This window comes from Sphingobacterium chungjuense (assembly GCF_011316935.1).
Taxonomy (GTDB): Bacteria; Bacteroidota; Bacteroidia; order Sphingobacteriales; family Sphingobacteriaceae; genus Sphingobacterium; species Sphingobacterium chungjuense.
The window spans coordinates 57,672-115,342 of record NZ_WLYS01000008.1 but is presented as its reverse complement, the minus strand read 5'-3'; the positions used below and the strand labels follow the sequence as shown (position 1 = coordinate 115,342).

The 57,671-nt window shown below is 42.1% G+C and carries 36 protein-coding genes (2 of these 36 cut by a window edge); 14 read left to right on the top strand and 22 right to left on the bottom strand.

Going from position 1 to position 57,671, the window contains the following annotated elements; all coding sequences use genetic code 11:
- The 3 genes from GKO22_RS15680 to GKO22_RS15670 all read right to left on the bottom strand — a co-directional run.
- Positions 1-810: the 5' end (the start) of a RagB/SusD family nutrient uptake outer membrane protein gene (locus GKO22_RS15680; protein WP_166336695.1), read on the bottom strand. 1,176 nt of this gene lie to the left of the window's left edge; only the first 810 of its 1,986 coding nucleotides appear in the window; the start codon lies at positions 808-810; its stop codon lies beyond the left edge, outside the window.
- Between the two features lie 44 nt (positions 811-854).
- Complete coding sequence (locus GKO22_RS15675) at positions 855-4,058, bottom strand: SusC/RagA family TonB-linked outer membrane protein (protein ID WP_166336693.1); 3,204 nt, start codon at positions 4,056-4,058, stop codon at positions 855-857.
- A 234-nt stretch (positions 4,059-4,292) separates the two neighbouring features.
- Positions 4,293-6,143, bottom strand: coding sequence for a family 16 glycosylhydrolase (locus GKO22_RS15670; protein ID WP_240920342.1), 1,851 nt, complete (start codon positions 6,141-6,143; stop codon positions 4,293-4,295).
- Between the two features lie 285 nt (positions 6,144-6,428).
- Here GKO22_RS15670 and GKO22_RS15665 point away from each other — a divergent pair, with 285 nt between their 5' ends.
- Entirely contained in the window at positions 6,429-10,556 is a 4,128-nt protein-coding gene (locus GKO22_RS15665) for a hybrid sensor histidine kinase/response regulator transcription factor (RefSeq protein ID WP_166336689.1), read from the top strand.
- 52 nt (positions 10,557-10,608) lie between these two features.
- Here GKO22_RS15665 and GKO22_RS15660 read toward each other — a convergent pair whose 3' ends face one another.
- The gene (locus tag GKO22_RS15660) at positions 10,609-11,793 is read right to left on the bottom strand and encodes a TlpA family protein disulfide reductase (RefSeq protein ID WP_166336687.1); all 1,185 of its coding nucleotides are present in this window, start codon (positions 11,791-11,793) and stop codon (positions 10,609-10,611) included.
- Between the two features lie 281 nt (positions 11,794-12,074).
- Between GKO22_RS15660 and GKO22_RS15655 the strand changes: the two genes are divergently transcribed.
- Complete coding sequence (locus GKO22_RS15655) at positions 12,075-13,403, top strand: metal-dependent hydrolase family protein (RefSeq protein ID WP_166336685.1); 1,329 nt, start codon at positions 12,075-12,077, stop codon at positions 13,401-13,403.
- A gap of 140 nt (positions 13,404-13,543) precedes the next feature.
- Here the strand turns inward: GKO22_RS15655 and GKO22_RS15650 are convergent, their stop codons facing one another.
- Both GKO22_RS15650 and GKO22_RS15645 read right to left on the bottom strand, forming a co-directional pair.
- Positions 13,544-15,520 carry a beta-N-acetylhexosaminidase family protein gene (locus tag GKO22_RS15650; protein ID WP_166336683.1) on the bottom strand — a complete coding sequence of 659 codons (1,977 nt, stop codon included), beginning with the start codon at positions 15,518-15,520 and terminating at the stop codon, positions 13,544-13,546.
- Between the two features lie 107 nt (positions 15,521-15,627).
- Positions 15,628-18,156 carry a tetratricopeptide repeat protein gene (locus tag GKO22_RS15645; RefSeq protein WP_166336681.1) on the bottom strand — a complete coding sequence of 843 codons (2,529 nt, stop codon included), beginning with the start codon at positions 18,154-18,156 and terminating at the stop codon, positions 15,628-15,630.
- 431 nt (positions 18,157-18,587) lie between these two features.
- Here GKO22_RS15645 and GKO22_RS15640 point away from each other — a divergent pair, with 431 nt between their 5' ends.
- The 10 genes from GKO22_RS15640 to GKO22_RS15595 all read left to right on the top strand — a co-directional run bounded on the left by GKO22_RS15640 (position 18,588) and on the right by GKO22_RS15595 (position 31,463).
- Positions 18,588-19,184, top strand: coding sequence for an RNA polymerase sigma factor (locus tag GKO22_RS15640; RefSeq protein ID WP_166336679.1), 597 nt, complete (start codon positions 18,588-18,590; stop codon positions 19,182-19,184).
- 101 nt (positions 19,185-19,285) lie between these two features.
- The gene (locus tag GKO22_RS15635; RefSeq protein ID WP_166336677.1) at positions 19,286-20,461 is read left to right on the top strand and encodes a FecR family protein; all 1,176 of its coding nucleotides are present in this window, start codon (positions 19,286-19,288) and stop codon (positions 20,459-20,461) included.
- A gap of 179 nt (positions 20,462-20,640) precedes the next feature.
- Positions 20,641-24,021: a SusC/RagA family TonB-linked outer membrane protein gene (locus tag GKO22_RS15630; RefSeq protein WP_166336675.1), complete on the top strand. Its 3,381-nt coding sequence runs from the start codon at positions 20,641-20,643 to the stop codon at positions 24,019-24,021.
- Between the two features lie 11 nt (positions 24,022-24,032).
- Complete coding sequence (locus tag GKO22_RS15625) at positions 24,033-25,634, top strand: SusD/RagB family nutrient-binding outer membrane lipoprotein (RefSeq protein ID WP_166336673.1); 1,602 nt, start codon at positions 24,033-24,035, stop codon at positions 25,632-25,634.
- A gap of 70 nt (positions 25,635-25,704) precedes the next feature.
- Positions 25,705-26,946 carry an aminotransferase class V-fold PLP-dependent enzyme gene (locus tag GKO22_RS15620; protein ID WP_166336671.1) on the top strand — a complete coding sequence of 414 codons (1,242 nt, stop codon included), beginning with the start codon at positions 25,705-25,707 and terminating at the stop codon, positions 26,944-26,946.
- 23 nt (positions 26,947-26,969) lie between these two features.
- Positions 26,970-28,271 (top strand): amidohydrolase/deacetylase family metallohydrolase, encoded by a 1,302-nt coding sequence (locus GKO22_RS15615; RefSeq protein ID WP_166336669.1) that lies wholly within the window; start codon positions 26,970-26,972, stop codon positions 28,269-28,271.
- Between the two features lie 19 nt (positions 28,272-28,290).
- Positions 28,291-28,740, top strand: coding sequence for a nuclear transport factor 2 family protein (locus GKO22_RS15610; RefSeq protein ID WP_166336667.1), 450 nt, complete (start codon positions 28,291-28,293; stop codon positions 28,738-28,740).
- Positions 28,741-28,751: 11 nt separating this feature from the next.
- On the top strand, positions 28,752-30,020 hold the full coding sequence (locus GKO22_RS15605) for an MFS transporter (protein WP_166336665.1): 1,269 nt from the start codon (positions 28,752-28,754) through the stop codon (positions 30,018-30,020).
- A 29-nt stretch (positions 30,021-30,049) separates the two neighbouring features.
- Positions 30,050-30,523: a RidA family protein gene (locus GKO22_RS15600; protein ID WP_166336664.1), complete on the top strand. Its 474-nt coding sequence runs from the start codon at positions 30,050-30,052 to the stop codon at positions 30,521-30,523.
- The gene (locus GKO22_RS15595) at positions 30,516-31,463 is read left to right on the top strand and encodes an RraA family protein (protein ID WP_166336662.1); all 948 of its coding nucleotides are present in this window, start codon (positions 30,516-30,518) and stop codon (positions 31,461-31,463) included. Before GKO22_RS15600 ends, GKO22_RS15595 begins: the two co-directional genes overlap by 8 nt.
- 548 nt (positions 31,464-32,011) lie before the next feature.
- Here the strand turns inward: GKO22_RS15595 and GKO22_RS15590 are convergent.
- From GKO22_RS15590 to GKO22_RS15555, 8 genes are all read right to left on the bottom strand, one after another.
- Positions 32,012-32,518 carry a cupin domain-containing protein gene (locus GKO22_RS15590; protein ID WP_240920341.1) on the bottom strand — a complete coding sequence of 169 codons (507 nt, stop codon included), beginning with the start codon at positions 32,516-32,518 and terminating at the stop codon, positions 32,012-32,014.
- A gap of 16 nt (positions 32,519-32,534) precedes the next feature.
- The gene (locus tag GKO22_RS15585; RefSeq protein WP_166336660.1) at positions 32,535-33,254 is read right to left on the bottom strand and encodes a carboxymuconolactone decarboxylase family protein; all 720 of its coding nucleotides are present in this window, start codon (positions 33,252-33,254) and stop codon (positions 32,535-32,537) included.
- A 74-nt stretch (positions 33,255-33,328) separates the two neighbouring features.
- Positions 33,329-33,772: a nuclear transport factor 2 family protein gene (locus GKO22_RS15580; protein WP_166336658.1), complete on the bottom strand. Its 444-nt coding sequence runs from the start codon at positions 33,770-33,772 to the stop codon at positions 33,329-33,331.
- A 25-nt stretch (positions 33,773-33,797) separates the two neighbouring features.
- On the bottom strand, positions 33,798-34,844 hold the full coding sequence (locus GKO22_RS15575) for an alpha/beta hydrolase (RefSeq protein WP_166336656.1): 1,047 nt from the start codon (positions 34,842-34,844) through the stop codon (positions 33,798-33,800).
- A 24-nt stretch (positions 34,845-34,868) separates the two neighbouring features.
- Positions 34,869-35,516 (bottom strand): flavodoxin family protein, encoded by a 648-nt coding sequence (locus GKO22_RS15570; RefSeq protein WP_166336654.1) that lies wholly within the window; start codon positions 35,514-35,516, stop codon positions 34,869-34,871.
- Between the two features lie 79 nt (positions 35,517-35,595).
- On the bottom strand, positions 35,596-36,621 hold the full coding sequence (locus GKO22_RS15565; protein ID WP_240920340.1) for an alpha/beta hydrolase: 1,026 nt from the start codon (positions 36,619-36,621) through the stop codon (positions 35,596-35,598).
- Between the two features lie 67 nt (positions 36,622-36,688).
- Entirely contained in the window at positions 36,689-37,672 is a 984-nt protein-coding gene (locus GKO22_RS15560) for an aldo/keto reductase (protein WP_166336650.1), read from the bottom strand.
- Between the two features lie 103 nt (positions 37,673-37,775).
- Positions 37,776-37,955, bottom strand: a complete 180-nt coding sequence (locus GKO22_RS15555; RefSeq protein ID WP_206367926.1) for an aldo/keto reductase — start codon at positions 37,953-37,955, stop codon at positions 37,776-37,778.
- Positions 37,956-38,125: 170 nt separating this feature from the next.
- Here GKO22_RS15555 and GKO22_RS15550 point away from each other — a divergent pair, with 170 nt between their 5' ends.
- The gene (locus GKO22_RS15550; protein WP_166336648.1) at positions 38,126-39,028 is read left to right on the top strand and encodes a helix-turn-helix domain-containing protein; all 903 of its coding nucleotides are present in this window, start codon (positions 38,126-38,128) and stop codon (positions 39,026-39,028) included.
- Between the two features lie 524 nt (positions 39,029-39,552).
- Here the strand turns inward: GKO22_RS15550 and GKO22_RS15545 are convergent.
- Together GKO22_RS15545 and GKO22_RS15540 are read right to left on the bottom strand one after the other, a co-directional pair.
- A complete protein-coding gene (locus tag GKO22_RS15545; RefSeq protein ID WP_166336646.1) occupies positions 39,553-40,512 on the bottom strand; it encodes a beta-1,6-N-acetylglucosaminyltransferase in 960 nt (319 codons plus the stop codon).
- 1,704 nt (positions 40,513-42,216) lie between these two features.
- A complete protein-coding gene (locus tag GKO22_RS15540) occupies positions 42,217-42,603 on the bottom strand; it encodes a DoxX family protein (RefSeq protein WP_166336644.1) in 387 nt (128 codons plus the stop codon).
- Between the two features lie 100 nt (positions 42,604-42,703).
- Between GKO22_RS15540 and GKO22_RS15535 the strand changes: the two genes are divergently transcribed.
- Positions 42,704-43,081, top strand: coding sequence for a winged helix-turn-helix transcriptional regulator (locus tag GKO22_RS15535; RefSeq protein WP_317165720.1), 378 nt, complete (start codon positions 42,704-42,706; stop codon positions 43,079-43,081).
- A gap of 293 nt (positions 43,082-43,374) precedes the next feature.
- Here GKO22_RS15535 and GKO22_RS15530 read toward each other — a convergent pair whose 3' ends face one another.
- From GKO22_RS15530 to GKO22_RS15505, 6 genes are all read right to left on the bottom strand, one after another.
- A complete protein-coding gene (locus GKO22_RS15530; RefSeq protein WP_240920338.1) occupies positions 43,375-43,722 on the bottom strand; it encodes a response regulator in 348 nt (115 codons plus the stop codon).
- Between the two features lie 70 nt (positions 43,723-43,792).
- The gene (locus tag GKO22_RS15525; RefSeq protein WP_166336638.1) at positions 43,793-45,994 is read right to left on the bottom strand and encodes an ATP-binding protein; all 2,202 of its coding nucleotides are present in this window, start codon (positions 45,992-45,994) and stop codon (positions 43,793-43,795) included.
- 375 nt (positions 45,995-46,369) lie between these two features.
- Positions 46,370-50,410 (bottom strand): hybrid sensor histidine kinase/response regulator transcription factor, encoded by a 4,041-nt coding sequence (locus GKO22_RS15520; RefSeq protein ID WP_166336636.1) that lies wholly within the window; start codon positions 50,408-50,410, stop codon positions 46,370-46,372.
- A 490-nt stretch (positions 50,411-50,900) separates the two neighbouring features.
- Complete coding sequence (locus GKO22_RS15515; protein ID WP_166336634.1) at positions 50,901-52,838, bottom strand: RagB/SusD family nutrient uptake outer membrane protein; 1,938 nt, start codon at positions 52,836-52,838, stop codon at positions 50,901-50,903.
- A gap of 10 nt (positions 52,839-52,848) precedes the next feature.
- Positions 52,849-55,947, bottom strand: a complete 3,099-nt coding sequence (locus GKO22_RS15510; protein WP_166336632.1) for a SusC/RagA family TonB-linked outer membrane protein — start codon at positions 55,945-55,947, stop codon at positions 52,849-52,851.
- Between the two features lie 376 nt (positions 55,948-56,323).
- Positions 56,324-57,671, bottom strand: partial view of an alpha-glucuronidase gene (locus GKO22_RS15505; RefSeq protein WP_206367925.1) — the 3' portion only. 704 nt of this gene lie beyond the right edge of the window; 1,348 of the gene's 2,052 nt are visible here — the last part of the coding sequence; its start codon lies beyond the right edge, outside the window; it ends in the stop codon at positions 56,324-56,326.

Sequence of the window (57,671 nt, the reverse complement as noted above, 5' to 3'; positions counted from 1 at the left end):
CAAGAAAAAGTCGATTTCCTGATCAATGCCACCCGAAGGATATTGATAGTTACTGGTGAATTCCTTGGTTGCACCTGGCCATTGCGGACCATTAGGCACGAATGCCGTACCTTTAAAATACTTCAACCAAGTACCTTCATATAAAGCAACCCGTGATTTAAGCAGCAGCGCGACATGCTTAGAAATACGCTGTTTGCGACCGCCTGGTGCTTGCACCTTAAGCAACAGAATCGCAGAATCCAAATCCGACAAGATGAAACGTGCCACTTCGTTACGTGGAGAACGGCGACTCGCCTGCACCAAAATAGCGGGATCGCTATCATCCATATTTACTTTGATGATTGGAAAGTCTCCTAAAGTCTGCAGCTTTTGAAAATAAGCCACCGCCCGCAAAAAATACCCCTCACCCACATAATGAGCGATGTTTTCAGAGCTACCGAATATTTTCCCTGCTTGCCATTTCGGCACCACTGTATTCAGGTAATAATTGGTCTGAAATATTCTGGTGAAATCCCAGTCTCCACCACTTGCGCCAACGCGCTGTTGTCCCGGCACAAAACGATTATTTACCGACGGCGTCACCATATTATCCGTTCCGCCATCAATACCGAAAGTTCCGTAAGACCAGTTGCTATGAGAGGTCATCAGCTGAGAAACCCGATTGATTGTATCTTGGTAACGTGATATCGTATATGCTGCCAATTGACTCTCTTCTTCCAGATAGTTCTCTGGAATGATCTGAGAAGGTGGTTCGATATCTAAGAATTTCTGGCAAGAACTCAGACCTGCCACCACTCCGATTAGGAGCATATATTTTGTAAAAAATTGACTATTAAATTTCATCATTTTCCTAATTAAAACGTAAGACTAAGACCAGCTGACCATACTTTGTTCAATGGATATACTGTTCCGCTTGAACCTCCATCGATCGTTTCTGGGTCGAATACAGACGATACTTTAGAAGAAGTCCACACATTTTCACCTGATATATACACACGCATTCTAGAAATTCCCAAACGATCCATCGTACCAGCTGGTAACGTATAGCCCAACATGATATTTTTCAAACGGATGTATGAAGCGTCTTGTAAATAACGCGTTTGAACTTGCTGATTTCTGCTCGTGTTGAAGGCAGGTCTGGCATAGTAAGCATCTAAATTAGATCCTAGTGGATCGCCTTCCGGACGGAAAAAATCTTCGTGTGCTGTCAAACCAGTGGAAAACCACTGGTTTGACGTTGCTCCCCAGAAATAATATCCGCCCTGCCAAATGTCTCTTTTTCCAACACCTTGAAAGAATAAACTTAAATCAAAGTTTTTGTAATCTGCATTCAAGTTCAAACCAAAGCTGTAACGTGGCGTATTGTTACCAATCACTCTCTTATCACCAGGATTACCTTCGGTATCATCTCCCCAGTCAATCACACCGTCGCCATTTAAATCTTTGTACATGATATCACCAGCCCCCCATTGCTGACCTAAGCGGCTCTGTCCACCATTGGGCAATGTCGCTAAGTGCGCATCCATCTCTTCTTGTGTTTTGGCAATGCCAATGGTTTCATAACCCCAGATTTCACCCATTTTTTGTCCTGTACGATATCTAGTTAATTGACCAGCTTCGTTGTTGAAACGGGTTACGGTAGTTTGATAATCGGAAAGTAAGAACTTCGCGCCGTAGCCAAAACCACCAGCCGTACGATCATTATACCCGATTGTCGCTTCAAAACCAGTTGTTTTCAAGTCTGTATTGTTACTTTGCGGCACCCAAGTTCCTAATGTAGCTGGTAAGGTCGGCGCATCGGCCACCATATTTAAGGTTTTGCGGGTAAATACTTCGAAAGATCCCGTTAATCGGTTACTCATCAAAGCAAAGTCGACCCCGATATTGGCGGTATTGATCGATTCCCAAGTTAGAAAAGAGCTTACTAATCCTGGTGCTCCAGCCGTATTGGGTGACGTACCATTCAATAACCATTGACCATTCGTCACTCCGATTGGCATTACCACGTAGGTTGGATACCAATTTTCTGTCGTTTGGTTACCCAGTTCTCCGTAAGAAGCACGTAACTTCAACATATTCACGGTAGATGTCCAATTCTCGAAGAAAGATTCTTTGGAAATATTCCATCCGGCAGACACCGAAGGAAACCATCCCCAACGTGTTCCTTGACGGAAGCGAGAAGAAGCATCATAACGGAGGTTACCTTCGAAAAGGTACTTTTCTTGATAATCGTAATTCACCCGACCAAAGAAACCTGCTGTTGCCCAGTTTTGGTATGCTCCTGTGACAGCCGGAACGATTAACTCTCCATTAGGATCTGTACCAGTCGTCAAATCCAATACCGGTTGATTCGGAGCGATAATACCATTGCGCTGCGCGCTTAAGCTACGATTCCCTGTCCACTCTGCTTGAAAACCAACCATCCCTTTGATATGGTGATTTCCGAGATATTTGTCGTATTCTGAATAGGCATTGGCATTATAATAATTTTCCTTCCATCCGTACTCGTGCACGTTAGACGCTTGCTTGAACAGGTAAGGTTCATTATTCACATCATAATTATACAATTGTTGGGAATTCCAATGTCTAAATTGCGTAGATGTACGGTAGTTGATCTGTCCTACTGTTTTCCAACCTGCAATAGGCTCTAAAGTCAATTGCAATTGTTGAAACACAAAATCTTTGGTCGATTTGTCGTGACCACCATCACGCATGCCTAATGCTGGAGAAGGCGAACTAAATAAGTTCCCATTTGGATCATACAATGGCAAAGTTGGCCAACCTTGACGACCCAAATCGTCGTAAAATGCATTCGTTAGATTGGCTGGACGCTGATAGTCTTCGCGCACTAAACGTGCATTGTATCCTACCGTGAAATAGTCAGAAACTTGGGAATTGATCTTGGCAGATACCGCGTAGCGATCGTAGTGATCGGTATTGAAAGCCATCATACCACCTTGTTTCATCGCATTTCCAGAAAGGTAGAAGGTTGTTTTTTCCGAGCCGCCATTCAAACTTAGGTTGTGTTCCTGCGCAAATGCACGGTCTTTGTACATCACATCGAACCAATCTACATTGTCATTACCGTAGGCATAGCCTTCACCCCAACGGGATGAATTGTTGGGATCTACGATGGTAGAACCCGTAATCGTGCCATTTTGGTAGTCTAAAATACGTTGTAAGTGCGCTTCGCTAAAAACCAAGCCACTATTCCCATTAACCGCCGCACGGTTGAAGTATTGTGCAAAAGTATACGAGTCCATCATAGAAGGCATGCTGGTCGGCCTATTTGTACGGAAGTTGTTATTGTAGTTAACGACTGTTTTTCCGGCTTTACCCGATTTGGTAGTGACCAAAATTACCCCGAACGCCGCTCTCGATCCATAGATAGAAGATGCACCAGCATCTTTCAATACGGATATACTTTCGATATCCTGCGGATTCAAGGCAGTAAGTGATCCCTCCGATCCATCAATCAATACCAATGGCGAAGAAGATGAACTACCAATAGTACCCAATCCACGCACGTTGATCGACGCACCGGCTTCCATAGAACCACTATTTTGGGAGATATTAAGTCCTGGTGCTAAACCTTGCAAGGCTTGTACCGCATTTTGAACCGGTCTGTTCTCTAATTGCTTAGAATCAACAATAGCTACGGAACCCGTCAGGTTGGTTTTCTTTTGCGTTCCAAAACCTACGACGACTACTTCTTCTAGCGCATCGCCCCCGGAGGTCAACATCTCTACGTTGAGCGTAAATTCTCCGTTTGCGCCAGCATTTTGATCGGCTAAATTAATGGTTTGCCGCTGGTATCCCATCGCGGTAATGATCAATGCATCTGTCGGTTTTACCGCGATGCTAAATTCACCTTGTTCATTGGTAGCAGTCCCCTGCTGCGTACCCTGCACTTGCACAGATACGCCTGCAAGTGCTTGTCCTTCTGCGGTGACCTTTCCTCTAGCTTGCCGACTTTGGGCATAAGCGGAATGGAGTGCCACTGCGATCATTAAAAACATCAAAGCGACGCTCTTAATGAGGTAACGATTTTTTCTCATTCTTTTTGGTAATTAGGATTTATATTTTTCTTATCGATTGGTAGCCGATGTTGTTAGGTTCATTGTGGTACACACTGTCGTGCGCACTGGCTAGGATCGATTAGTTAAGGGACAAATTTCTATAAAAAAAATGCCCATAACGTGGGCATTTTCATCTTTGACAAGGGGTAAATTCGTTTTAAATATGTTTTTAAATGAATTAGAACGCCTTTTTTATGTTTAGGCATACTTTCCTTAGTATTTCCAACGATCTTGCCATTGGAAGAACAATAATCCGGCATCATCAAATTCAATAGGCAGCCAAATATATCGGCTATCTTTTAAGTTTTTAGGATTCCACCGGTCGGCCATAAAGATGAATGCATCCTTTTTGCCTTGCACTGGAAGGATGTGCGTGCTTTGCGATTCGAAGGTGCGATCTGCACCAGATCCTACGGCAGGATTGTCGTGGCGAGTCCACTCGCCCAGCATCTTGTCAGCCGTTAACAATCGAGCAGCATTAGGCGCCCAACCCGTACAACCAGAGGTTACCATGTAGTACTTTCCATCCTTTTTCAATAAAGCAGGAGCTTCGTTGTGACCACCCGGTTCTACGCGTACATATTTGCCTGTATATCCCAGATAATCTTTGGTCAATTCTGCAATGTGAATGGTGAGATTATCTTCCGCAGAATACACATGATAGGCGGTCTGATCATCATCTACAAACAACGTCATATCCCGAGCCATTTGTCCGCCTTCGAAATCACGACGAACAAAAAGGCCGTCCTTGATCGCTTCCATCCAGCTTGGTGTCCACCATTCGGGATGGTCTCTCTCGGAAACTCTAGATTGGCGCTGCGCTTTGGTCATGTTTAGCGGCCATTTTTTAGGATTCACACGACCTGCTTTATGGAATGTAAAAGGCCCAACAGCATGATCGCTCGTAGCTAAACCGACGTAAGCCGCCTCATATCCTCTGCCTTTGAGCTCTAAATGAAAGTACATGACGAACTTCTTTGTCTTCTCATTATAGATAACTTTTGGACGCTCAATGATACTTCCTTGTGTAATTGGACTGGTAGTATCCGTTGATGTCTTGAGCGCTAATCCCTCTGCTGTCCAACTATATAAATCTTTAGAGGAATACACGGTAACGCCTTGAGATTCTTTGCCACCGCGTTTTTCACCGTACCAATAGTAAGTACCATTATGAAATAACACACCGCCACCATGTGCATTGATATGCTCGCCATTCTGGTCTAACCACAGTTCACCGGGGTGAAATGCAGTTCGCGTATCGACTTGCTTAGGGCGCTGACCAGGCTTCTGATATACACGCACATAATCAATTTCATATCGTGCAGGCAATAGCGAATCATCAATTTCGCCGCCATTATCACCGCCTAAAGCCAGGTTCAACAACATATAATGTGGCTGTTTGAAAGGATAAAAACCAGAACCGTCTTTGTTGGCCAATTTACTTTGTGGCACCTTGTTCAATAGCATATCATCTACGTACAAAGCGATCTCATCTTCATCCCAATCCATCCGCCACACATGAAAATCCTGCGCCCATTTGGCTCCGCCTAATTCGGCGACGGCTTTTTTACCATTGTGCCACTCTGCTTGCCAACGGCGATTAGTACCGACCGCGATGTTCGCCAATAAGTTGCCTTGGTAATATTCCATGACATCTATTTCGCCATTAGAAGGCCATTCCCGATCGACTCCTAAAGTCCAAAATGCCGGCCAAATGCCCTGTCCGATAGGAATTTTGGCGCGCATTTCAAATCGGCCATACTTCCAAGATTGCTTACCGGAGGTATTTATGGAGGAGGAGGTGTACTCGATATTTTTGCGAGATTTTGCCCAATGATTGCTACCTACTTCATAAGTTGGATTTGTTTTGCTTTCTTTTCTAGCTTCAATCACCAAAACACCATTTTGTATCGTGGCATTATCTTCCTGATACCACTGATCTTCGTGATTGCGCTGAAAACCTTTTTCAAAATTCCAGTGTTTCTGATCGACTGCACCTGATTTATCAAATTCGTCGGACCACACCAATTGGTAATTTTGATCTTGTGCATAACAGAAGGCCATACACTGAAAAATAAAGTAAGCTATTATGGAGCTTTTTTTCATAGATATTATATGATGGTTAGTATGAAACAAATGTATGCGCTCCTAAATTCTGATAGAGGGGCATATTCACCAAAACAAGGGTGTATAATACGAATAATGGCATTTTGAGCGTCACAAATCCGTGATATTAGCCGTTACCGCCCCGCTTTTTATTCGGGTTAAATTTGCTTTAAGGCTTTATTAAATTTATATTTATTGGCAAGTAGCATTGTGTAACTACTTGCCAGAAAGACTAGCCACCTAATGAAAACGCTGATACTCCTATTATTATTTGCGACAGTTATATTGCCTGCAAAATCTGAAAGCAATCCTCATACCCGTTACGTTGGTATAGAGCAAGGGCTATCCAATAACAATGTTACGTCTATATTTGAGGATCAGGATGGTTTTATGTGGTTTGGTACCTTCGATGGCTTGAATCGCTATGATGGTTATCAGTTCATGGTGTTTAAAAATCAGCCTGAAGATGGTTGTTCATTGCCGGATAATCGGATTACTGATATTTCTCAAGATGATAAAGGCCGGATATGGGTAGCCAGTAAATCGGGATTTGCCAAGTTAGACGCAGATTACACTCATTTTCAACGCGTACACTGGAAAGATTATCTTCCATTTCGACAAGATCAAAACCCCATATCGGCCAGTGTCAACCAATTGGCATACAATACCACAAAGGGGCTATACGCCGCAACGACGCTCTATGGCCTGCTACACGTGAATACGGATACCGAACGACCAATGGCCTCTCGAATTCCGCTACAACGGCACGACGGGACAAAAATCTTTGATTACAATGCACAAGGAGTCGTGACCACCAGTAAAAATGAGATATGGGTTTTCATTCACAACTACGGACTCTGCCGACTTGATCCTCGCAGTAACACCTTGGAGGTAATCGATGATCGCACCAAAAATAGTGTCGCTATACGAGTGGATGAAAACGGACAATCTATCTGGGTAGCATCTAATGACAACAAGCAGGTATTGTATGAATTCGACTTGCATAAAAAATCATACACCATGTACCCGATAGATGCTAAACTGGCTCCATTTGAAATCACCACGCTCTATGCCAAATACGAAAAAGTATATATAGGCTCTGAAGGCAAGGGAATTGTTGAGTTCGACAAAAGGACGAACCGTTTTGAACAGTATCAGGCAAGTACTAGCTGGATGAAAAGTATGACGGTGTACAGTATGTACGTCGATCATATGCAGCGTAACTGGATAGGAACACTGCGAAGTGGTCTCCATGTGGTCGACAATCGATTATCTCGATTCCACGTGATACAACCTGGATCTGCTAACGACCGACAGAATCCGAAGAATTTTATCCTTTCTTTCGCTAACGGAAATAATAACGACCTGTGGATCGGAACAGATGGTGCCGGCATGATGCATTGGATTCGTAAGCAGCAATCTTTCACGCATTATGCTGCTGATGATAAGAGTAGTTCTGGAAAACTAAACAATAATTTCGTGACGAGCATCGTGCGCGACGAACAGGGTTTTGTATGGGCTTCTACGTATGGTGGTGGGATTAATAGATTAGATCCCAAGACAGGCGTATTCAAACAATATGCTTGCGTTTCTAAAGAAAACAACCGCTTGTTTTCGGCCACTTGGAAATTATTCGCAGATAGCAAAAAACGGATTTGGGCAAGTGCATTACACGGTGGTGGGATCTTTTGTTATAACCGAAATACGGATCAATTCGAAGAAAAATCAAAAGATATCATTGACGTACTGAGCATGTACGAAGAATCGCCAGACCTCATGTGGTTTGGTAGTTGGTCTACCTTGACGATGCGCAACTTTCAGACTGGCGAACAAAAAATCATCAACACCGATTTTCCGGTGCGCGATATTTACACAAACAAAGATGGCTATCTATGGCTTGCTACCGAAGGCGGCGGATTACTTCGTTACGAAAAATCGACTAACAAAGTAAAGCGCTATTCTGAAAAAGATGGCTTACCTAGCAATACCATTTTAAATATTTTGCCCGATAATGCAGGCACACTCTGGCTATCTACCTACAACGGATTGTCAAACTTTGATCCGAGCCCACAAACATTTAAGAATTACTACGATTCTGATGGTCTGCAAAGCAACCAATTCAATTACAATGCGGCCATCAAGTTGAAAGACGGTAGTTTGGCGTTTGGCGGGATTCATGGATTCAATCTATTTCAACCCGGCCAACTGAAATCCTTGCAGCGTGATTCAAAAATGGTGCTCACAGCGGTTAGCGTCAATAACAAGTCTACCAAGCTTTTCACTGGAGATCGCATTTACAGCTCGACTAACCACATCGACAAGCTCACCATACCTTTTGATGATGCTGTGCTCAACGTACACTTTTCGTCATTAGAATACTCCTTCCCTACCAAAGTGGAGTATGCTTACTTTCTGGAAGGTTGGGATAAAGATTGGAACTACGTAGATAATGTAAAAACGGCCAATTATACCAATCTAAAAGAAGGTAAATACACGCTACGCATCAAATCTACCAATGCAGATGGTGTGTGGTCGGGCGTGGAGAAAAAAATGCAAATTGAAATATTACCACCGTGGTGGCGTAGTGCATGGGCTTATTTCGCGTATCTAATCTTATTCGCAACAGTTATTTTTGCCTATATAAGATATGATCGCAAGCAAACTCGATTAAAATATGAGGTCGATCTAGCTAATATTAATGCCGAGAAGAAGAAGGAGCTGCACGACAAGCAGATTGCATTTTTCACCCATATCGCGCATGAATTTAGAAATCCGCTGACATTAATTGTAAATCCACTCAAAGAAATGAGCACGGAGCCAGCCCAGCAAATCGATCGGGAAGATATACATCAGGTATACCGTAATTCCAAACGCTTGCTGAACTTGGTTGACAAGCTGTTATTATTTCGCAAGACAGAGAGTGGCATGGATCAACTACGTTTGGTGCAAGCAGATATTGTGGGTTTGACGCGGGAAGTATTTACCTGTTTTCAACAGCAAGCGACTTTACAACACATTCATTACGCTTTTGAAAGTAATATTGAACAATATGCCTTGTTGGTAGATCGGGAAAAAATGGAAATCTGCCTATTCAACCTGATTAGCAATGCCTTTAAGTACACGCCTGATGGCGGCAGCATTCGCGTTGTCTTGCAATGGCGCATGGACGACTTTTCCATTCAGGTGATTGATACGGGATGTGGTATTGCCGTACAGAATAAAGATCAGGTATTCAATGTATTTGAACGGGATTACATCGGCAATAGTAATAACAAAGGTGGCTTTGGAATCGGTCTATACCTGGTAAAAAGCTTCATTTCAGCGCATAAAGGTTGTATTACTCATCAACCAAATCCTCCTGCCGGCACCCAGTTTGAGATTGTATTGCAAAATGGGAAAGCACATCTTTCCGAATTCACTATCTTCGAAGATGTGGTGGAGCACAGCGTGAGTATAGACGAATTTATCGAATCATCGCGCCACTCTAAAGACGCATCTCGTGTGCAGGAAGATGTTGTAATTGAGGCAAATCATACTATTGCGACTGTAGAAGAAACACCAGATTACCAAAACTTGGTGAGTGACAAGAAGACGATGGTAGTGGTCGATGATAATGTCGAAATCAGAAAATACTTACGCAAAATCTTTCAAAGTCAATTTGAGATTCAAGAAGCAGATTGTGCAGAAGCCGGTATCGCTATGATTGAGCAGACACCGCCAGATATCATCATCAGCGATGTGGTAATGGGTGGCTTATCAGGCATTGATTTATGTCAGCATATCAAAGGTATTCCTGCATTAAGTCATATACCCATTATCTTGCTTACAGCGAGTAACTCGCAAGATATCAAGCTCAAAGGACTGGAAGGTAAGGCCGACGATTATGTAACCAAACCGTTCGACCGTGAACTTTTGATCGCGCGTGTGAACAACCTGATTCACAGCCGCAGCCACATGCAGCGCCATTTCTATGAGGAGATCACGCTGCAGCCGAACAATCATAAAATCTCAAAAGAACACCGACTCTTCTTAGAAAGGTCAATTGCTATCGTGGAAGAGAATCTCGATCAAGAATCTTTTAATGTAAAAGAACTGGCTGACCTGATTGGCATGAGCCATTCCAATTTCTACAAACGCATTAAGGCTATTTCTGGTAAATCGGCTAATGAGTTTATTCGATTTGTGCGACTGCGTAAAGTTGCTCAAATTTTGATAGAGACCGATTCTAATGTGAGTGAAGCAGCCTTTGCGGCAGGCTTCAATGACATTAAATATTTCCGTACGCAGTTCTCCAAAGTTTTTGGAATGAAACCATCGGAGTTTAAAAAGAAATACGACGCGCTGCGAAAAAATCATCGTTTGACGATATGATCGTGACTAGCTACATCAACTCACAGCTATCATTAAAAATGATCTATAACGATCATTCTGTCGACGCATTATAGGGTATATCTTTCGCACGAAGAATTTTACGTATTCTATCTATATCGAGCGTACTCCCTACATGATAGTATACAATTCTTCGATTACGATCCAATATTACGACGGCGGGAATACTTTCTACACCTAATTTGGCACTGAGTAGTTGTCCTCGATCCAAAACGTGTGTCCAATTTATGTTATGCTCTAATCGCGCATTTGTAAATGCAAGGGAGTCTCTATCTAGCGAGATACTCAATATTTTCAATCTATCTTCCGAAAACTCCTCTCGTAAGGCTTTGACCTGTGGCAGTTGCTGCAAGCATGGTCCACACCAGCTGGCCCAAAAATCAATGAATAAAAAATCTTCTTTAATATTAGTAAACGCAATAGCATTTCCGTGAATATCACTCATATTAAGATTAGGGAAAGTTTTATTTTCCCCTAGCACATAGTCCGCAATTTTCTGTTCCAATATCGTTACAATCTTCTGACCTTCAAGTGTTTCCTTAAATTTTTTCGGAAAGACTGATTCGAAATACGTAAGAAGTTCATTGCAATACTGCGCATCATTTTCTATAAATAGCAATGAAGTCATTATCTGATCTGAAAAATAAAAAAAAGAAAAGAAATCATGTGCGTACGGTCGTAGAAAACTAGATGACTTGCGATTCCTCTGCTTTACTGCATGAAAGAATTCGTTTTTTAAGGAATCGTTATCTCTGCCTCCATGCATATACCTATTATATAGTTCCCCAAAAATTTGAGATTCCACCATTTGTTCGTTTTGTAATTTCCGGTAAATTTCATTAGAAGCGGTATCTAAGACTGAGGTAAGATTGACGATATCGCCATCGTGAAGAGTAGAATCGCTACGATTGCCGTAAAGGGTAAGACTGGATAGGCTATCATTAACAAAGTAGGTGGCAAAGAAATTAGATCCTTTATCACCTATGGTTAGCCTTGGGAATATCGTATTGTTGGTCTTACGCACGGTGATGATGGAATCTTTAGGTTGATCTTCAATATAATACAATGTAATACCATCGTTAACGTGGATTATTAATTTGTCTCTGTCTACATCAACTAACTTTATTTTTATTTCAACAGTATCCTGACCGTATAAAAAAGGCGACACTAACGAGAAAAATAATGCAATAAATAGGAATTTTTTTTTGTTTCTTAACATTTGGTTTCTTAGGTTAACATATACATTGTAAGGTTTATAAGGCAGCAGGATGATTTTAATATGCTTTATTTCAAAATTTGACTATAGGTTGCATAGACCAACATCCATCATTGAAAAAACACACAAAAATCTTAACGAATGTATGAAAATTGTCAATTTATTTAGACAAGAATCCAGATATATAACAATCTTTAACACAAAAAGACATAACTTGGTAATTAATGAAATTAACGGAATCATTCGTTTACGATCATCATGCTTTTTGGCTTAACCCCTTGTTTATGAAATATCTTATTGCGACGGCACTACTTTTGGCCAATCTTTATGCAGCTAAAGCTCAAACCAAACAGGTGCTATTACAGAATGTCCGATTGCTTGATCATCAAGCGGCAGACCTTACTGCTCCCATGCATGTATTGATCTCGGGCAGTACCATAGAGAAGATCAGCTCCTCTCCCATAGCTATTCAAGATGATGATGTGGTCAAAATCGATGGCAAAGGCAAAACCTTAATGCCGGGTCTGATTGACGTGCATGTGCATTTGGTATTTGGTGCATTAACGCTGCCGCAAATGGTCACCAGCGACATGTCAGAGGAATTTTTGGTTCAACAGGTGGGCAAATCTGCTGGTGACATGCTACTACGCGGTTTTACCAGTGTGCGCGATGCAGGCGGTCCTATTTTTCCGCTGAAGGCAGCAATTGATAAAGGCCAATTGGTGGGACCGCGGGTGTGGCCTTCTGGAGCAACAATCAGCCAAACGGCTGGACATGGCGATTTTAGAACTCCCGATGAGCGTTCGCGCAAATTCTTTGGCGTCGTATCAAGAGCGGAGCGTTATGGAGCTACCTTCATTGCTGACGGCCGGCCAGAAGTACTGACTGCAGTACGCGAAAACTTGCGCTTCGGCGCTAGCCAGATCAAGTTGATGGCCGGTGGTGGCACTTCTTCGGCCTATGATCCGATTGATGTGACGCAATATACGTTTGACGAGATGAAAGCCGCTGTAGAGGCAGCCGAAGATTGGGGAACGTATGTGATGGTGCATGCCTACACGCCAAGAGCAGTACAACGCGCAGTGGAAGCTGGTGTTAAATCGATCGAACATGGACAAATGCTCGACGAAGAAACCCTACAATTGCTGGCAGATAAAGGCATCTGGCTTAGCTTGCAAAACCTAATGGACAACAATGATAATATGGATGCCCAGCGCAAAGCGAAACGCAAACCCGTATTGGAAGGACAGGAAAAAGTATGGCCTTTGGCCAAAAAATTAGGCGTGAAGTTGGCTTGGGGAACGGATTTCTTATTCGAACCAGAACTGAACGACGATCAAAACAGTTATATCTTGCGTTTACAAAAATGGTTTACCAATGCCGAGATCCTAAAAATGATCACGAAAGACAATGCGGAGCTTTTGCAATTATCTGGTTTACGCAGTCCATATCCAGGTAAGTTGGGCGTGATCGAAGAGCAGGCATTAGCCGATCTGCTATTGGTAGATGGCAATCCACTGAAAGATCTGTCTTTGCTCGCTAATCCAGAAAAAAACTTCCTGCTGATTATAAAAGATGGTCAGATTTTTAAGAATACGATTGGGAGGAAGTAATTAAGTAGATATTAGAGAAAAGACAAAGGCATTAGTATGTATCGCAACATCGTATTCCTTGGCAATAAAGTACCCCAAAGAAAGAATAAATTTTAAAATATGCCCTTATCTTCACTTTGCGAAAGTAAGGGCATATTTCGTTAAAATCTGATTAAGTTCGGTGCCTTCGTGATAAAACGATCTAATACGCCATCGGCAACCTTTACTGGCCCCTCAACACGAGTGGCTCCAGGTGTAGATTGGATAGCCTCCGCTTCGGCAGCATACTTTTTAGCTTGATCAAAATGAACATTTGCAGACGAATCACCTTGGTTGGTCGCAGCTAATCCAGCAGCAGTAGACGAAAGTGCTTTCCCCCACAAAACCATCGCGTCTAGCCACGGCTGTGCTTCAGTAATAAAACCTTGGTCTACGTTCCCACTGCGAATGATTTCTGGTACTTGGGTGAAATAGGCCGCATGCTCTGCTAGCTGCGTGATCGCTTGTTGCCGACTTGGCGCATCGCCATTCGCCATACGATCTTCTACCTTATCGAGAATAGACTTGAGGTAAGGCGCCTGTGGCTGCCAAGGATGCGTGCCAAAAGTTGGCGCAAGGTGCTGTGTATCAAAGAAGGTTAGCAATGCTTCGCTCACCTCAGAATTCCAACCTGCTAGCTCACGTGCCGCAAACTTCCACGTCCGATCAGCATCGTAATCTTTATCATTCCAAGCAAAGGCCACGATCCCAGTAACAGCAACGCGGCTCGCTACTTCTTGATTCATCGGATTGGATACAATTCCTGTTAGTTCTTGAGACAATCCTGCTTCACGCTGTAGGTAAGGCGCTAGCAATAATCTTCCTGCCGATTCGCCGTAATCGTTTACGGGATAGTTATCCCACAAAAATGTCTTTCGGCCAAATGCTTTCGTTGCATTACGCGCATCCGAAATGGAGATAGATGGCGGTACGACATCCGTTCCTGTCCATTGCACGACAATTGTGGAGTCTAGATGCTTACGTAGCGCCTCTTTGTAAGGTGTTTCTTTGGCATCGTAGTATTCAGTCGGCACCATAATTAAAGGAGGCGCTGTTGGATCTACCTTTTTGATATCAGCCTGTACGGCGTTCAGCAAATGTGCCTGGGCACGCGCAGCAGCCTCAGCACCCGAAGGTCCGAAAGTGATCGAATCCAGCTCGCAGTTCCACTCCTTATACTCGATATCATCTAATGCTACATAGAAACTGCGAATGCCCAAACCGCGAAGGACTTCGAATTTGTTCAGCAATGCCTGTAGATCGTTTGGATCAGAAAAACAAACTGTTGGACCAGGGGAAATGGCATAGACAAAGTTAATATGATTATTTTTAGATATTGCCGCAAGTTTCTCAAGCTCTTTTAATGTTGCCGCAGGGTAAGGCTCGCGCCAGCGATCACGTGCATATGGATCGTCTTTTGGACTGTAGATAAACGTATTGGCTTTTACTGTAGCTAAAAAATTAATGTGCTTTTCTCGCTCCTCCATAGACCATGGTTTGCCATAAAATCCTTCAATTGTACCTCGAATTGGCAATGCCGGATGGTCATTGATCACTAATGCGGGAATAGAACCACGTTGCGCTAATTGTCGAAACGTTTGTGCCGCGTAGTACAGTCCATTCACATCTTTGCCCACCAAGGTAATAAGCGCTCCGGCATCCATTTGCTTACTTGCCAAAGTGTATCCACTGGCGGCGGTGTCAGTAGTTGAAGTGATTTGTTTTAATGCATCAAGCACCTGAGAATCCTGCTGAGTACCCAATACGATATACGTAGCATCTAGTTTTTTAGGGAGTTTCTTTGCTGCTTTTACAGATTGTACACCTGCACCTTTTAGAATCTGAGCGACTAAGGCGCTCGTTCCAGCATCGACGGTAGATGAAGAGACCAACACGACCGATTTCCCTAAAAGAATATTCCCTTTTCCCAGTTCCATGTATACAGGGGCAGGAAAAATTGCTGGCATGGTAGATACCTTTTGCGAAATCGAATTGTCTGTGAAGTGTTGTGCTTTAGATGATTGGGCAAACGTCGTACTCGCACCCAAAAAGGGTATCGTAACGGCAGCCAATAGTAGCCTTTTGAGGTTTTTATTCATAATAGCCAAATCTAATAAATATCACGGTTTTTATAATAAAAAAACCAGATATACATTACATGTATGCTTTCAATAAAGGATAAAAACTCCAGGCACCAGTCTCCCTTTTACTTTTTCAATTTTTGCAAACGCTCTTTCGCTGCGGGCACAATATCGTCCTCCTCGGTATAATTCTGAATGATACTTTCTAGCGTACTTCTTGCTTGAAGCGTATTGCCTTTGCGTGCATAAGTGTCTGCGAGTAGAATGAAGCTCTTGGCCACCCAATATTCCTGTTCATCCATATTCTCAATCACATCAAAAGCCGACTTAAGCGCTTTATCATACTCTTTATCTTCGTATTGCTTTAGTCCGACCAGATATCTTGCCTCCGCGCTGGCTGCCGATTGACTCTTTGACGCCGCTAAGTTGAGTTCTTTTAATGCCGTTTGCTTATCACCATTTTTTTGTTTTGCCTTTGCCGTATACAAGTGCACCATCGCCAATTCCGCGTCGGTTGCCTGACTATAGTTTCTGACCAACTTAGCATACTTCTCCATCTGCTCAAAATCACCAATCTCGAAATAACACATCATCAAATTGGTTACTGCATAACCGTATTTATCTTTATAATCTGGGTTTAGCTCCAGTTTTTTGAGATGTACGATTGCTTCATTGTACTGCTTCAAGTCCAGGTATAATGCCGCTACGGTCACCAACGTATTCTTGGTGTACGCACTGGTCCAAGTATTCAGGATAATGTTCAAGTCGTGCAATGCTTCTTTTGGTTTTCCTGTATGGTAAAAACTCACGCCGCGGATATAACGGGCATGTTTCTCTTGTCGAGGTTTGGGAAATTTATCAAAATAAGCATTGATGGCCTCCACAGCTGCGGCGTATTGTCCTCTCGAAAACAATGTGTTGCCTGCTTGGAAGGCTAGATTATCTAATTCGGAAGGACTAAGATCGGTAACATTTGTACCTGTAGCGTATCGAATATAACTGGTAGCATCTCCCTGATCCAGATAAATATTTTCGATAGAATGTAAAGCTTGGGCTGCTTCTCCTGTTGTAGAATATTCTTTGACTACTTTTTCGAAGGTGGCCAAAGCCGCTTCGGTGTCATTCTTATTGTACTGAACTAAGCCAATCGTCATTAGGGCACGAGGAACATAGCTGCTTCTCGGGTACTTTTTGATCATTCGCTGCAAACCATCAATAGCCGCGTCATAATCTCCGGAAGTGAAATACATATACGGGATCTCAAAAGCGACGTCATCTGCGTAATTCGAATTTGGAAATCTATCTACCACCGCACGCAATGTTTTCAATTTACCTTCCTTGTCGCCCTGCAAACCTTGAATAATACCTTGTTGGAATAAGGCATAATCCTGATTAGGGGCTTTCTCCTTAATAAGCTGATTGTAGTAATCTTTGGCTCGACCATAGTTGCGCATCGAAAGGTAAGCATCGCCCAGACGAGCCAATACATCATATTGTATGTTTTTATCTGACGTGCCTTCGCTAGAGGCTAAGAAACGCTCTAAATACTCTGCCGCCATACTGTATCTGTTGATTCGGAATGCGGCGTAGGCTAAGGCATAATTTGCATAATTATATACGGTAGTTTGCCGCGCAGCAGGCAATCTTAGGAACTGAGAGAAATTGTCTACCGCCTCGGCATATTTGCGCACTTCATACATAGCCTCTGCTTTCCAATAGGTTGCTAGCGCAGCCATTTCTTCATCAAAAGCAAACTTCTCCGATCGCATAAACATGGATATACTGTTTTCAAACGCGCGTTCGTTATAGAATTCCAAACCACGGAAATAGGTGATCTTCTGATACACGCGATCCGCTTGGCGGTCCCGATCTTGAAAAGATTCTAAAAGATATACCGCTGCCTGAAAATTGCTGGTACCGGATAACACATCGGCTAATCGCATTTCTGTGGTCTCCGCTTTTTCTGTATCATTCTTATAGTCCGCGTATTTCAATGCGATGAATTCATTGAGCGGTCGTATCGAATTTTGGACGGAGTCCAACTCTGTTAGTACTTTGCCATAATTGAACAGGGCATCTGCTCGTAGCTCTTCATCATAATTTAATCGCGATGCTTTGTAAAAAGCATCGCGTGCCCGGCTCTTGTTGCCTATCTGCACATCGGTATGCCCCAAAGCGATTAGTGAACTTTGATAAAAGGCATCTAACGGCTTTACCTGCTCCAAGATAGATCTGGATCGGTCGAACTCGCCAGCCCGATAAGCCAAAATACCAATTCGGTTATTGTCGATATTGCTCTGCAAAGCATTAGGATACCTTTGCGGCAGCGGCATATGGTAAGCTTCTCTATACCGATTTTTCTGGAAGTAAATGGCTGCAGCAGTTCGGCGCATCTCATTCTCAAGCGCTTTTCGGTCTATATTCATATCCGGGCTGCGGCGTATTTTCACCGCATCCGCCAACATGGGGCGATAATCACGCACCACCGTGATCGAATCCATCATGGATGTGGCAGCCTCTTTCCTCTCGGTTGGCTGACTTTGTTCTTGTTTCTTCGCTCCTTCTTGCGCGTACGCGGTGATTACTACGAATGAAAAAACTCCGGTCAATATATTTTTTAAGCGATTGTGATCAATCATCTGTGGCATTGTCATTTTAGTCTATTACTGAGATTTTATAAAAGCGGTATTCTGATATGATAATACTAATTGCAAAATTTATACCGTCGTTCTTGTATGATATCTAAAAATATAAATTTCTGTGCAAAAACAGGGTAATTGCGGTAATAATTCCGTGCTACGTGGACATTGTATTAAGCTAGTCATGCAACCTTTTACCATAGCGATTATCTTTTCTCGGATATGTAAAGCCTCAAATTTTGCACTATTATACCAGCGAAACGCTTATCACCGCCTACCGACTTACGGTTCTCGATGGAGAGTTCATTAATACAAAAATTGACACAAATACCTTCTTCTCATTAAAAAACTATTAATATTTAATGAATTATTTTGCTAAGTTTATGCTAACTACCAAAATAATTGAAGTTCAGGTCAGCATCCACATGACCTAAAATTTGCTTATTATGAATGAAAAGCAACTATTAACAGGCTTAATATCCAGTGATAATAGAGCATTTTCCATTTTTTTCAATACCTATTGGAAGGAATTTTTCCTATACACCAACAGAATATTGAACGATGAGGAAGAGAGCGTGGATATTCTTCAGGACACATTCGCCACTATTTGGGAAAACAGGAAAAAGCTGATGCATGTGCAGTCCTTGAAAGCATATATGTACACCATTATCCATCATAAAGCGGTAAAAAGCATCAAAAAGAATAGTAAGCAGCGTCAACTGATCCAAGATTTATATCACTATTTCCCCGATCAGACCGATAAGCCACTGGAAGAGATTAATGCAAAAGAATTGGCTGATTTTATTCAGAAAGAGATCCAACAATTATCACCGCGGATGCGTGAAATCTTTTTACTGAGCAGAGATGAGCAACTATCCTACAAAGAAATTGCACAACGACTGTCTATTTCAGAAAATACTGTAAAAAAGCAGGTAAGTCTTTCATTAAAACAACTGAGAAAAGGTATAGACAAAGTGTATTTTGCTAAGTCCGTAGGTGCAATCAGCGTCTATAAAGCATTGGTAACCGTTATTCAAATGTAAAATAATACACTGTAAATCAGCAATTTGAAAATTATTTTAATTTTCACATACTACCAAAGCATTGTTTTAGACACTTCATAGTATAACTAACCCAACAAACAATGCTTCGCGACGAGTTCGACAACTTGCTAAATAAATACCTGGATGGATCTTGCACAGACGAGGAACGTCAACTCATTAATCTTTGGCTGATCAAGCGTGGAGCAGACGAACACATAAAAGTTGCTATTACAGACGAGAAAGTACTGAAAGATCGCCTTCTAGCAGGCATAGATAAGCTTGATCGAGAGCAGTTGCTTCATAATGACATGAGTAAGGGAGCAATACCCAAGACATTTATTCCACTTCTCAAAAAATACTTACTACCTATTGCGGCACTATTCCTTTTAGCCATCTTTTCTATAATCTGGTATGCACAACAGAATCAGATGAAGCAACAAGATCTGGCAAACCTTAACGCTATTCCTGCGGTAGAAAATACATTGACTCCAACCTCATTCAAAATTAATGTGGCAGGAAAAGACTACTTGATCGACAGCTTACCAACAAACGAAGAATTGATCATCGGCAAGACCATTCTGATCAAGCATGCTAACAATACATTGCAGTACAAACTAGCTGATGAGACGGGTATCAATTCTAAGATCCTCCATACCATCAGCGTACCTGCTGGAAGAGATCTCCATCTCTTACTTTCGGACGGATCAAAAATATGGCTAAATACAGAAAGTGTGTTACGATTTCCTGCACAGTTTGCTGCCGATGAACGTCATCTTTATCTATTGGGCGAAGGATTTTTTGAGGTCGCCTCCAACACCGCTCATCCATTCATCGTTAATAGTCAAGATTTCCATGTCCGAGCGACGGGAACCGAGTTTCATATTCGTGCCTATCCTGATGATACTAAAAAAACGACCACTTTAGTAGAGGGTAAAGTGGACGTAAGCACCAATAAACAAAACCAAAAGCTTAAGCCTAATCAGCAATGGGCATGGCAAAAAGCAGGAAGCGCTACCGTAAAAGATGTCGATGTATCTGATATTTTAGCGAATAAAGATGGCTACTTTGTGTTTCAGCAAAAGGACATCATGGAAATTATGCATGAAGTATCCCGTTGGTATGGTATTGACGTTCAATTTGATGGCAAGATCAGTCAAACAAAATTCGGAGGTACATTCTCTAAAAAACGTACTATAGACGAACTCATAGATTACCTCTCCGTATTGGGAGGATTCCACATCAAAAGGCAAGGAAGGGAGGTGATCATCATGCCCTAAGAAAAACAAAAACCGGAGTGCTCTAACACGTCCGGTTCATTAGGCACTAATTACGATGCCTTCAGGTCAAACAATTGCGGTAACAATTCTAACTAACCTATAACATGCAATTATATGAAAATTTTGCTGTCCAAAAAAGGAACAGCCTCACATCTTTTTGCCTTACTCGGCTCAAGACCTTGCTCAAGCTTACGGTAGCCTGTTTGCTATTCATCGCTCAGGTGGATGCTGCTGTATTTGCACAACATGCTACCATTCAAGTCAAGAATGAGTCTTTAGAGAAGGTATTTGAAAGCCTACGAAAGCAGACCGGCTACGACTTTCTATACGTCGCCTCCGATTTACAAGGCACAAAACCTGTCACACTTCAATATACGAATGCATCGATTATTACGATTCTTGATGCGATGTTCGAAAAACAGCCAGTCACCTACTCCATCAAAAAAGATATGGTATTGGTCAAGCGTAAAAATGCGCTTTCTAAAGCTACAACAGCACGGCAAGATACAAGTACACGTCGAATTACCGGTGCCGTGCGCGACGAGGTAGGAACTAATCTGGCGGGAGCGTCAGTCACCTTGAGAGGAACGACGACACAAAGCACCTATACAGATGCTGCGGGCAAGTTCGCCTTAACCGTCCCTTCGAGAGGCACATTACAGATTTCTTACGTGGGCTACCGCTCTACCAGTATCCCATTGGACGATAAAAACCACTATGACATTGTTTTGGCAGACTCTTCTAATACGGTGGAAGAGGTAGTCGTCACGGCATTAGGCATAGAACGGAAGCGTAAAACACTAGCCTATTCGAGTGCGGAGATTAGTGGATCTTCGCTCAATGAAGCGCGAGAAACAAATGTAGCCAACGCATTGACCGGAAAAATAGCCGGAGTGGATGCGACACAAATAGCCTCTGGCCCGGGGGGGTCTAGTCGGGTGGTGATTCGGGGAAATGGATCACTAAACAGCAATCAGCAGCCATTATATGTGATAAATGGCATCCCGATGAACAATAATAATAAAGGTGGCGGTACCAATACGACCGGACTGAATATTGACCGTGGTGATGGTATCTCAAGTCTTAATCCCGACGATATCGAGTCGATGACGGTTTTAAAAAGTGGTGCTGCAGCGGCTTTGTATGGCAGTCAGGCAGCCAACGGTGTTATCTTAATTACTACCAAAAAAGGAGCCGCTCGACAAGGCATCGGTATCGAATTCAGATCCAACGTCATGGTCGGCACGCCGAGTGCCTACCCTAACTTTCAATATAAATACGGATCGGGCAATGACGGGGTTAAGCCAACGACACAAGCCCAAGCGCTCAGCGCCGGTCGCTTATCGTACGGTGCGCCGATCGATGGATCACCCGTAGTTCAATTTGATGGCGTAGTTCGTCCTTATTCTGCCGTAAATGTGAAAGACAATATCAACAGCTTCTACCAGCCCAGCGTAGATTTCACGAACTCCCTGGCCTTTAGCGGCGGATCCGAAGCAATCAATTATCGGGTATCGCTCTCCGATTTACGTTCGCAGGCACAAACACCTAACTCTACATTCAAGCGAAAAACAGGCAATCTGAGCTTACAATCTAAATTAGGTAAAAACAACTTTCTGGAACTAGAATCTACCATCCAATATAACTTAGAAAATAGAAATAACATTGCCGGAGTGGGTTATGCGGAACGCAATCCTTCTTGGGCGGTCTACTTGATCGGTAATACGGTAGACATCAATTCCCTGAAGCCAGGGGCAGACGCCAATGGAAATGAAATTCCTTGGAATCCAGTACCAGCGGCACCTAACCCTTGGTTTGTCGTTAACAATACCGGAAACAGCGATGCGCGCGACCGCTTCATCGGACAGTTTTCTGCCAAGGTCAACTTCACCGACAACCTATATGCTCGTGGTACAATAGCGCGCGACTGGGAATCGATTGATTACATGGATTATAGTCCAATTGGAACAGCTTTTACGCCGCGCGGTCTATTTAACTCCAACCAAGAGCAAAACGTAAAAACAAACTATTTAGGTATCATTAATTATGCACCAGAAGTTTCCGAAAATTTTGGTGTGAATCTGATGGTGGGTGGTCAGGCAGATCGGAATGCGTATACCTTAAGCAGCATTAGTGGTCGTGAATTTATCGTTCCGAATTTCATCAGCTACACCAACCTGTCGGTGTTGGACAATCCCAACAGAATAGATACCCGATGGGGCACCAACTCCGTTTTTGGGCAAGCAGATCTCAACTACAAATCATTTTTAAACCTGACTTTGACTGGCCGTCAGGATTGGTTTTCGACCTTGAATCGGGAGATGAACTCCATCTTCTACCCTTCTGTTGGCGGTAGTTTCATTGTCTCAGACTTAGTGACGCTACCTTGGAAAATGAACTTCTTGAAGCTGCGCGCCAACTGGGCGCAGGTGGGCAGTAGTAACGTTGGACCTGGAGATGTAATCCGTATGTACGAAATACGGACAGGCGGATTTCGCGGAATTACTGTGCAAGACGGAACCAGCGACCTGATCGATGTCAATCTTCGTCCGCTGACGGTAACTACTACCGAAGGTGGATTTGAGATGAATTTTTTCCAAAACCGATTGGGTATCGATGCGACGTACTACAGCCGCATCACCACCGACGACATTCTGAAACCAAATATCTCTCAAACGAGCGGATTTCTGTCTGGATTTATTAACGCAGGGAAGATTGCCAACAAGGGCGTCGAGTTAATGGTGACAGGAACTCCTATACAGAAAAACGATTTCAGCTGGAATGTCACCTTTAATTACACGTACAACCAAAGTAAAATTGTTGAATTAGCTCCCGGATTAGAATTTGTAGAAGTCGGAACGGGTATTTCAGGCGCTGTACGCATCTTGAATGCAGTAGGAATGCCTTACGGAACAGTTCGCGGATGGAAGTTATTGAAAGACGAGCAAGGCCGCCAGGTCTACAACGCCACCAGTGGCTATGAGGAGCGTATAGAAGCCGATCTTGGAATTGCTAATCCGCCGCATATGTTGGGGTTAAATAATCAATTCCGCTACAAAGATTTCTCTTTAAGCTTCTTATTGGACGCCAAATTTGGTGCGGTAGCCTTCAACAATATGTGGACCTATGCGATGCGATTTGGCCTCACCCAAAACACCTTACCAGGAAGAGATAATCCAGAAGGATTATTGGTGGAGGGCGTCGACAAAGAGGGTAATCCATTTAGCAAACTATGGCCTCAGGATCAACTAGACACCTATTATAATAATCGTGGAGTGATGTATTCCGAACTCCAAACATTCAGCACCGACTTTGTGAAACTGCGTGAACTGATCTTCAGCTATCGTATTCCTGGAAACAAATTGGGTATCCGTGGTATCGAATCGGCAAGTATTGGTCTGGTCGGACGTAACCTTGCAATTCTGTACCGGGACAAAGCGGTACGGGAAGCAGGCTTGGATCCGGAAATGCAGCAGACGGTGGGTAATGCGACCGGTACTGCCGGCACGGGTGAACCACGAACCAGAAATTTCGGATTCAATTTAAGTGTTAAATTCTAACAGACGCTATCATGAAAACAATTCTATCTATCAGAATACGGCATTTTGTCTACAGCAGCTTGGCTATGCTCGGTTGCATAAGCTGCAACCCGGAATCGCTTACAGAAATGAATCGAGATGTAAACCGCATCGACGAAGTTATTCCAGAATTTATGTTTACGGGCGCCTTGTTGGATCTACCGCAAGACAGCTATACGGTGCTTGCGCAAGGCATGCAGTACTTTTCTACGTACAAAGAAGTCGCTGGTGTTGGCGACAAATATTATAGCTTTAATGGTACGGAAGCGCCATTCTTTTTTTACACCGGTACGACCGTAGACAATATCTGGATCGGTAAACTGAACCGGCTGTATCAAATCCGTGGAGAATTAGAGCGCCAAGCAGAATCTGGTGTAGATAACACCAATAAGCTGGCGCTAATCCGTATTCTACGTGTCTATTTCTACCATCAGTTGACTGATGTAGCGGGCGACATTCCATATTTCGAAGCTCAACTCGGCGAGACGGGTACGCTAAGTCCTAAATACGACACCCAACGCGAGATTTACGAAGACCTGTTGAACGAACTGGACGAAGCAGCGTCTGCGCTGAACGAAGCCAGCCCAAGTTTTGGGAGTGCCGATTTATTCTATAATGGCGATGTGCTGCGCTGGAAAAAATTTGCTTATACCCTCATGCTACGCCTCGGCATGCGCCTTACCAGAGCAGATGAATCGTTGGCACGCACATGGGTACAACGGGCAATCGCCGGTGGAGTCATGTCGGCAGAAAGCGATATGGCTTACATTACTTACGCCTCTACTCCAGGAAGCCTCAACTATAAAATCAATGGCTATATCAACGGAAACTACAACACGCCCGGAGGTGATAATGTGGAAGGCGGAAAATATGCCGCAACGTTTATTAATCATCTCAAAAACACCAATGACCCGAGGTTGCCGGTATTATCGGTGGTGTGGGTGCGCAATACCGACGGGTCCTACCGAGCGGACAATAGCGTAGCTGCGCAACGCGGAATGGTCAATGGAAGTTTGAATACCTATCCATCTGATTTCGACAGCTATTCGGAGCCTTCCAGATTGTATCTGAACAACACTTCTCCTATCATCATCTTAGGACCTGCCGAAGCACAATTGCTATTAGCAGAGGCTGCCATCCGCGGTTGGTATAATGGCACTTCTGCCGAGGCGGCTTATAACCAAGGAGTCACCTTTGCGATGAAGCAGTGGGCACTTTGGCCAGATGTCGCACCGCATAGCGGACGCATTTCAGATCAGCAAATCAGCAACTATTTACAGAGCAACCCATTCCTGTCTGCTGGTAGCTTTGAAGCGCAATTTGCCCAGATTAATACGCAGAAATGGGTATCACTTTTTGGGGACGACTACGAAGTTTTTGCCAACTGGCGACGCACCAACTACCCGCAACTCATGCCGGTAAACTATCCCGGAAATGTGACCGGCGGACAAATGTTCAGGCGTTTTTCCATTCCATTGAATGAAAACCTCACCAATAAAGCCAATTATTTGGAGGCTTTGCAACGACAAGGATTCTCAGAATTTACGGGCGACAACCTGACAACACGGGTTTGGTGGGATAAGAACGAACAATAAAGCAAGATCAATAAACAGAAGGGCGCTGTCAAGCACACGCTTAACAGCGCCTCTTAAAAGAACATATAGCATGGAAAGAAGAGAAGTTTTAAAATTGGTTTCGGTTGCCACACTTATGGGCGGCGTATTAGGACCTAAAAATATAGCAATTGCTGCGGCACAAACGGCGGAAAAGGCAGTTCCGCGCAACCTGTTTCAGGAATTAGGCATTCGTACGTTTATCAATGCACGAGGTACCATCACAGCGATGACTGGATCGCTCATGCAACAGGAGGTGCTAGACGCGATCCAATCTGGTGCGCAAGAGTTTTGCATGCTGGATGAGGTGCAAGACAAGGTGGGCGAAAAAATCGCCGCGATCGTTCATTCAGAAGCAGCAGTGGTCACTTCAGGAGCATTCTCTGCCCTTACCTTAGGCTTAGCTGGTGTACTAACTGGTCTAGACGAAAAAAAGGTGAAGCAATTGCCCCATCTTGCCGGCACTGGTATGAAAACGGAAGTGATTTGTCAAAAATCGCACGACATCGTCTACAATCAGGCATTAACCAATACTGGTTGTAAAATGATCATGGTAGAAACAGAAGCAGAACTAGAAAATGCTATAAATGATCGTACTGCACTGTTATTTTTCCTCAATATTGAAGCCGATAAAGGCCAAATCAACCACGAGAAATGGGTAGCAATCGGAAAGAAACATGGCATACCAACCATGATTGATATTGCGGCAGATGTACCACCAGTGTCCAATCTTTGGCGATTCAATGATATGGGATTTGACTTGGTCTGTATTTCTGGTGGTAAAGCGATGCGTGGACCACAGAGCGCAGGCATTCTCATGGGCAAAAAAGCGATTATTCAAGCGGCACGCTTAAGCATGCCTCCACGGGGTTTTAATATTGGCCGCGGCATGAAGGTGAACAAGGAAGAGGTTTTGGGAATGTATGTGGCTCTGGAGAAATTCGTGAATCAGGATCATGACGCCGTCTGGAAAGATTGGGAGTCGCGAACAGCACAAGTAGCCCGAACGGTAGAGTCTGTTGAAGGGATCACCACTCGCGTGTTTGTCCCTCAACTCGGTAATGTAACGCCCAATCTGGAAATATCTTGGAAACCCGAGCAGATTTCACTCGATGGAGAATCACTAGCTAATAAGCTACGCAACGGAAATCCTTCTATTGAATTAGGTGAGGTAAAAGCGAATAACGTTTCACTGACTGTATGGATGATGAAGCCGGGCGAAGAGCAAATTGTGGCTGACAGATTGAAGGAAGAACTGCTGAAAGCCAGCGGCAAAGCAGAAAAAACTGCCTAGCCATAATCCAAAAAAGATATCCTATGAAAATACGCAAGATACTACTGGCAGGACTGCTTCTGATAGCAAGCAGTCACGCCAATGCCCAAGAATATGATTTGGTGATTAAGGGAGGACACGTCATAGACCCCAAAAATCAAATTGATGGCATTATGGATGTGGCTATATCCGATGGCGTTATCGCTGCTTTAGCTCAAAACATCGACACTGCACAAACCGCACAAGTAGTGCATGCTCAAGGTTTGTACGTCGTTCCTGGACTGATCGACATTCACACGCACCATTTCTGGGGGACGCGATTGGATCAGAATTATATGAACGGCCCGAACGCCTTTCCCCCTGATGGATTTACTTTTCGGAATGGCATCACCACCGTGGTTGATGCAGGTAGTTCCGGATGGAGCTCTTTCCCCGACTTTAAAAAACAGACAATAGATCTCTCTAAAACTAGGGTATTGGCTTTTTTGAATATCGTGGGACAAGGCATGCGGGGTGGTGCTTACGAGCAAAATACGGCTGATATGGATGCTAAAATGAGTGCGCTAACGGCCAAACAGTATAAAGAGCATATCGTAGGATTCAAGGTAGCACATTATGAGGGTTACGACTGGACGCCGGTCGAGCAGGCCGTTCGTGCTGGAAAGTTAGCCGGTGGATTACCCACCATGGTAGATTTCGGCGGAAGTAATCCCACGCTACCTATCCAAGCGCTATTTATGGAAAAGCTTCAGCCAGGTGACATTTTTACCCATGCTTTTGCGCAAATCGGCGGGCGAGAATATATAGTCGATATGGACACCGAAAAGATCAAACCCTTTGTACATGAGGCGAGAAAGCGCGGCATCGCTTTCGACGTAGGATATGGCGGGATCAGTTTTGCTTTTTCTCAGGCCATCCCAGCCATAAAAGAAGGATTTTATCCAGATGCAATCAGTACGGACATCCATATAGGTAGCATGAATGCCGCCATGAAAGACATGCTCACCGTGATGGATAAATTTCTAGCCATGGGCATGCCGTTGAATGCGGTCATCGAGGCCTCTACTTGGAAACCAGCGCAGCTTATCAAGCGAACAGAGCTCGGTAATCTTTCTGTGGGTGCACCCGCAGATATTGCGGTATTGGGGATTCGTAAAGGCAACTTTGGCTTCTTTGATTACATCGGACATCGTATTACCAGCCAACAACGCCTGGAATGTGAAGTAACGATCCGGGACGGTAACATTGTTTATGATTTAAACGGATCAGCCTATCCTTTGAACATGGATTTCAAACGCTATATACGCGACGAAAATCGGCGTCGACAAAGTATGCGAGAACATTAAACCTACTAAAGCATTGAGCATGAAAACATATATTCTGTTTGTCTTAAGCTTTATTCACTTAAGCTTTTCATCTAAAGATCCATCCTACGCATCTATGGAAAAAATCACAGAAACTGAAGTTGCGAAAGTGATGGAGCACTTCCGTCTCGCTTTGCTGAAGCCAGAGTCCGACGCGCTTCGGAGGCTTACGCATCCCTATCTCACGTATGGACATTCTTCTGGTCTAATCGAAGATCAAGAGGAATTTATCCATTCGCTCACTTCTGGAAAGTTTCGGTTTCAGAGTTTGCAATTCCAAGATGCAGATATACGTATTATCGGATCTACGGCCATTGTGCGACACATCATGGCTGGCATAAGCAATGATCGGGACAAACCACCGGGAACTATTCATCTGCACGTGGTACTGGTATGGCAAAAGAATCAAGGTAGCATCCAGCTCCTGATGCGACAAGCGGTCAAACTTTAACAGCAAAAAACATGATTATAAATCCACAATCTATAAAACAACGTTGGTACCGACTGCTTCCCGTCGCGTTCATTACCTATAGTTTGGCGTATCTGGATCGGGCCAATTTTGGTTTTGCTGCCGCAGGCGGTATGACGGAAGATTTAGAAATCACGCCAGCCGTAACTTCGCTTTTGAGCTCTTTATTTTTCTTGGGATATTTCTTTTTTCAAATTCCGGGAGCACATTACGCGGCACAGAAAAGTGCCAAGCGGTTAATATTTTGGTCGCTCATCTTATGGGGCACCTTCGCCACTGCCACTGGTATGGTGAATGATGTAAATTACCTGATTGCCATCCGGTTCATGCTAGGCGTCGTCGAGAGTGCGGTGATGCCTGCCATGCTGATCTTATTGAGCAATTGGTTTACCCGCGCAGAGCGCTCACGTGCCAATACAATCCTGATTCTGGGAAATCCCGTCACCGTATTGTGGATGTCTGTCGCTTCGGGATACTTAATCGATGGTCTAGGTTGGCGCTGGATGTTTATAATACAAGGACTCCCTGCCGTTGTATGGGCGTTCTTCTGGTGGAAACTGGTGGATGAAAAACCTGCAACAGCCCAATGGCTAACAGATGATGAAAAGCAGTCGCTAGCCAATGCATTTGATAGCGAACAACAAGGCATCAAGAAGGTCACCAATTACTTACAAGCCTTTGGCTCTAGAATAGTGATTGTATTGTCGTTGCAATTTTTATTGTGGAATGTAGGCGTTTATGGCTTCGTGATGTGGTTGCCTACAATTATCAAATCTGTGCCAACTATAGATATCGTAGCTACCGGCTGGTTGGCGGCGGTACCTTATTTATTTGCCATCGTAGGTATGCTTATCACTTCATTTTTTGCAGACAGAAGCCGTAGTCGTACGCACTATGTATGGCCGTTTCTGGTGATTGGTGCAATTGCTTTTTATGTATCTTACGTACTTGGATCAAGTCATTTCTGGTTGTCGTACGCTTGCCTCATTATTGCTGGAGCAGCTATGTACATTCCCTATGGTCCATTCTTCGCTCTCGTGACCGAACTGCTTCCGCGCAATGTCTCGGGCGGTGCGATAGGGCTGATCAACAGTATGGGGGCACTTGGCTCATTTGGCGGCGCTTATCTTGTAGGTTTACTACATTCGTGGATGGGACACTTTGGCGGCGCTTACCTTTTTATGTCGAGTTGCCTACTTGCTGCCGCTTTGCTCACGCTGCTATTATACAAAGACAAAAATAAACTACCTATCAAAGAATAATTATTATTTAAACGCTAAATCAAAAAAAGATGAAAAACAACAACAACAACGGACGTCGGTCATTATTAAAAAAACTAGCGGCTTCAGCTGCTGGAGTTTTCGGTGCCGGATTCTTGGCAAAAGCAGAAAATTCACTTCCTAATTCAGAAAAACAAGTTGGCAACATTACCACTGACCAAGAAATCCCGTTATTCTCAGGTCATACCAAACATGGAAATATGGTATTCGTGGCCGGCAAAGGAGCACATTTCGAAGGCAGCGTCACGGAACATACCAAACATGTATTGGATGAACTCGAAAAGGAATTAAAAAATGCCGGATCATCTATGCAGAAAGTACTGAAGGTTAACGTCTATCTAGCTGATCTTGCTGACTACAATGAGATGAATGAAGCCTATCGCGGAAGATTTGGAAATAAGCCACCCGTAAGAACAACAGTTGCAACTTATGGCGGAGTACCGGGCAACTCACTGGTGGAAATGGATTGTATAGCATATGTGTAGAAAACTGACTTTAGTTGCTCCCGCATTAGTGTTGATCAACTTTCTCCTCTTCTTTCTGGGCACTACCACTGCGCTGGCGCAATCCATCCCGAAAGAAGAGCTTATCTACCTGACCAAATCTTGGTCGGGAGAACGTTTTGAAGATGGTCGACCAAAAATTGCGGATAGCTGGATCGCTCGTGCACGGGAGATCGGATTGGACGATGCTTGGACCATTTTACGAAATGCGGGGTATCACAACCAGTTTGTGAGTGGATGGAAACAAGTGCATGATCATGTGCCTGTTGTTGGAAGAGCGCTGACCGCGACCTTTATGCCTAGCAGACCAGACGTGGACGAACATATTCTAAAGCGCGGTCACGCTTCGGGAAGAACCGGTAATACCAACACTTGGCCTATTGAGATGTTGCACAAAGGCGATGTGTATGTGGCCGATGGTTTTGGAAAAATTGCTGGTGGCACATTGATTGGCCAAACGTTGGGTAATGCTATTTTTAATAAAACAGGTAATGGAGTAGTATTCGATGCCTCCGTACGCGATCTAGAAGGATTGTCGGAGATTGACGGCTTCAACGCTTTTGTGCGGGATTTTCATCCTTCTTTTCTGGAAGAATCTACCTTGATGGGCGTTAACACCCCTACCCGTATCGGCCAAGCCATCGTGTTGCCTGGTGATTTAGTAATGGCGCAGCGTGAGGGTGTGCTTTTTATCCCTGCACATTTGGTGGAAGATGTGGTGGTGAAAGCAGAATTTATAATTCTTCGCGATAAGTTTGGATTTGATATGATTAAATCCAATACCTATACAAGTGGGCAGATTGATAATCAATGGACTTCCGAAATCAAAACGGCCTTCCTAAAATGGTTAGACCAACATCCGAGCGAGCTCAAAATGACTCAGGGCGAACTGGATAGAATCATGCAAGACCGAACCTGGTAAGGTGCTAAAAACTTCTCAGCGAGCTGGCTGAGAAGTTTTTTACTCCATACGTTTAATATAAGTGTCTACATACCTTCAGTATCGTTGGTGTTAAGCGTATGGCAATATATCGTTATTTGATAGCCAATCTATGGTCAATGCTCAGACTGTCGCTTACAATTTTACCCTCATACTATTTCTTGTCGTTACCGCATCATTTTTCTACGAATTGGAAATAGTTACGAATGCGGATGCAACTATGTGGAAAGGCTAGTTTTGCTAATCCATCACATCCAGAAAAAAGACAGCGTCCATACGTGCGGAGCTTGGATGCTGCCAAATGAAAATGCAACGATGCTGCGAGGCTTTGGATTTTACAGCAATAAAAGCCGGTAGATAATATACTATAGCTGAAGCTTTATTGTTTTTTACGGCAATTGTTAAAATACATAGGCATGATTACCGCGGAACGTTTGTGCCTCTGGCTCTCTTTTGATCGGATCATATTTTCCAGGATTATGAACTATTGTTCCGCTTATTGTAAAGCTGCCTTGATTTATGATTAATCATCACTGTTTGCTTACGTTGTTGTACTCATCTTCAGTTACCGGATCTAGCCATACTGCTCCCCCAATGTTGGTATTTGTGCCAATTGCTATATGCGTCATGGATTCTGTGGGTGTTGCTCCATGCCAGTGCTCGATATTTGCCGGACATTTAACGACGGCGCCCTTTTCTATAATTTCTATAGGCTTCCCTTTTTCCTGATAAAGCCCTTGTCCTTGGGTGACTAGTAAGATTTGTCCGCCTTTATGGTAATGCCAATTTGTCCTTGCACCGGGTTCAAAAGTTACCGATCCAATGATAACATTGTGAGCAGTATCTGTCTCTACAAGGTAGTTTAACCATACTGTTCCTATGAAATTGTCATTGGTTACTTTATCACCTTTTGAAAATGCCATTTCGGAGTTTGATTTTGTACTTTCAAATTTTTCTTGCTTTGCACGGTTGCACGATATGCATACCATTAAGCCCCATCCTATTATGCTATACGAAACATTTTTATTCCACTTCATAGTTTCCAATTTTTGTTTATCTCTGTTTACGAAGCACATCCTTTAGCACTTTTGATGCCGAGGCAGCTTCGTCTTTACCAACCTGTTTTTCTATTACATCTACAAAATGACTGAGTTGAGATGAGGTAAGACCAATGTTTAAGCAAATCGTTAGATGTGATTGCAACATAGGTTCCACACCTCCAATAGCACTCAGTACAGATACTGTTACAAGTTCTCGCTCTTGATAACTGAGAACATCGCGTTCAAAAAGATCTGCAAAAAGATGCTCTTTTAAAAAGACTTCAATAGTTGGGGCAAAAGCGGCATATCCAGTCTTTGTTTCCTTTTCGGCCACACCCGTCAGTTGTTCCAGAATAGCCTTTCCGCGATCATATTTGGAGATATTGCTATCTATTGGAGTTGCCTGATCACCGAGCTGGTCTTCTATACCGTTGGCTTGTCGCTGTTCAATTGTAGCCATCATTGTTTGTAAACCACGAATACTACGGGGAAAGCCAGCGTAGGCATAAACGTGGATGATTGCTTCTTTAATGGAGTTGACAGGCAATCCGGCATCTAGTCCCTTATTCAAACACACATCCAGATTTTTAAGATTGCCTTTTGCTGTAGAGGCAGCAATTGCCACTAAGCTCTGCTGTTGAGTGCTCAACGAATCTTGAGCCTGCGCTGCACGTGTGCTTAAAGTTGTCAATAACGCAAATAAGATTGTTGTTAGCAGGAATTGATATTTCATTGCTATTTAAAGTTTTTAACTATATAACAGAACTAATCATACATTTAATTTACTGAAGATTAGAGTATTTACCATTAGTTACCCGGTGTGAGCAATTTGCTAAATGACAGTGATCCAAGCTTCCAATCACCATTTTGCCGTATGTATACTTCCGTAACCATAAAGGGGTTCGTTACCTCATTGCCGCCGACTACTGCCTGTAAGTCGATTCTATTGAGAAGTATAGCAGAATTATCAATGATATTAACAGAAACTTCGTGGATATCGGCCTTTTTATACCAAATCCCACCACTTTTTATGATATCAAGTTCCTTTTGTTTGTCCCACGATCCTCCCATATGGACGAACATTGACTTTTCATGGAAAAGATTATCCAAGTGGTTAACGTCCTTATCTGCCATCCATCGCCACTTATCCGCTGATAGCTTTATTAGCGCTGCTTGCGTGGTAGCGTCTTGCGCAAACGCGCTGAAGGTTCCAAGGATCAGGAAAAGAAGACTAAAAAAAAATGTTTTCATGACATGATTGATTTAAAATATATTCTTAAAGATTTTTGCTGTAAAAATCCATTAGTTTATTTACTGTTTGAGAAACATATTCATCTTTCCAATATGTTTGGATATGTGTCGCTCCATCAAGTAGAAAAAGTTCTTTATTTCTTGCATTAATTGCTTTAGGAAATGCTTCATCTGTCATGTATTTGGTGTCAGATTTACTGCCCACTATCATTAGTAACGGTTGATTGATCATTTCGATACCAGCAGTTGCATCCCAGGTCATCAGATCCATCAGGCTGCTTGTGGTGTATAAAAATGTGGAGTTTGGGTGCGCGTGTGTGCGATAGTAGTACTGATAACCTTCGCGGTAAAGATCAGTAGGCGTATTAGCTATTTCCTCATCTGTAATACTTGCTACTCCAGAATACTTAATTTCTTCGCCAGCAGCTTCTTGAGCCCTTGCTTGCGAAGCTTGTTCCAAGCGATTTTGGATTGTATTCAATTGGCTATTCTGGAACCCGTTGCGTCTTACCTCACCAGAATTGAACATGCTCAGGGTTGCAATAGCTTTTAGACGTTTGTCAGACTGTGCAGCTTTCAACGTATAACCTCCGCCACCGCAAATTCCTAGCGCACCAATTTGATTTGCGTCTACACCATCAAATCCGGCAATAAAATCTGCCATCCCGTGGATGTCTTCCGTTCGGTATTGAGGTTTGTCAGTATGTCTTGGCTGGCCACCGCTTGCACCTTGGTATGAAGCGTCAGCTGCCATGGTGATGTATCCTGCTTCTGCCAATCGCTGTGCGTAGAGACCTGCAGTTTGTTCCTTAATTCCTCCATTTGGATGAGCTACAACAATAGCTGGATATTTTTTAGAGGGATCATAGTTTGCCGGAGTATACACGTTTGCAGAGACCTCTATCCCGTTAAGTTTGTAGGTTGTGGGGTGTATATTGACTTTTCCGTGCTCGTTTTTAGTTAGTGCATCTTCATAAACAAGACCAAATGGGCTCTTTGATTTGTTCTGTGCTGAGCTTACGATGCCCGCCGTCATAAACATAGCTACAATGATATATTTAAACTTTTCCATTTATATTTTATTTGTGTGTGTATTCTATTTTACAGAATTGATTTTCAACAGCCAATCCTGCACTTCCTTTTCTACTTGCTGTTTTTTTTGGCCTTCCATCACCAGTAGAATATCCTCTCGTTCTTTGCCGCCCTGAGTGCTATATCCTTCGAGCATCTTACAACCAGAACATGCCTGTGCAACTTCTTTAAAACTGCTACCTATTCCATATCCTGCATTTGTATTAAAAGGTATAACTGTTTTGCCACCTAGCTCATTATCCTTTAAAAAACTCTTTATAGGTGGGGGCAGTTGCATGCCCCAAGTTGGAAAACCGATAAATACAGCGTCATACCTTTCCATGTTATCAATTTTTGTTTTGAGTGGCGGCAGATACCCGGCGCTATTTTCTTGGGCAACCTGATCTACCGTAGTTTGGTAGTGATCTGGATAAGGTGTTTCCAGTTCAAGGGCAATTAAATCCCCACCGACTTGTACATGGATCAGTTCCGCTAACACCTTCGTGTTCTTGGTTCTAGTTAGGTAGACGACCAATACATTTTTATCTTCCCATCCCTGCTTGGATTCTATTGCCGGTCTATCATGGTTTATTGCCACGGATTGAGCCCTAGTGCACGAGAATTCGAAATGGCATATCATTAAAACAAAACCGTATAATAGCTTATTTTTCATCTTACATCTCTTATCTATACAAAGGTCTCTATCATATAGCAATTGATGCGGATACAGATTACGGATATTGCTACCAATATTACCTATCCAATTTTTTCTGCTTTAGCCAAGTCATCAATTCTTCCGCTATTTGCCTGTTATTGAGATCTGCAAATGGAAAATGTGTATTGCCCATGATTCCTTTTTCAGGTAGATGTACAATCGTCACATCTCCCCCGTGTTTATTGACTGTCTGTGCCCATAGTTTTGCCATTTCTAGTCCAGAGCGCCAGTGATCCTGATTCCAGACCTCGGTAGACTCCTTAGCAATATTATCTCCGTAATAAATGATAATTGGAATACGGGTGAGTTTTATAAATTCAGATAGTGGAATCGCTGTACCTTTCAGTGCGCCAAAAAGTCCAGATGATGGAATAGCCTCAGGCAATTCTTCCGACGGAAATAGAAATCCACTATAAGGTTCGTATGACACCACAGCTTTGATCTTGTCATTCCTGATTGCGGCCAGCCAACCCGGTCCGCCCCCCTGTGAATGGGTGACCAAAACTCCGTGTCCGATTTTGTCAAATAAGCTGGATACTGCCGAGGTGACAACATCGGGGTCAAAGTCTCCCGTATTAGGAGTCATCTGCCTGTAAAACTGTTCCATAGATGCTTCGTCTTTAGGAAACTGTACACCGGGGAAGTAGTCGGGATAGTTTCCTATGCGAAACTGGGTAAACCAGAACTGCTCATCGGCTACAGGTTTTATCGTCGATTCAACTGTGCTTCTGCCGGCGGCACCTCGGCGGGGCTGATCAAGCAAGTAGATTGGGTACTTTTTACGGAGAAAAATTGTCTGGAACCCTTCTCTGCCATCAGGCGTTGTTTCCCACGTTTTTTTTGACTGTCCAGCACCATGTAAGAAAACTAAAGGTAGCTTTCGAGAACTAGCCGGTATTTGGTAAAATACGTAGGCATGGTCTCCATGGAAAGTTTGTCCCTGAGGATTCAAGGCATCTTGTACATCAAAAATACCTGCTTCGGATTTTATTATGCCCCCTACTGCAAAACTGCCCTGTTGTGAAATACGGATAGGTTTAAATTGTTCCTGTGCGTACAGCAATGTCGAAGTACATACAAGAATGCTAAATGCAAGAAGATATCGCGAAATATTTTTCATGATGATAAGTTTATTTTCCAACTCTATTTTGTAAATCAAATGGGTATCTCTCCCCCTGTATGGTCATTTTCGAAGTAACATCTTTAATGTGCTGAAGATCTTCCGGCGATAGTTCAACAGCAGTAGCTCCGATATCCTCGGCAAGGCGCTGCTGATTTGTCGTCCCCGGAATAGGCACGATCCATGGTTGTTGTGCCAACAGCCATGCTAATGCTACTTGAGCCGGACTGGCATCTTTCTTTGCAGCTATACCTTTAACCATTTCTACCAGCTTTTGGTTAGCTTTTCGATTTTCGTTTGAAAAGCGCGGCACTATATTTCGAAAATCTGTAGCATGAAAAGTAGTTCTTTCATCAATAGCACCAGTCAGAAAGCCTTTGCCTAATGGGCTAAATGGGACAAAACCAATGCCTAGCTCCTGCAAAGTAGGGATAATTTCGATTTCTGGATCGCGAAAGAACAATGAGTATTCACTCTGTAGTGCAGCGAGTCTTTGCTCAGCATGTGCTCTCCGTATGGTTTCAGATCCTGCTTCGGAAAGTCCCCAATGTTTTACTTTTCCTTCCCGGATCATATCCCCTATTGTTCCGGCCACTTCTTCGATAGGTATTTTTGGATCTGTCCTATGCTGGTAGAATAGATCTATGCAGTCAGTACGCAATCTTTTTAAAGATTCTTCTATTACGATTCTGATCCTTGCCGGACTGCTGTCCAGACCTTTCTTTGAATCCCCATCTTCAAAGCCAAACTTGGTGGCAATAACTACTTTGCTTCGAAAAGGTTCAAGAGCTTCTCCCAATAGTTTCTCGTTATCGAACGGACCATAACACTCGGCCGTGTCAAAAAAGGTGACACCTAATTCATATGCCGATCGGATCAATTTTATCGCCTCTTTTTTAGGGATAGCTGGGCCGTAGCCAAAACTTAGTCCCATGCATCCTAGGCCTAGTGCTGACACCTCCAATCCGCTATTTCCTAATGTCCTGATTCTCATGTTTTTTATAATTATTTTTTAGATATCCAGCTTTCTTTCACTCAGCGTTTTTACCATATTTGGATCTTGGTGATCAAAAAATAGGCTTGATCCCGTATCTAATTTAGCTAATGGCTATCCCTACGGCTTTTTCATTCAGGTAGGAGGCCGCCGTGTCACTTAATCTATACCCTGCTTCTAGTGCTTCATCCACAGCACGCTCACATTCGGAATCTCTTATCTGGAAAACACCAAATCCCAATATTGGAATTTCCAGCCCATTATTTAATTTTATTTTTTTCATTTTAAAGCCAGTTTAACTATAGAACAGTACTACTTAGACAAAGTTCGGATTTGAGAAACAGCTATTCGGATACAGATTACGGAATGTCCTACCATTATTACAGATAGGAATACCTCTCTAAAAATTATAAATGATTTATGTCTAGTTTTGTATGACAGAGAAGTTAGATTATGGCACAGACCTATACATTCGATACGGTAGCACAATACAATGCGTTTAATAATCATCAGACACTGCACCCATTGGTGAGTATTGTTGATTTTTCGAAAGCCCATCAAAGAACCGGCTCACGGATGACTTTTGGACTTTATTGTATTTTTCTAAAGGAAATTTATTGTGGTGACCTTAAATATGGCTGTAATTATTATGATTATGACTCTGGAACACTAGTTTTTATTTCACCAGGACAGGTTATAGATGTTGCAAATAAAGAAGACCTTTATCAACCCATGGGCCATGGTTTGGTGTTCCATCCGGATCTGATAAAGGGCACGCCTTTGGCAAAGATCCTAGATACTTACAGTTTCTTTAATTATAAAACCAACGAAGCTTTACATTTATCTGAAAGAGAACGAAGAATTGTTTTTGACTGTTTTTCTAAGATCGAATATGAGCTTCAGCAGGCTTTGGACAAGCACAGTAGAAAATTAATATCTTCTAATATTGAGCTCTTTCTTAATTATTGTGATCGTTTTTACGACCGTCAATTTATAACCAGAGAGAACGTAAACAAAGGAGTCTTGGAGAAGTTTGAAGAACATCTGAATGGATATTTTGGATCTGAGCAGCCTCAGGAATATGGCATTCCGTCTGTTGCATATTTTGCAGATAAATTTAACCTTTCAGCTAACTATTTTGGTGATCTAATCAAAAAAGAAACCGGTAAAACAGCACAAGATTATATCCAAAATAAGCTTATTGACATTGCCAAAGAGAAAATTTTTGACTCAGATAAAACCATTAATGAAATCGCCTTTGAGTTAGGGTTTAAGTATCCACAGCATTTTAGTCGGTTATTTAAAAAACGCGTTGGTTCTACTCCTAATGAATACAGAACCTTCAACCTAAACTAGTTTTTTAATTTCTTGCGAAGTTTCTAATTATTCTGAAGTGCTCGTTTTATGGAAGAAGGTCACCTGCATCATTAAAAAACAGCTAATTGATATTGCAACATATCTCCTTATTATCTTAAGGCTGTTATACTTATAGATGAAGAAATTAGTAAGGATATTATTCATCCACTAAACTGCTTGAATCCACTCAACAGCACGCTTCGAGGCGTTTTTTACTTATAAAAACTCCAACGAGATGACCATATCAGAAATACACGTACCCTTCTAGCCTCTGATTAAAGCAAGCCAGCAAATGACAATCAAAAATTCTAAGGATGCTTTCAAGGCATTCATTAAACAATAGCATGGAGGATCAGTGAACTATCAAGAAAAGTTGAAAATCTTACTTCTCAACAATGCTAATAAAGCACTCGGAATACATTTAGTCTTTCTAAAAGAGTACATCATATTCGCGGATAAGAGCATTAACTTGCGAATAAAACCGCTTTGAGATCATACTACGTTGATGACTTTTGTAGCCAAAGCTACTGTACTGACCTCGACAACGCCTCGGAATGTATTAGATTTTCTGCTTTGCTTAGTACTACATTGAAATGAGATTTCAGGCGATCAATTATAGTATTATCTACATTATCATCAAATTTTCTAGCGAATAAGTTGTCACCCTGGTTTAAAAAATCATAATCATCATTAGTGAATGTTTTGGGTCGCAATTTAATATCACCATCAGGTATCCATATTATAGCTCTTTTATCATCATCTATGAGGATACCATTGAACGAAGTATTCATTAATACTGTTTGAAAAAAAGACTCGTCAGCTATCAAAGTATTCCGATAAAAGCTCTCGAATTTTTTGACTTCGCTGCTAGTAGAAATGAATTCGCAACACGTTCTGGTCAACATCATCCACTGCCCTCCAATATATGGAATGACATTCTTCATGTAATTACGCTTAAGAAAAACATTTGAAATACGATCTTCTAATTCCTCAAAACGATTTTCAATACGATTCATCGTTTCTGGGCGTGTTACTGCCTGATCGGCGATTTTAAGGTAACTTTTACCATTGTTTTCTGTCAGAAATTCACGGATAATTTCTTGCGATTTCAAAGGGTAATCTTGGCCGCTTAAATTAATAAAATAATCCCATTTTGAATTTTTGTCTAAGAGATATTTAATTCCATCAAGCTCTGCTTGCACCATACTATATCCGCCCCAAACTACGTTCTCACTTTCCATAATATAAACATTTGGAAAAGGCAATATGAACATCAGAATATCATCATTCAAAGCTTTATTAGCTTTCTTATCGATGTGAATCAAATAAATATTGTCTGCGGAATAGATCCCGTTAAATAGCCTTTTAAACTGATTAGGAAGGCGATGTACTAATATGAAGTAAGCAATACTGACAACTGCCGATAACGCTATCTCTGCCGAAGGTTTGTCTTGTAGAGATTTGGGATATCCATTTTTTTTCATTTTTATGATAGTTATTTATAGAGTGAGGGGCCAGCAAAGCTAACTGAGCAACTTTGAGGGTAAATAGACAGATCTGGTATTTTATTCCAAACCTAGTAGCTTTGCGCGCAAGTGAGACTGCTCAAAAGCAGTCTCACGAAAATTAACAGTTTAATACACTATCGCGCACACACGGTTCAATAGTGAGATATAGCGTAGGGATCGTTGTACCGTGAAAGACGGCTATAATCCAGTCATAAAATGATAAAATCCAATATAAAATTGCGAATCCTGCAGCGACTCTGATTGCTAAAGTTGCATATTGTAGTGCTCTCATCTTTGCCATCTCGATTTTAAGTTCTTTATTTTTATAGAGGAATTTAGTATGAATATGGAACTACTTCTTTTTTTTCACGGGATGGAGTTGTTGATCTTTGGCGGGCTTTTCTTTGTCCTGCTGATAGGAAGATTTTTCCTTTTCCTTAGGGCTTTTCTCCTTTTTTTGTTCTTTACTCATGATCTACTTTTTTAAATTATATTTAATAATCACTGAAAATGCTTGGTATATTTTGGTAGAATAAGGGTGTCAAAAGTTGCGTGCACATACTATTTCCAAGGATTTCGAGGGTCATTTTGAGTCAATTTAGCTTATAAATTATTGATTAGATAAGTCTTATAAGCTATATACTACGTGAATATCCTTTCCGAATCGAAGACGGTGTTTCGTCTGTCACAGCTATTAGCTGTTTTATCTATTAGATCGAAGATTATTTTTCTGGGATGAGTTTTAAATTACAACCTTACATAGTTAACATATTGAAAATGAAATTGTTTTAAATATATTAATTACAGATATTATCTGTAATGCTGTTGATTATTGGATAGTATGCTAAAGCTTCAAAACAGGTAAGGATACCCAAGAGGATAAGACGTATATGACTCTACGGCGTAAGAGTCTATAAAATACACAGGAAGGCAATCATACCGCCAATATCATCGGCAAACCGGTTCTACCTAATGCCGTGCGTGAAGCCAACATCTGACTTACTTCCTTTTTTTGGCTAATTGTATGGCCATGCCTTTGCCCCATCCACGACTAATGCTGGTTACTAAAGCTATTTTGCAATTATCTATGTTATTTATCTTTTAAAGTATAGGTACAAAGTTCTCATGAAAACAGCATAGCATTTTGCAAACTTATAGTACAATCGACGATTGTAGCTCATTTCGCATTAGGGCTTGCTATCACAATAAAATTTACCAATGTCGAATACGTTGAAATGCCCGAAATCTGTATTCATTTTGTTGTCGAAAAAATAATCAAGATGACAGCTCGTATCACCGACGATCTCCTTATGAAAAAACTTTGATAGCTACTATTCATCGTTTGCGAAATTCAAATAAACTTTCAGCTACAAAATCACAGTTATTTTTTTTGTTAGATAAAAACGCCTGAAGTTCCCCACTTCAAGCGTTTTTAGATGGTTACACATTTTATCTATGCGTTTGTGAGACACTGTTGCTTATACAGATCCAAAAAAATTCGCAAGTTCCATAACCCTACTTTACAAACCATTTGTGAGTGTTATTAAAAACTTAGGGAACGCTAGAATTCTTTCGTAATCCGTTTTAATAGAATATAGGTAAGATCCTACCATACAGCGTTTTTTAACACAATTTGACATACATGACGAAGCTATTGTCGTGGTTGATGCAGTAAGCTTCTTAGGACTTAGCAAGGTTTATCGTATTTAGGGAATGAAGTCTATTATTTGTTATGTAGGATATCGTTAGGAAGGTAAGAAAAGCTAATCCTGCCATAATCTGGAAAACCGGGTCGCCTACGGCATAATGAGCTAAAGACGCTGAAGCGAACATGATTGCGAAACCAATGTAGGCAGCCTCTTTTAACAACCGTATAGGAAGCCAAATCATGATCGCGCCGATCAGTTTGGCTACGCCCAGTTCGATCCTAAAATAATCTGCGGGCAATCCTAAATGTGCCATGCTATCTCTCACTTCGGACTTAAGTAGCGTTTCAAAACCTATGAAAATCATCATAGCCGAAATAATTCCCGTTGTTACGTAATACGTAATTTTTGTTGCTTTCATTTTTTAATTTTTAAAATTTAACATGGCAAAAATACGTATATTAGCTTTCCAAAAGATAGTAGTATCCAAAAGGTAAGTAGTTACTTTTGGGTAAGTCCTCATGATTATATTCAACATGGCAACTGATAAATTAACTTTTTCTGCACCTGAATGTACAAATCGTCTGTCTGCTACGGAGGATGCGATTTACGTTCTTGGTGGAAGGTGGACCATCCGGGTCATGATAGCCATTTTGGGCGGGCACACCCGCTTCAATGATCTACAACGAACGTTGACAGGTACTTCCGCTAAAGTGTTATCCAACGAACTAAAAAAATTGGAAGAGAATCATTTGATCAAACGAACAGTATTTGCAGATGAGATACCCGTATTAATAGCATATCAGGCTACGGAGTACAGCCTATCTCTTAAAAATATAATTACTGCATTATCGGAGTGGGGAGCAAACCATAAAAAGAAGATCACTAGTAATTATTAGTCTTATATTGTTTCTGCATCAATTACCGTGATTATAATGCTGTTTTTGTGAGACAACGATGTCAAATACGCTACATGCAGCACTCGAAATTGACCTAACTTATGGGATGATGATTTACGCAGCTTTTCAAAATTGCAAGGATGTAAGTAAAGCATGATGAAGGAAAAGGTTAGTCTTTTACCAAAAAGATTGATTAAGGGAATTGTCCTAATCTAACGAGCTTATAAAGCCCATACGAATTGACTTTATTAGACCGCAAGCGGTTTCTTCTCTATTTAGTTGCTTACTTGCGCTTAGGCCAATGCTGTCCTAATTTTGAAGAGAAAATTGTCGATATCAAATGGTTTACTTATGAACGAATCGGGCGAACATTGATCATGAATAGAGGTTGGATTTGCATGTGCACTCATCATCATGATAGGAACATCTGGATTTCCATCATGCCTAATTTCGTTACAAAGATCAATCCCAGAGCCATCGGGCAGTCTTACGTCGAAAATATAAAGGTCTGGAACAACTAATAGATCCCTATTTTTAAACTTTTCTACATCTGCAAATGATTTCACAGTATAGTCTTCACTATCAAGGAGTATTTCCAATACTTCCCTTACCCCATCGTCATCCTCTACTATATATATCATTCTCATAAACCTTCAACCACGTAACAACAAATAATTAGCGCTTTAGTTTTCAGTAATTTGCAGATAAACATTAACTAATATTTTGTTGGTGCGAAGCCTGGGTGGGTAGTGTAAACCAAAACTCGCTTCCTTTGCCAAGCTCGCTTTCTACTCCGATCCTACCGCCATGATTTTTGATAATTTCCGCGCTTATGTAGAGTCCAAGCCCCAGTCCTGTAAACTTTTTCCCTTCGTAATTTGTACGGTAGTAGCGTTCAAAAAGATGGCTTAGATTTTCTTTCGGTATGCCAGGTCCAGAATCTTTAACGCTGATTTTAATTTCGTCATCGCCAATCTGGCTCACATAAACAACAATTTCTTTAGAATCCGGCGCATACTTTATAGCATTGGATATGAAGTTTACCAATACTTGCCCTATCTGTTGGCTGTCTGCATAGACGCTTAGCATCTTTTGGCCACTTAAAGTTATATGCTGTTTAGAATCGTTTGCTATATGAGCACAGCAGTCGTTGAAGAGATCATTTATTGAAACTGTTGATTTGTCCATCTTCATCTGCCCCTGCTCCAGCCGACTAGTATCCAGCAGATCATGTATTAAACGGGAAAGATTGTCCAGACTGCTGAGCGCCTGAGAAATTAGCTTACTTCTTGATTCTTCAGGTAGCCTATTATGCGCCCTTTCCAATAATTGCAAAGCCGCTTTTAGTGAGGTAACTGGATTTTTTAGCTCGTGACTGGCAATGCTGATAAAGTCATCTTTTCCCTGTAGAATCATTCGCCTTGAGGTTACATCCATGAAGGTGCCGATACCACCGGTTAAATTTCCATCTTCATTAAAGATAGGCGCAGCGTTGATAGAGATGTACTGCCTACTACCGTCGGGTCGTTGTACGCCAATTTCCATATCAAATACCTTGCTTCCAGTCGTCATCATAACAGTCATGGGATGTTCCTCATCCGGAAGTGGAGAGCCATCGATACGCAGATTTTGCCATCGTGGATCACTATAAGTTCGACTTTCAATATCGCTCGACGTCAGTCCGAGTATCTGCTGAGCCATAGGGTTGGCATACACCAACTGTCCGGTATGATCGACTATTCCTACACCTTCGGCCATGGTTTCCAATATTCCCTGCAGTCTTTTTTCGCTATTTCTAAGTGTTTCTTCCAGCACTACTTTTTGGCGGATAGTCTCTTCCCGGTCACGAATAGCCAATACCTGAGCGGTTACTTCCACGGCAACATCAATTACTCCAGTTACTTTTCCGTTTTCGATAAATGGTGTAAAATTAAAGTTGAAGAAGCCTTCTCTAAGCTGACCATCAAGTAATAATCTGACTGGACTGGATATTTCTTCGCGCGATTCGCCAAACTCGAACGTTTCTTTTAGCAAATCCGCTGCAAGTTGGCCCTTAAGCTCTGGTATTTGTTCAAATAGAGGCTTTCCGATAATGCTTTCGTCCCGTCCCAGAATATTCAGCATAGTGGAATTAATTTTTTCAATGATAAAATCTTCCCCTTTGGTCAGCAATATGGCTACAGGCGCCTGGGCAATCAAGTTTTGAAAGCCTTGTTCACTGTCAGCTAATCTGTTATTGAGATCTTGTATCGCATCATTTATAGATTTTAGATCATCAATATCTTTATTAAGTCGGTGATTAGCGGTATTTAAGCGTTCGTTAGAAGTTTTGTACCCCTGGTTAGCATTACCTAAATTTTTGTTGGTTTCAGTAAGTTTGGTATTGATTTCATTTATGGCATAGTTATACTTGTCCAACTGTTCGTTGGTTGCCATATATTCTTCATTCAGAGTGGTAAGTTCTTCATTAGTAGCCTGTAGTTCTGCCTTGACATTTTCCTCACTGGCTTGTCTTTCAGCAACCTGCTCACGGGCGAGTTTACGATCAGTAACATCTGTTGCAGTATGCAATATGGCATAGGTAATTCCGTTTTGATCTTTCAGTGGATTATATTTAAAGTCAAAGTAACGCGGAGTAAGAATGCCATCTATTAAGATGTCCGCGGGTATCTCCTCTCCAGAGAATGCTTCACCTGTTTTCCAAACATTTCTAAGCAATCCCTCAAATCCCTGCTCAATATATTCCGGAAAGATATCGCCCAATCTTTGACCGTCCAAGTTATCGGCTCGGTTCCACATCTTCAGCATTTTTTCATTTGCTATGGCAATATTGAGGTCTTCACTGTCATATACTGCTACAGCATTGGGCATCTCCGAAATTACATGCAACAAACCATTAAAACTCACATTCATACACAACGATATAGTATGCAAAGATAATGATGTTAAACTGTATTTTACGAGTCATTTACATTCCTTCGCTACGCTGACAAATTAGGAGATTTACTATTTTCACGCTACGGACACTGGTAGTTTTGCAAGATCTGTTTTTACGATATAGCTATTAGCATCCCACGCTACTAGCCATATCCCTAAGCATATCATCTTCGTTTTTAGCTACACTTTTATTAATCGGCGGACTATCACTACTGTTCAAGCCTATTACACAGAGCAACCTGAAAAGGAAAGTATTACAAAAAGCGAAAACTCCATCTGAACTGGAATTTATAAAAAGATCAATTTTATGGGAAGCGAAAATGTAAATATAACTACCCTCAAAAAAATCATCTACACTTGCTTTTTTGCTTGAATATACGCTGAAGGTGTCTTATTAAAATGTGCTTTAAAAACCTTGGTGAAGTAGTTTGGATTTGCAAAACCCAACTCGTACGCCACTTCTGCAATAGACTTATTGCTTCTTTGCAATAGTTCTTTTGCTCGATCTAGCTTGGTCGAGCGGATATATTCCACAGGTGTCATACCTGTATAATCCAACAACTTATTATAGAGAGATGCTCTGCTAATTGACAGGTAGGCACTTAGCGATTCAACGGAAAGCTGTGAGTTAGCCATATTTTCCTCGATGTACGCATAGGCTTTTTTCAAGAATTTCTCGTTCTCTGAAACAATTTCTGTCGTCGGACTTATCAGGTCGACTTGCTTCAAATACTTATGCTTAACTGCTTGGCTAAGCATCAACAGCCGATTTACTTTAGCCATAAAATGCGGCATATCAAATGGCTTATTGAGATAATCCACCGCACCAGATTCGATACCATAAATGGCTCCATTAGGTATATTTGCAGCGGTTAAAAGAATAACAGGAATTTGCATGGTACGCTTGTCAAGATGAAGTTTCTGAACAAACTCTACCCCATTCATAATGGGCATCTGCACGTCGCTCACAATAATATCGGGATGATAGAAAAGCGCTTTTTGCCAACCGTCCATTCCATTCTCTGCTTCAATGATCTGATAGTGTTCCTGTAAATGTCTTCTCAGATATAATCGAAAATCAGAATCATCTTCTACAATCAAGATTTTAGGAGCCTCCGAAGATAGCTGTACCGATTGACCATCCGCTATTGATCCGTTTTCTTCTACCAAGCTTTCGCTTGCATACAATGATTTTTTGAGCTTGAGATCAAAATAAAAAGCACTACCTCGCCCCATCTCACTGATCACATGTATAGTCCCTTGATAAAGCTCAACAAAAGACTTTACGATCGACAGTCCAATTCCTGATCCTTGGTTTAGAATGTTTTCATCGGGGTGAATTTGAAAAAAACGATCGAAAATTCTTGTTGTATGTTCTTCTGCGATTCCAACTCCAGAATCTTCAATACTAAAATCGATGTGTAGAAATTCATCACAGTTATCTAAAGAACGATGATTCAGACGTACATCGATCGTACCACCACGCGCCGTAAATTTAAAGGCATTGGACAATAAATTGAAGATGATTCGCTCTAACTTATCCTTATCGAAGCTCACGAATAGTTCCTCTGTGCTACAAACCACATTCAAGGCGATACCCTTCTGTAGTGCTAAATCACCAAATGAAGCAACAGACTGCCTAATAAAGGAAACTAATTCACCTTCTATATTGTACAGGGTAATCTCATTCTCTTCTAGTTTTCTAAAATCTAGGAGCTGGTTGACCAATCGCAACAATCGTTCACTATTTCTTTGAACAAATTTTAGCTGTTCTATATTTTTCAAACTATCTCCGGCTAGCAGCATATTATCAATAGGCCCTTTAATTAACGATATCGGTGTTTTGAATTCGTGACTTAAGTTGGTCAAAAATTTGATCTTCATTTTATCAAGTTTTCTCAACTGTTCTGCGTCTTTTCGTTCTTGCTCTATCAGTTGCTTGGCAGATACTCTTTCTTGTTCTAACGCAAATTGTGCCTTTAGCCGTTTAATACCTCGCGCTCTAATTAATAACAAACCGCCTAAAACTATAGCGGCATATAACATGTAAGCAGGAATCGTTCGCCACCAAGGTGGTGTGATTACCACTTCAATGGATCGTTCATTATTGCCCCATACCCCATCATTGTTACTTGCTCGAACTCGAAATTGGTAATTACCGGGTGGAATATTGGTATAACTCGCCACATGCTCTTTACCGACGGATACCCAAGATTTGTCAAAACCCTCTAGCAGATATTCATATTGATTGTCTTCTGGTACAGTAAAATTTAATGCCTCAAAAAATATTGAAAAATTTTGATCGTATCGTAGTTGCATCTTCTCTTCCATTAATATCGATGTCGTGATCGGTTGATCAACTCCGGGATCGACATTGGTATTATCTACTCGTAGGCTAGTGAATACAATCTGTGCTGGGTTCTTATTTATTTTGAGTTTATCTGGATAAAAATGATTGAAACCGTGTTGTCCCCCAAAAAATAATTCGCCATCCTTCATTTTTAGGCCAGCTCCCAAGCTAAAAGCGCCAGATTGAAGACCTGCGGAGTGAGAATAATTTTTAAAGACACCCGTTTGGACATCATAGCAGCTCAAGCCCTGACTGGTGCTGATCCAAATCTTACCGCTGTCATCTTCCATGATTTTATATACCATCCCGTTGAGCAATCCATCATGTGCAGATAGCAGGGTAAATTTCTTTTGCCCTTTTTTTAAAACCCCAATTCCATTACCACTAGTACCAACCCACGTGTTACCAGCGCTATCATGATAGATAGACGATATATAATTACTTGGTAATTGATGTGATTCCGCGTTCAGATTATAAGAAATTTGTGTAAGCGGATTGATGACAGTTATTCCAGCTCCATACGTTCCAATCCACATTTGTGTATCATCTAACTCTTCGATGGCACGTACATAACCTAATTTGTCGTACTTGGTTATAAGCTTTCGATCCTTACCTAGCACATTTACTCCTCTACCATTTGTGCCAACCCATAAGTTACCTTTTCGATCTTTCTTCAACGTAAATATTTCATTGCTATTTAAGTCCAGATCTCCTATGCCTTCCTTGAATTGAATAACTTCCTTGTTTACCACATCATAACCATATAATCCTTTTTGATAGGTACCAAGCCAGAGTGTGTTATCATCTTGCTCCATCGCAAGCACATTCAGGTCGCCTGGCAATGCCGTGACTATATGCTGACTACGTTTTGCTTTATCATAATTCCATACCCCGTTTCCGTCAGTTCCGATGTAGATATCATTGTTAATCGCGGATAATGAGGTTACGATAGCACTTTCACCAGAATAGGAAGGCGTATTACCGACAACCCTTAGATTAAATTCATTGAGATTGCTGTCGTACTTATTTAATCCGCCTTGATAGGTGCCGACCCAAGAAATACCATAGTTATCAATCAAAATAGATCGTATGGAATGCGTACTTAAGCTATGTAAATTGCCTTTTTCCGGTTTAAATTGCGTCAATTTAAATGTATTAACATTGAAGAGGTGTAATCCTTTATCGCTGCCAATCCATAAGTTGCCCTTGTTATCCTTATCAATTGCATATAGGTTATTGCTATAAAGCTTATCGCCTTGCATCAATTTGGAGGCGGATTCCAACGCATTGCGTTGGGTATTGAACCGAAGCAAACCTTCTGTAGAAGCAAACCACATAACGCCACGATCGTCTTGAATAATAGCACGAATCACATGATCAGAACGGTTCCCCGCGCCTACACTGGCAACTTGGTATTCTTGTTTAAATTGTAACTTTCGGTTGTACTGATACAAGGTCTGGTCAGCGGCAATCCAAAGGTTTCCTTCTTGATCTGTAAAGCTACAGTGAGAAATCTTGCCTTGTAATCTTTTGTTAATTTCAGCATACATTCCATCTGTATGCAGCTGTTGTGTCGTACCATTAATACAGTAAAATGCTCCAAAGGCGCTAACCATAATATTACCCTGATTGTCACTAGAAATGGAATTTATGGCAGTACTCCCGGCTGAAGCTGTGTTGGGGCTGTACTGTATTACCCGATCTGTTTTCCTATCGTAATACGCAACTCCTCCACCGTTTGTACCAATCCAGAGGCGACCGTTAGCATCTTCATGCAACGAAGTAACGTGGTTGATGCCCAAACCGTTATTTTCGGTTGGATTACGCCTATATATTTTAAAGCTTTTGCCATCAAAACGGTTTAGACCATCTTCGGTGCCTATCCAAAGAAAACCGAAATGATCTCGTATTAAAGCATGGATTGTATTGGACGAAAGGCCATCTTTGGAATACAAACGCTGAAAATCGATAGCATGATCTTGTGCAAATGCGAAACTAAATGCACATAATGTACTAATAATACATAATGCAACCGCTTTCATAATCAAGTTTATCAAAGGCATCAGAAAATTCGTTTACTTTTTGGTTAGACTTAAAAAACGATTCGTAAATATAACCTTATTCCCTATGAATAGGAAATGGTAGTGCTTGTTTGTTGACTAATGAATATAGCCCTACACTGGTGCAATCGCCCGCATAATTCATACTTAATCCGGCCTATTATTATCGTCACTAATCGGAAAAGCAAGCCTGACTAGTCTATATTTTCAGATGGCTGACTTTTCAGTGCAGCAAGCTACCGAAACCTTGCTGCACATGATGACGAAGCACTTTTTAGGGCATTCACAAAAGCAAAATTAGAGTGCTGAGTAACATACGATAAATCTAGGAACTGATTGATTTTACCATTTTCACAAAAAAGGCTAGTCAGCCTATGCTGCTGACTAGCCTTTTTCCGTGTGCTACTCCTCCATCAAAAGAGGTTGGAGTTAATTAATACCACGATATTTAAAAAAAACCGGAGTTATTACATCAATCATAACCTGGATTTTGATAAATACTCCGATCTCCTTCCATAGCATCTAGCTGTCCCAAAGGTATAGGCCGCAGGTAGTGGAAGTTCTGTATATTTCGCTGAAAGGTAATCGGTGTTCTATCTCCCAGATTCGGACCACAAATAACATAGGTTGAGGCAATATCCCTCCATTTTTGAGTACGTACCAAGTCGTGCCAACGGTATCCTTCTCCAAAATATTCCCTAGAACGTTCTGCTAAAATATACTCAATGGTGATATCTGCTGGAGTTGCGGCGATCATCGCTGCACTATTGTCTTCTACCCTTTCGGTGTTGCCATTGTTGTCCCAACGCCAAACGCCGGCACGTGCTCTAATGACGTTAACCAATTCTCGCGACGAAAATCCGGCCTTCGCTACGGCCCCTTTTACCGCAGCTTCCGCTGCGACCAAGTACAATTCCGAAAACTTTGCTGCCGCAAATGGACGCGTACTTCCTGCATTGGGCTCACCCAAACCACTTCCGCTATCGGTTCGGTAAGGTCCAATCTTCCAGATGCCTGGATATATCCTTCGGCTTATTCCCGTAGGTGATACCACAAAGTCTGCGCGACCCGGAAGTACACCTGCTCCGACGTTGCTACTGGTTGGTGTAGAATAGTTGATCGCTTCGGCTGGTTCCTCATTCAAAAAGGTAAGAATAGCATCGCCTGGGTTTACCGGAAGGAAGTTTGCATTATAAAATGTGCCTTGAATACCGGCTTTATTCCAATTACCTCTATAGACACTGGTAAATGTACCATCGTATCGAGAATCATTGGTTTTATCAGCAAATGTGTTTGTTATAGCGCCAATAGTTGGTGCCATCCTGACCCATGGCCTACCTAATGCCTGCGCAGCTTCGCGTTGAACAGATGCTACCGGCGTCCATGCGGAGCTGGAAGAGCTACTTCTAATCTCTGTGTAGTTCCACGTTAGCATCCAGCTGGCAAAGTTGTCTGGTGCTCCACCGCTGCCGTAAGAAAGGCTACCCCCGTTGTAAAACTCACTAGATTCTGTATGATCCGCAAAAAGCAATAACTCATTATTCCTATCATTTGTGGCCACATGTACATCATAAAAGGTGGGTTGTAGTGCAAAAGGTCCTGGATTTTCTATTCCTTGTACCGCCATATCGTATGCCTGCTGGAAATACCACTGGGCATCGTGTCCATCTGGATCTACACGATCAGCGGCTGGATAAGTCGGAATATTTTCGGGGTTTTGCAACCACCAACCGTATGTTAGATAAGCTTTTGCTAAATACAATCGAGCCAATGTCTTGGTGACACCACCGATCACACGACCACTTTCTGGCAAATTTTCAACAGCATGCAGTAGATCCGGGAACACCGCTTTCGTGTACACCTCAGGTACTGTATTGCGTACCGACGTTCGTGTCGTGCTTGTATTGAACACCAACTCACCAGCTCCCAAATCTAACGGCACACCACCGAAAGTCTGAACAAGCAAAAAGTAGTCGAAAGCACGGAAAAATTTCGCTTCAGCGATATGTGCTTCCGTAATGCCATCTACATTTTCGGCAAATTCCACAATTCCGTTAGCCGTATTGATATTACTGAAACACACGCCCCAAATAGCGTCTGCGCGGCTATTTTCTGCATTCATCACTGCTCTTCCACTCAAATCCATTACTAAGAAATTCTGATCGGCCTGCTGTGCATACGTTACCTCATCCGTTCCCGTAAGTACAGAATTATACCAGTAGGCTTGTCCGTAGATCCAGCGTAAATGCGCGTACATGGAAGTCAGACCTCCCATAATACCGCGTTCGGTTTCAAAGAATCCAGGTTCGTATATACTACGTGGCTGTTCCTCTAAAATCTTTGAACAGGAAGCTACCGTGGCGAGAATCGCCAGTGAGACTATCTTTATATATTTTGCTATATTTTTCATAGAACTTTTATTAAAAGGTCAAATTAACACCAAACAAAAATGAGCGCGTGGCTGGGGCGTTTGTCCCTATCGTTAGCAAACGACTTTGGTGAGAAGCTACAGCTGTATTTTCGTTTGCAAATGAATTAGTTTCGGGATCCATACCTGTTGCACGATTAAATGGAGAAAAGAATACGAATGGATTCTGAACCATGACATACATACGCAAACGATCTATTCCTACATTTTGAATGAATGGTGAATCATTAAAGTTATAACCCAGCGTCATGGTTCTAATCTTCAAATAAGAGGCATCAAAATACCCCAAGGAATTACCATATTTGGGATTATCACCACTCATGATGCCTCCTGGTTTCGGATAACGTGCTCCCGTGTTTTCTGGAGTCCAATAGTCTATCTGAACATTGTTGCTTCTACCCGTCATCAGATTGAGGTATCCCGAGGCAGAATGGAGCGTACTAATTAAAACACCACCTTGTTGAAACATACCTACAGCACTGAAATCAAAGTTTTTATAAGCAAGACTTGTGTTAAAACCGCCCATAAAATTGGTTTGCATATCGATAATCTGACGGTCATCTGGACCAATCGGACGTGTTGGAACGCCATTTTCATCAAACCCGCCGTTGTAATCTACTTTGATCATCCCGACATTTCCTCCTGGTTCTAAAATATCCAGATGCGGATCTCCTTCTTGCCACAAGCCATTGTATTTGTAATCGTATATTACATCGATTGGATGGCCAACGAACCACCAGTTATTTTCATTTCTTGTTTGTCCAGATGCCAATTCCGTCAACTTGTTTCGGTTACGATAAAAGTTGACTCCTGCTTCCCAAGTCCATCCGTTTTTATTATCCACAATAACCCCATTAAGGGCAAATTCAACACCTTTATTTTGAGTTTTACCTACATTTGCAGTGTAACTTTCTACTCCAGTAGAACCGGGCATTCTTAGATTTAGCAACAGGTCATGTGTATACGTTTCGTAGTATTCCGCCGTACCCGAAAGACGACCATTCAATAGGGTAAAATCAACTCCTAGGTTATAAGTCTGTGAATACTCCCAACCTAATTGCGGATTAGGCAATTGTGACACGAAGTAACCGACATCATAATTGTCAGCACCGAAATTATATGGTCTTGTAGACAATCTTCCTAAGGTAGCATAGGGATTAATGGCTTGATTAGACGTTTGCCCATAACCGACACGAAGCTTTAGCATATCGACCCAAGACACATTCTCCATGAAAGTTTCTCTACCGATATTCCATCCTGCCGAAACCGCTGGATAGGTGTGCCATTTTCTACCTCTAGCTAAGCGGGACGATCCGTCAGATCGCATGGTAACACTTAACATATATTTATCATCGTAGGAGTACATCGCCCGCCCCATATACGAGAGCAGACCCCACTTTTCATACACTTGACCATCTGGATTAACGATGATCTCGCCTAAGGCCTGGCCAATGTTATAGAATTGAAATGCGGATGCTGGAATATCTCTACCAGACATTTCGGATCGTACGAACTGATTTTCCTCGGCAGAATACAATGCGGTCAAGTTCAAATTATGCTTTGATCCGAACGTTTTGTCGTAGGTCAAGAGATTTTCGATCACATAATGATAGATGTGCGAATTGTTAATTCCTGCGGTAGATGGCGATGTGGGGTTGATGTTATTGATACCTTCGCCAGTAAACCAACCACCGTTGTTCTGCCGATAATCCAGCCCTAAATTCGCGCGATATTTTAAGCCTTCTACTCCTGGAATAGCGATTTCTCCAAACAGAGCGTTGTAGGTTGCGAATGCGCGTGTTTCGTTGAGCCATTCGTCACTCAAGCCCTCAATTATGGACCGCGAAGAAACCCAGTTCTCATTTAGTGGCATCTGAATCGTACGTTTAAAGCTTCCATCAGGATTATACGGGTTGGCAATTGGGGAGTTGCTCAATAAGCCTAAACCGACATGTTGTCCTCTAGTGACATTATAATTGGTATTCGTATTGATACCGACACGAATATAATCCCCGATACGCTGATCCACGGATCCGCGCAGCGAGATACGATCATATCCCTGAAGAGGTAATACACCCTGATCTTTGTAGTAGCCGGCACCAAAGTTATAGGCGCCTTTTTCTGTTCCTCCCGACACGCCTAGATCTTGACTGACATTATACCCCGTACGATACATCAGGTCTTGCCAATCGGTGTCGACATCATCAGATTCGTCCACTCCATTATTCGGAAACATACCAGCTGCTCTACGCAGTTCTACGAATTCAGGACCGTTCATCATCGGGTATTTGGAAAAAATTTTTTGAAATCCTTGAAAGCTATTGTAGGAGATTCTGGCAGGTTGTCCCAACGTTCCGGTATTGGTCGTTACGAGCATAACGCCATTGGCACCTCGAGATCCATAAATCGCCGTTGCAGAAGCATCTTTTAATACATCCACACTCTTAATATCATTGGGGTTAATGTCTCCGATAGATCCCGTAAATGGAATTCCGTCTAATACGATCAAAGGATCGTTACTTGCGTTTAGCGAACGTGTTCCCCGAATACGTATTTGCGTCGTGGCGCCTGGTCGCGACGAAGTTTGCGACATTTGTACACCCGGCAAGCGGCCTTGTAATGCTTGTGTGATGTTGGCTGAAGGCACATCGCGCATGGCGTCTCCTCCTATCGAAGATACCGAGCCCGTGACTGCCTCGCGGCGTTGCGTACCATAGCCTACCACGACCACCTCGTCCACTGCAATGTCGTCATCTGTAAAAACAACATTTAACGGTCGATTGATACTAGTTACGATCGCAGTTTGACGTGATAGCCCCACGTTGATAAATTCTAGGGTATCGCCTACAGAGGCTTCGATAGTATAGCGACCTGTAGAATTGGATAAGGAGCTTTTATTAGTCCCTTTTACATTGACGGTAACATCTGGCAGGGCCTTTCCATTCTTAGAGGAAACTGTGCCGCTCACTGTTCCTTGCGCAAGCGCACCAGCACTCATCAGTACAGCGCACAGCAACAAGCTCATCTTCTTATCGGGTCGCCAGCATCGGGCGAGGACCCTACACATAAAGGTTTGTAATTTGTTCATCATGTATGAATTAAGGTTTATAATTTATTAGGTTACTACTGTATTGGGTTAGCCGAAGTCACATAATTGTGTTAGTATATTTGATTCTATATGGACAGTTATTTTACTTCAGAAAGTAAAAACTTCCTCTTTAGCTCAGATGATTAACCGCGTCTACCTTTTTTAACAGATCACTTTCCGATAGATAATTTTTGAAGCAAACTCTTGATTTACACCATAAATCAATGCAAACGGTTGCATTGTATGTAGAAAAAATACCACTACAGGGAGCCGAATAGTGAATACACGTGGAAGTGATTGATAAATTAAATATTTCATAACAGAAAAAATATATAGTTAATCCTCTCGGGAAGTTCATCTGCATGCCATTATTTTGCTATCAATTGTGATGGTTAAGATGTAGTTTAATTTTCTTTAGCTCCTCTAGTCTGTGTATAGGTTGCGCTACACCAGAGGGAATAGGTTGATTGGAGAATGTCTGAAAATACAGCAGGACAGCGTCTTTCCACCAGACCGCATCGTGCGCCTGGATAGCCAATCTCTGCTGAACATCACTAAAACGCTCTTTATCCACATAACCTTCGAGACCATTCCATTGCTTTTGAAAATCTCTGGCTTCCTGCACTCCCGCATCGTAATGATAACACAACTCATCCCACAAACTATTGCCATTGCGCATTGAATAAGACCATGGCAAATGATGAAACCATAAAAGAAGTGTTTCTGGACAAGTGGCTGCATCACTATATATGTCACGTAAAGGCTGATTGTACTGTGCTACGGCATTACTCCCAGTTTTAGTACGATCAAAACCCAGCCCATCGGAACTCGCATTGTGATAATACCAAGGCATCCAATCAGGTCTCGCTCCAGCGATATCGCCCCAAGGTTCGGGTCCGTAATGATGATCGAAGGCAAAAATATGGTGCAAACCCAAAGGCATCATATAATTTACGGCGGCCTCACGAGATGTAAGCATCATCTCTTTTACCGGTGTTACAAAATCTTCTTCGTTATTGAAAGTAGCCCGTATCCACTCATCGGCAATTGCCGATGAACTAAGCGTGTGATTCCACGCCAATCGGCCAAATGCATACCAATTCGCTTGCGCAAAATGATGGCCCGTCCAATTGGTATCCTCTCCGATATTTGCCACACCAGCTATAGCACTTTTTGCCTGTGCATGATAAGTACCATCGGTCATCTTTGCGACTGTACTTCCTGCACCGTGCGCGTAGGTGTCTGCATCCAAAGTTTCCTTAAACAGCGGTGCTAAATACACCAAGTGATTCGAAAAACCGAGATATTCCTGTGTAATCTGAAATTCGACCATCTGATTGGATTTTTTCATCGCACCAAATAAGGGGTGAAAAGGTTCGCGAGGTTGGAAATCGATCGCGCCATTTTTTGTTTGTACTATGACATTGTCTCGAAATTTGCCATCCAGCGGTACAAATTCCGAATAGGCTTGTTTTGCCCTATCTTCGATAGTGGGATTGTAGACAAATGCTCGCCACATAATGATTCCACCAAATGGTTTTAATGCATCGGCTAGCATATTGGCTCCATCAGCATGCGTACGTCCATAATCCTGCGGACCTGGCTGCCCTTCGGAATTAGCTTTCACTAAAAAACCACCGAAATCTGGTATTAAGGCATAGATTTCTTTCGCCTTCAATGACCACCAATCTTGCACTTCCTTGCGTAATGGATCCGAATCTGATAGT

Excerpts from the sequence above, each read along its gene's own strand:
- GKO22_RS15675 (WP_166336693.1), bottom strand. The coding sequence starts at position 4,058 with ATGAGAAAAAATCGTTACCTCATTAAGAGCGTCGCTTTGATGTTTTTA.
- GKO22_RS15670 (WP_240920342.1), bottom strand. The coding sequence starts at position 6,143 with ATGGCCTTCTGTTATGCACAAGATCAAAATTACCAATTGGTGTGGTCC.
- GKO22_RS15665 (WP_166336689.1), top strand. The coding sequence starts at position 6,429 with ATGAAAACGCTGATACTCCTATTATTATTTGCGACAGTTATATTGCCT.
- GKO22_RS15660 (WP_166336687.1), bottom strand. The coding sequence starts at position 11,793 with ATGTTAAGAAACAAAAAAAAATTCCTATTTATTGCATTATTTTTCTCG.
- GKO22_RS15655 (WP_166336685.1), top strand. The coding sequence starts at position 12,075 with ATGAAATATCTTATTGCGACGGCACTACTTTTGGCCAATCTTTATGCA.
- GKO22_RS15650 (WP_166336683.1), bottom strand. The coding sequence starts at position 15,520 with ATGAATAAAAACCTCAAAAGGCTACTATTGGCTGCCGTTACGATACCC.
- GKO22_RS15645 (WP_166336681.1), bottom strand. The coding sequence starts at position 18,156 with ATGACAATGCCACAGATGATTGATCACAATCGCTTAAAAAATATATTG.
- GKO22_RS15640 (WP_166336679.1), top strand. The coding sequence starts at position 18,588 with ATGAATGAAAAGCAACTATTAACAGGCTTAATATCCAGTGATAATAGA.
- GKO22_RS15635 (WP_166336677.1), top strand. The coding sequence starts at position 19,286 with ATGCTTCGCGACGAGTTCGACAACTTGCTAAATAAATACCTGGATGGA.
- GKO22_RS15625 (WP_166336673.1), top strand. The coding sequence starts at position 24,033 with ATGAAAACAATTCTATCTATCAGAATACGGCATTTTGTCTACAGCAGC.
- GKO22_RS15620 (WP_166336671.1), top strand. The coding sequence starts at position 25,705 with ATGGAAAGAAGAGAAGTTTTAAAATTGGTTTCGGTTGCCACACTTATG.
- GKO22_RS15615 (WP_166336669.1), top strand. The coding sequence starts at position 26,970 with ATGAAAATACGCAAGATACTACTGGCAGGACTGCTTCTGATAGCAAGC.
- GKO22_RS15610 (WP_166336667.1), top strand. The coding sequence starts at position 28,291 with ATGAAAACATATATTCTGTTTGTCTTAAGCTTTATTCACTTAAGCTTT.
- GKO22_RS15605 (WP_166336665.1), top strand. The coding sequence starts at position 28,752 with ATGATTATAAATCCACAATCTATAAAACAACGTTGGTACCGACTGCTT.
- GKO22_RS15600 (WP_166336664.1), top strand. The coding sequence starts at position 30,050 with ATGAAAAACAACAACAACAACGGACGTCGGTCATTATTAAAAAAACTA.
- GKO22_RS15595 (WP_166336662.1), top strand. The coding sequence starts at position 30,516 with ATGTGTAGAAAACTGACTTTAGTTGCTCCCGCATTAGTGTTGATCAAC.
- GKO22_RS15590 (WP_240920341.1), bottom strand. The coding sequence starts at position 32,518 with ATGAAGTGGAATAAAAATGTTTCGTATAGCATAATAGGATGGGGCTTA.
- GKO22_RS15585 (WP_166336660.1), bottom strand. The coding sequence starts at position 33,254 with ATGAAATATCAATTCCTGCTAACAACAATCTTATTTGCGTTATTGACA.
- GKO22_RS15580 (WP_166336658.1), bottom strand. The coding sequence starts at position 33,772 with ATGAAAACATTTTTTTTTAGTCTTCTTTTCCTGATCCTTGGAACCTTC.
- GKO22_RS15575 (WP_166336656.1), bottom strand. The coding sequence starts at position 34,844 with ATGGAAAAGTTTAAATATATCATTGTAGCTATGTTTATGACGGCGGGC.
- GKO22_RS15570 (WP_166336654.1), bottom strand. The coding sequence starts at position 35,516 with ATGAAAAATAAGCTATTATACGGTTTTGTTTTAATGATATGCCATTTC.
- GKO22_RS15560 (WP_166336650.1), bottom strand. The coding sequence starts at position 37,672 with ATGAGAATCAGGACATTAGGAAATAGCGGATTGGAGGTGTCAGCACTA.
- GKO22_RS15555 (WP_206367926.1), bottom strand. The coding sequence starts at position 37,955 with ATGAAAAAAATAAAATTAAATAATGGGCTGGAAATTCCAATATTGGGA.
- GKO22_RS15550 (WP_166336648.1), top strand. The coding sequence starts at position 38,126 with ATGGCACAGACCTATACATTCGATACGGTAGCACAATACAATGCGTTT.
- GKO22_RS15545 (WP_166336646.1), bottom strand. The coding sequence starts at position 40,512 with ATGAAAAAAAATGGATATCCCAAATCTCTACAAGACAAACCTTCGGCA.
- GKO22_RS15540 (WP_166336644.1), bottom strand. The coding sequence starts at position 42,603 with ATGAAAGCAACAAAAATTACGTATTACGTAACAACGGGAATTATTTCG.
- GKO22_RS15535 (WP_317165720.1), top strand. The coding sequence starts at position 42,704 with ATGATTATATTCAACATGGCAACTGATAAATTAACTTTTTCTGCACCT.
- GKO22_RS15530 (WP_240920338.1), bottom strand. The coding sequence starts at position 43,722 with ATGATATATATAGTAGAGGATGACGATGGGGTAAGGGAAGTATTGGAA.
- GKO22_RS15525 (WP_166336638.1), bottom strand. The coding sequence starts at position 45,994 with ATGAATGTGAGTTTTAATGGTTTGTTGCATGTAATTTCGGAGATGCCC.
- GKO22_RS15520 (WP_166336636.1), bottom strand. The coding sequence starts at position 50,410 with ATGAAAGCGGTTGCATTATGTATTATTAGTACATTATGTGCATTTAGT.
- GKO22_RS15515 (WP_166336634.1), bottom strand. The coding sequence starts at position 52,838 with ATGAAAAATATAGCAAAATATATAAAGATAGTCTCACTGGCGATTCTC.
- GKO22_RS15510 (WP_166336632.1), bottom strand. The coding sequence starts at position 55,947 with ATGATGAACAAATTACAAACCTTTATGTGTAGGGTCCTCGCCCGATGC.